General features: G+C 35.1%; 35 protein-coding genes and 1 other annotated feature. Of the genes, 32 read left to right on the top strand and 3 right to left on the bottom strand.

Translation table 11 applies throughout. The features are described 5' to 3' along the window. Positions 1–1,014 (top strand): cell wall-binding repeat-containing protein (locus HMPREF0634_RS02540; protein WP_007788688.1); only part of this gene is annotated, 1,014 nt, incomplete at its 5' end. Positions 1,015–1,310: 296 nt separating this feature from the next. Here HMPREF0634_RS02540 and HMPREF0634_RS02535 read toward each other — a convergent pair. Then, positions 1,311–1,820: a dihydrofolate reductase gene (locus HMPREF0634_RS02535; protein WP_007788671.1), complete on the bottom strand. Its 510-nt coding sequence runs from the start codon at positions 1,818–1,820 to the stop codon at positions 1,311–1,313. A 91-nt stretch (positions 1,821–1,911) separates the two neighbouring features. Further along, positions 1,912–2,745 carry a thymidylate synthase gene (locus HMPREF0634_RS02530; protein WP_007788692.1) on the bottom strand — a complete coding sequence of 278 codons (834 nt, stop codon included), beginning with the start codon at positions 2,743–2,745 and terminating at the stop codon, positions 1,912–1,914. Positions 2,746–3,025: 280 nt separating this feature from the next. Here HMPREF0634_RS02530 and HMPREF0634_RS09300 point away from each other — a divergent pair, with 280 nt between their 5' ends. The 6 genes from HMPREF0634_RS09300 (at position 3,026) to HMPREF0634_RS02505 (ending at position 12,110) form a co-directional block, all read left to right on the top strand. Continuing rightward, complete coding sequence (locus HMPREF0634_RS09300; RefSeq protein WP_007788669.1) at positions 3,026–4,885, top strand: cell wall-binding repeat-containing protein; 1,860 nt, start codon at positions 3,026–3,028, stop codon at positions 4,883–4,885. Between the two features lie 97 nt (positions 4,886–4,982). After that, positions 4,983–5,768: a hypothetical protein gene (locus tag HMPREF0634_RS02520; protein WP_040565668.1), complete on the top strand. Its 786-nt coding sequence runs from the start codon at positions 4,983–4,985 to the stop codon at positions 5,766–5,768. 212 nt (positions 5,769–5,980) lie between these two features. Further along, on the top strand, positions 5,981–6,679 hold the full coding sequence (locus tag HMPREF0634_RS02515) for an MBL fold metallo-hydrolase (protein ID WP_007788666.1): 699 nt from the start codon (positions 5,981–5,983) through the stop codon (positions 6,677–6,679). Positions 6,680–6,756: 77 nt separating this feature from the next. After that, positions 6,757–7,689 (top strand): PolC-type DNA polymerase III N-terminal domain-containing protein, encoded by a 933-nt coding sequence (locus HMPREF0634_RS09950; protein ID WP_243440501.1) that lies wholly within the window; start codon positions 6,757–6,759, stop codon positions 7,687–7,689. After that, the gene (locus HMPREF0634_RS02510; protein ID WP_243440500.1) at positions 7,667–11,068 is read left to right on the top strand and encodes a PolC-type DNA polymerase III; all 3,402 of its coding nucleotides are present in this window, start codon (positions 7,667–7,669) and stop codon (positions 11,066–11,068) included. Before HMPREF0634_RS09950 ends, HMPREF0634_RS02510 begins: the two co-directional genes overlap by 23 nt. A 157-nt stretch (positions 11,069–11,225) precedes the next feature. Further along, on the top strand, positions 11,226–12,110 hold the full coding sequence (locus HMPREF0634_RS02505; RefSeq protein ID WP_007788690.1) for a DMT family transporter: 885 nt from the start codon (positions 11,226–11,228) through the stop codon (positions 12,108–12,110). Positions 12,111–12,176: 66 nt separating this feature from the next. Here HMPREF0634_RS02505 and HMPREF0634_RS02500 read toward each other — a convergent pair whose 3' ends face one another. Continuing rightward, positions 12,177–13,028 carry a YihY/virulence factor BrkB family protein gene (locus tag HMPREF0634_RS02500; RefSeq protein ID WP_007788675.1) on the bottom strand — a complete coding sequence of 284 codons (852 nt, stop codon included), beginning with the start codon at positions 13,026–13,028 and terminating at the stop codon, positions 12,177–12,179. A 114-nt stretch (positions 13,029–13,142) separates the two neighbouring features. Between HMPREF0634_RS02500 and HMPREF0634_RS02495 the strand changes: the two genes are divergently transcribed. From HMPREF0634_RS02495 to HMPREF0634_RS02380, 25 genes are all read left to right on the top strand, one after another. Next, entirely contained in the window at positions 13,143–14,525 is a 1,383-nt protein-coding gene (locus HMPREF0634_RS02495) for an exonuclease domain-containing protein (RefSeq protein WP_007788683.1), read from the top strand. Then, a complete protein-coding gene (locus HMPREF0634_RS02490; RefSeq protein ID WP_007788696.1) occupies positions 14,522–15,679 on the top strand; it encodes a cell wall-binding repeat-containing protein in 1,158 nt (385 codons plus the stop codon). Before HMPREF0634_RS02495 ends, HMPREF0634_RS02490 begins: the two co-directional genes overlap by 4 nt. 99 nt (positions 15,680–15,778) lie before the next feature. Then, on the top strand, positions 15,779–16,519 hold the full coding sequence (locus HMPREF0634_RS02485) for an alpha/beta hydrolase (protein ID WP_040565667.1): 741 nt from the start codon (positions 15,779–15,781) through the stop codon (positions 16,517–16,519). Between the two features lie 111 nt (positions 16,520–16,630). Beyond that, complete coding sequence (locus tag HMPREF0634_RS02480) at positions 16,631–16,969, top strand: hypothetical protein (protein ID WP_040565666.1); 339 nt, start codon at positions 16,631–16,633, stop codon at positions 16,967–16,969. 296 nt (positions 16,970–17,265) lie between these two features. Further along, a complete protein-coding gene (gene gap, locus HMPREF0634_RS02475; RefSeq protein ID WP_007788681.1) occupies positions 17,266–18,285 on the top strand; it encodes a type I glyceraldehyde-3-phosphate dehydrogenase in 1,020 nt (339 codons plus the stop codon). 264 nt (positions 18,286–18,549) lie between these two features. After that, a complete protein-coding gene (locus HMPREF0634_RS02470) occupies positions 18,550–22,854 on the top strand; it encodes a 2-hydroxyacyl-CoA dehydratase (RefSeq protein WP_007788659.1) in 4,305 nt (1,434 codons plus the stop codon). Between the two features lie 60 nt (positions 22,855–22,914). Continuing rightward, positions 22,915–24,222 carry a hypothetical protein gene (locus HMPREF0634_RS02465; protein ID WP_040565665.1) on the top strand — a complete coding sequence of 436 codons (1,308 nt, stop codon included), beginning with the start codon at positions 22,915–22,917 and terminating at the stop codon, positions 24,220–24,222. A 136-nt stretch (positions 24,223–24,358) separates the two neighbouring features. After that, positions 24,359–24,605 (top strand) — a binding site (T-box leader). A gap of 88 nt (positions 24,606–24,693) precedes the next feature. Then, positions 24,694–25,494: an amino acid ABC transporter substrate-binding protein gene (locus tag HMPREF0634_RS02460; protein WP_007788700.1), complete on the top strand. Its 801-nt coding sequence runs from the start codon at positions 24,694–24,696 to the stop codon at positions 25,492–25,494. 62 nt (positions 25,495–25,556) lie between these two features. Beyond that, positions 25,557–26,174 (top strand): amino acid ABC transporter permease, encoded by a 618-nt coding sequence (locus tag HMPREF0634_RS02455; protein ID WP_007788662.1) that lies wholly within the window; start codon positions 25,557–25,559, stop codon positions 26,172–26,174. An 11-nt stretch (positions 26,175–26,185) separates the two neighbouring features. Then, positions 26,186–26,830 carry an amino acid ABC transporter ATP-binding protein gene (locus HMPREF0634_RS02450; protein ID WP_007788686.1) on the top strand — a complete coding sequence of 215 codons (645 nt, stop codon included), beginning with the start codon at positions 26,186–26,188 and terminating at the stop codon, positions 26,828–26,830. Between the two features lie 250 nt (positions 26,831–27,080). Next, entirely contained in the window at positions 27,081–28,235 is a 1,155-nt protein-coding gene (locus HMPREF0634_RS02445; RefSeq protein WP_040565664.1) for a 5-bromo-4-chloroindolyl phosphate hydrolysis family protein, read from the top strand. A 69-nt stretch (positions 28,236–28,304) separates the two neighbouring features. Continuing rightward, positions 28,305–29,441: a toxic anion resistance protein gene (locus HMPREF0634_RS02440; protein ID WP_007788661.1), complete on the top strand. Its 1,137-nt coding sequence runs from the start codon at positions 28,305–28,307 to the stop codon at positions 29,439–29,441. After that, positions 29,431–30,579 (top strand): THUMP domain-containing class I SAM-dependent RNA methyltransferase, encoded by a 1,149-nt coding sequence (locus HMPREF0634_RS02435; RefSeq protein WP_007788668.1) that lies wholly within the window; start codon positions 29,431–29,433, stop codon positions 30,577–30,579. Before HMPREF0634_RS02440 ends, HMPREF0634_RS02435 begins: the two co-directional genes overlap by 11 nt. A gap of 12 nt (positions 30,580–30,591) precedes the next feature. Further along, positions 30,592–31,956 (top strand): FG-GAP repeat domain-containing protein, encoded by a 1,365-nt coding sequence (locus HMPREF0634_RS02430; protein WP_040565662.1) that lies wholly within the window; start codon positions 30,592–30,594, stop codon positions 31,954–31,956. Between the two features lie 23 nt (positions 31,957–31,979). Next, entirely contained in the window at positions 31,980–32,555 is a 576-nt protein-coding gene (locus tag HMPREF0634_RS02425) for a response regulator transcription factor (RefSeq protein ID WP_007788673.1), read from the top strand. Continuing rightward, on the top strand, positions 32,488–32,676 hold the full coding sequence (locus HMPREF0634_RS10140; RefSeq protein ID WP_408634982.1) for a winged helix-turn-helix domain-containing protein: 189 nt from the start codon (positions 32,488–32,490) through the stop codon (positions 32,674–32,676). Before HMPREF0634_RS02425 ends, HMPREF0634_RS10140 begins: the two co-directional genes overlap by 68 nt. After that, a complete protein-coding gene (locus HMPREF0634_RS02420; RefSeq protein ID WP_007788664.1) occupies positions 32,676–34,112 on the top strand; it encodes a sensor histidine kinase in 1,437 nt (478 codons plus the stop codon). The genes HMPREF0634_RS10140 and HMPREF0634_RS02420 overlap by 1 nt, the downstream gene beginning before the upstream one ends. Positions 34,113–34,200: 88 nt before the next feature. Then, complete coding sequence (locus HMPREF0634_RS02415) at positions 34,201–35,553, top strand: MATE family efflux transporter (RefSeq protein WP_007788684.1); 1,353 nt, start codon at positions 34,201–34,203, stop codon at positions 35,551–35,553. A 37-nt stretch (positions 35,554–35,590) separates the two neighbouring features. Continuing rightward, on the top strand, positions 35,591–36,433 hold the full coding sequence (locus HMPREF0634_RS02410) for a DUF6892 domain-containing protein (RefSeq protein WP_007788699.1): 843 nt from the start codon (positions 35,591–35,593) through the stop codon (positions 36,431–36,433). A gap of 275 nt (positions 36,434–36,708) precedes the next feature. After that, positions 36,709–37,125: a GntR family transcriptional regulator gene (locus tag HMPREF0634_RS02405; protein ID WP_007788694.1), complete on the top strand. Its 417-nt coding sequence runs from the start codon at positions 36,709–36,711 to the stop codon at positions 37,123–37,125. Beyond that, positions 37,091–37,810, top strand: coding sequence for an ABC transporter ATP-binding protein (locus tag HMPREF0634_RS02400; protein ID WP_007788677.1), 720 nt, complete (start codon positions 37,091–37,093; stop codon positions 37,808–37,810). The genes HMPREF0634_RS02405 and HMPREF0634_RS02400 overlap by 35 nt, the downstream gene beginning before the upstream one ends. Next, positions 37,803–38,597: a hypothetical protein gene (locus HMPREF0634_RS02395; protein WP_040565661.1), complete on the top strand. Its 795-nt coding sequence runs from the start codon at positions 37,803–37,805 to the stop codon at positions 38,595–38,597. The genes HMPREF0634_RS02400 and HMPREF0634_RS02395 overlap by 8 nt, the downstream gene beginning before the upstream one ends. A gap of 10 nt (positions 38,598–38,607) precedes the next feature. Next, positions 38,608–39,513, top strand: coding sequence for a hypothetical protein (locus HMPREF0634_RS02390; RefSeq protein ID WP_040565660.1), 906 nt, complete (start codon positions 38,608–38,610; stop codon positions 39,511–39,513). Next, complete coding sequence (locus HMPREF0634_RS02385) at positions 39,500–40,759, top strand: hypothetical protein (RefSeq protein WP_040565659.1); 1,260 nt, start codon at positions 39,500–39,502, stop codon at positions 40,757–40,759. The genes HMPREF0634_RS02390 and HMPREF0634_RS02385 overlap by 14 nt, the downstream gene beginning before the upstream one ends. A 73-nt stretch (positions 40,760–40,832) precedes the next feature. Continuing rightward, positions 40,833–41,933 carry a DUF3810 family protein gene (locus HMPREF0634_RS02380; RefSeq protein WP_040565658.1) on the top strand — a complete coding sequence of 367 codons (1,101 nt, stop codon included), beginning with the start codon at positions 40,833–40,835 and terminating at the stop codon, positions 41,931–41,933. Positions 41,934–42,007: the final 74 nt, after the last annotated feature.

Raw genomic sequence — 42,007 nt, 5'->3', positions numbered from 1 at the left:
GATAATAACTCAGATAATAGCTACGAAAATGATGTAAAAAAAGCTATTGAGGAAATGAAGAAAAAAGAAGAATTAAATAAAAAGAAAGAAGATGATAAGGTTAAAGAAAATAAAATAAAATCACAGAATATCAAAAGAATTAGCGGAAATGATAGGATATCCACCTCTATAAACTTATCAAGACATTACTTTAACCATTCTGATACCATTGTATTGGTAAATTCTAAAGAATACCCAGACTCACTTACAGCTGCTCCATTGGCAAAGGCAAGGAAGGCACCTGTTTTGTTAAATGATCCTAATGGACTTGATACTCAAGTTAAAAATGAAATTAAGAGATTGGGAGTGAAGAAAGTCATATTGGTAGGAGGTAATAATTCTTTAAGAATAGGTCTTGAAAGAGATTTAAAGAAGATGAATCTAAAATTAAGCAGGATAGCTGGAAAAGACAGGTATGATACATCTGCTAGAGTTGCTAAGGAATTGGTCAAACTTACTGGTCATTTTGACAGGGCAATTGTTGCATCAGGTGAAAATTTTCCGGATGCACTGACTGCATCATCAATTGCTGCTAAGGATGATATTCCAGTATTGTTGGTAAAATCAGATAGTGTCCCTGACTACATTGATAAGGCGATGAAGGATATGGGAATAAAGAAAACAATACTAGTTGGTGGTAATAATTCAATAGGGAAGAATATAGAGACTAAACTAAGGGCAGAATATAGAATAGCAGGTAAAAATAGGTATGAAACGGCCAAACTTGTTAGTAGATATGCATACAAAAATTCAAAAAGTATATTCTTGACGACAGGTGAGTCTTTTGCAGATGCATTAGTGTCATCAGGTTTGGCAGCTATGCAAAATGCTCCTATACAGTTATTAAATCCTAGAAATAATTCAGATAATTATATAGATTATACTAGTAAAGAAAATATAGAAGAGATTATCGTTTTAGGTGGAGAAAGAAGTGTTCCTGAACATATTGTTGATTTTTTTATAAATGAAAAATAGAAACGAGAGAGTAAAATAATTTCTAATTTTGTCATCTATGATCAATTTGTTGATTAGACATCTATAGGGTTATTAAAAGAGATTATATTTATTAGCTGTATAAATATTTAGCGTTGGTGAGAGAATAAATTCTCCCCCAACGCTAATTTTTTATAAAGAATAGTATCATTACAAGTGTAGTACTAAGGACAAGAGTATAGATTAATTTATATACTCTCAAAAAACACAGAATCAATTACCTATATTAATAAATAAGTTCAAGGATAAAAAATTGTACAATATATATGTGAACTATATTATTTATTTTTTCTATCATAAACTATGAATTTATAGCAAGGGGTCTTTTCAGGAATAATATAATCAGATTCAGATGCTTTGGACCATATGTTTGGATCTACATATGGAAAAAAACTATCTGCATTGACCGGTTCATCTTCCTCAATTTCAGTTATATAGAGCCTACTGGCAATATCCATAAACTGTTTATAGACATTGTCACCACCACATATAAATATCTTTTCATCTGGGTGGTCAAGGGCATATTGGACAACATCTTCCTTAGAGTGAAGAGTATAGGCCTGGTCGTAATGGTTATTCCCCCTAGTAAGTATGATATTCTTCCTATTTGGAAGGGGTCTTTTTGGAAAACTAAAGTAGGTTTTCCTACCACAAACTATAGTGTGATTTAAAGTAGTTTCCTTAAAATACCTGAGGTCATCTTTTAGGTGGTAGAGCATGTCTCCGTCAATACCTATTGCCCTAGTATTTTTAGTCATGGCAACTATCATATATATATTGTCTATCATATATCTTCTCCTATTTTATACTAAGATAGGCTATGGTTAGACTAGCATATCCTAAGTCTTTACAGTCTTGTATATTTTATCTATCAAATTACTATATGGCCAATTCAAACTGGAAGTTAGGCTTTACAGGGTCATAGTTTTCCATTGTAAAGTCGTCTAGAGTAAAATCATAAAAGTTAGTCTTGTCTGGATTTAAAACCAACCTAACAGATTCATGGCCTTCTTGAGGGTCTCTAGCTATCATTTCTTTTATCTGGTCGATATGCCTGTCATAAATGTGGGCGTTATTTACATAGTGGCAGAATACACCTGCTTGTAAGCCTACGTGTCTAGCAACCATCATCTGTAGGGCAACATACTGGATCTTGTTTATTGCATTGGCTACAGCTACATCAGATGACCTCTGTATAAGAGTCAAATCAAGGTAACCATCCCTTACAGACCACTGTGTCTCCATTGCACATGGGTATAGACCCGCAGTTTCTTCAAGGTCAGCTTCCTGGTATAGGTTGATTATATGCCTTCTACCATATGGCTGGTTCTTTAAGTTTTCTAATAGTTTATCCATTAGCTTGTATCTCTTGACTGTAGCCCCATATCTTTGGCCTATAGTCCTATCACCTAGGTCCCATTCGTCCCACCAAGTAATACCATACTTGTCTCTTAATAGGTCTAGATTATTGCTCTGGTCCTGGTATATCCATAAGATTTCCTTAATACCAGACTTCCAGGCTACCTGTCTTAGAGTAACTATTGGAAGTTCTCCCTTTGATAGGTCGTATCTTTCAAATACCTGGTTTACAAACATTGTATGAGATGGCGTACCATCTGCATATTTTGGTCTGACCTTTTCTCCAAGGGTATTGTTTCCACTATTTAAAATATCATTACAAAGTGATTTTAAATTATTATCTGCTATTGTCATCTTTACCTCCTATGAACACCTTTATATATACGTATTGTTAATATATTACATAAAAATATATAGTAGTATTTTACCATATATTAACCATAAAATATATAAAAGTGTCATTTATATTACATTTTTTTCATAAACAGAAGAAATACACAAAAAGAATTAGAATTGTAATTGTAATGTTACTTGAAAATTATTTGATATATTTATATACTAGAATTAGGAAATTATTAATTATTCATTGGTTAATGAATATCTGAGTTTATTTAATTGTGTGAGGTGCGTAAATATGAAAAAATTAATGAAAAAAACAGCTATATTTGTAGCTGTAGGAGCAATGGTGGCAAGTATAGGACCATCAGTTTATGCCCAGAACGTTACCAGTCAAAACATCAGTGGTAGCGACAGGTATTCCACAGCTGTTAAAATATCACAGTCTGGATGGAGTCAGTCTGATACAGTAATATTAACAAATGCAAATGCAGTAGCAGATTCCTTGTCAGTTGCCCCTCTTGCCAGCAAGCTAAGGGTGCCGGTATTATTGACACAGAGCGATAGCCTTAATGAGGCAACTATGGCTGAACTATCAAGGCTAGGGGCTAAGAAGGTTCTAATAATTGGAGGTCAAGATTCTATATCAATGGGCCTGGAAGATAATTTAAAAACCTCTTCGCTTGATGTAGAAAGAATAGAGGGGGCAAGTAGGGAAGAGACTTCTCTAAATATAGCTAAAAAACTTAAAGAACTTACTAGTGAAAAGTTCCAGGTTGCATTTTTAGTTAATGGCCATAAGGGGCTTGCAGATGCTGCAGGTATTGGTGCTATAGCTGCCAAGAATGGGGCACCTATACTATTTACTTCTAATAGTAGGCTAGAAGCTACTAGGTCTGACCTAGGCCAGTTAGGAATTGACAATGTCTATGTAATAGGTGGTAACCTAAGTCTAGTAGGTGAATTTGACAGAATAGCTACTAGTGTAGAGAGAATTGCAGGCTCAAATAGGCAGGAGACAAGTTTAAAGATGATGAACAAGTTTAACCCTAACCCTGCTGTAGTTTACCTAACAGATGATGGTGGGGTAAGGGCCAACAGGCTTATCGACGCAGTTCTTATAAATTCCGGAATCATTGCAAGTAATGCCCAGGCTAGTGCTAGTGATAAGGGGGTTGAACAAGTTGGACCAACTAAGAGCCCTAAGTCTTCAAATCTAGCCGAAGGAGCAGTGCTTTTAGTTAATTCAAAGAATGGTCTTTCCTTTAACCAGTACAAGACCCTTTACAATATGTCCAGCCTTACAGGTCTTACACAGGTGAGTGGTGGAGATGCACTTACTAATAGTATGGGTATCCTGTCAAACCTAATGCAAAATAAGGGGAATGCCAAGGCTGACCAGGCTTTTGATAGACTTATGAAGTTGGAATACCTGACAACTGAATATAATGTATATGGGACAAAGAAGCAGATAGAAGGAAGCCAGTTTTTATCTACACTTAAAATGGATAGCTCTTTCAACTTTATATATGATAGGGCAAGGATGGAGTCCTTATTAAAAAATATGGATAATAAGGCTGTACCTAAACAGTTAAGTGACTCATATGCCTACTGGAAAAACGGTGACGTTATTATATCTAAGATGAAGCAAGTGACAAAAATGGACCTAGATTATGAGGTAAATAGGCTATCAGGCATACTAAAGTCTGGCGTATCAACTTATAATATAAATCCTAAATATATAGTTACTAATTATGGTGATATACCTGCCAATGCAGTAAATCTTGGTCACAAGTATATAGAGATAGATATTAGTCAACAAAAAATGTGGCTTATGGAGTATGGTTATGAAAAAATGGTTACTCCAGTAGTAACAGGCAATCCTAATAAGGGTATGGCTACCCCTCCAGGCATATTCAAGGTAAGGAAAATGATGACAAATGCAGTTTTGAGGGGACCAGGTTATGCCTCACCAGTTAAATACTGGGTACCATTTAATGGAAGTATAGGTATTCATGATGCATATTGGCAACCATTTTTTGGTGGAAATAGGTACCTATATGCAGGATCTCACGGATGTATAAATACACCACTATCAAATATGTCATTCTTGTATTCAAGGATTCATGTAGGTACACCAGTTATAGTCCATAAATAAGAGTGTATAAGGACACAAACATGGTGAAAGCAAGCTTTTAGAATAAGAGGGTAAAAGTGACTATATACTTATATAAGTCACAAATTAGGAGGATAAGATGAAGAAGGTAAATACCATAGAAATTGCTATTGATATTAAGCATAATATATTTGAAGTGGATGAAAAGCATGAGACTGGCCCTATAGACCTAATAAAGATACTTTCCATGATAATAGGTGAATACAACTTGATGCTAATGAATGATACAGATGATATTGAAGCCGTAGATGTTTTGGCGGGGGATTTTGACAAGGTTCTTGATAGGGTTACAGATTTAGGTAGGGTCAACCTAAAGATAGAAACCTACCAGCCTAATACCTTTATGACTGGTGACCAGGAAATTTATGAAGTTGCCTACAATAAAAATATAAGTGGGATAGATATGGTTAGTGTTTTAATAGTCATACTTGAGTTTGTAAAAGACTCCCTATTGGATTCTTTTGCCCTAAATTCAGATATAGATATGAAGTCTAGGGCTAAGGGTTTAAGTGAACTCAACCAGTTTAAGAAAACTCTTGAATATATAGAAGGTTTATCAGGAATTTTAAGTATGGCTGGTTATGTTTATAGGAAAAAGAGAAGCCTTAACATGGACTTTACAGAAATCTTGGCTAGTGACATAGACAAGCTATCCCAGATTAGTAGCGAAATGCTAGAAGACCTATTAGAAAAATCTAAAAAGCATAATCATGTAGATGAAAAAGAAGAGCGTAGGTATGATGCCTTGATGGAATTAAAGAAGGGGCACGCAAATCATGAGGGCTTGAGCCATGATCATAGTCATGGACATGTGGCTTGTTCTTGTGGTCACCACCACGATCATGATCACTATCATAAAAATTAGGTATTAAGAACTTTTAATTAAACATAAAAATCTATAGGATTAACTAGTGGTGACAGACCCTTATTAGGCTGTCACCCTTTTTATACTCAAGAAAAATATCTAGACCAGGATATTGTATTTACAAGTTAGACGTTGATTCTTATCCTGACGAGTATAGATATAAATGGGCCTATATGGTATAATTGTGTTTAAATAATCAAGGAGGATAAAATATGAATTTAAAATATATATACCACAGTGGATTTTTATTAGAATTAGACACTGCCTACATGTTATTTGACTACTATAAGGGGGACATACCACGTCTAGATAAGGACAAGAAATTGTATGTCTTTATTAGTCATGGCCATGGTGACCACTTCAATGAAGATGTTTTTGACCTTTTTAGGGACCATAAGGATGTTGAGTATATACTTTCTAATGACGTAGTGCCTAAAAGACAAGAGGATGCTGACAAGTCATATTCTTTGGAGCCAAATAAAGAATATTATTTTGGTGAATTAGGAGTAGAGACATATTTGAGTACAGACCTTGGTTTAGCCTTTATGATATCTTATAAGGGCAAAACTATCTACCATGCAGGTGACCTTAACTGGTGGACTTGGGTAGGATTTGAGACTGAGGAAGAGTTTGAAGAACTAACTAAGAATTTCAAGAATGAAATAGGTAAGATGGAGGGTAAAGAAATAGACCTTGCCATGGTACCCCTGGATCCAAGACAGGCAGAAAGATTTGATTGGGGTATGAAGTACTTTATAGAAAAAACAAAACCGAGACACCTGGTACCAATGCATTGTTGGAATAAGTTTACGGTAATAGATAAGTTTAGAAATAAGCACAGGGACCTGCTTGGTGACATAGACCTAGTTGATACTCATAAAATACCAGCTCAGGGTATCGAATTAGATTAAGAAAAATGGTCAGGTATATTCCTAAGTATCAACTTTAATATAATTTAAGTACCATTATAAATAGGAGAGGAGTTTTCATGAAGCTTTGTGATTTTTTATTAAAAATTGGCTTGGACAATAAAAATCTTTTAGAAGAGTTTGAAAAGATTACTATAGAGAAATCTGTCTTGGACAAAAATACACAGGTATGCACTATCCATTTGCTTTCAGATGAAATTATAATGATGGAAAGACTTACCAGGCTAGAAGATAAGATTAAAAGAAAGCTATGTCCACCACTTGAGTCTATAAAACTGGAATGTAGGTTTACAGGGCTGGAAAAGAGAGCCTTAAAAGATATAATGAAGCGTTATTGGCCAAATATAAAAAAAATATTATACACTAATGTACCTATCCTATACGTTCATGATGACCTAGAGCATATGACTAGTGGAGACTGCTTAAAGATTAAGTTGCCAGAGGAATATATACATGCCAGGTTAATAGATAAGGAAGTAGACAAGGAAATAATTGACATGGTCAAAAGGCAGTTGTCTAGGGATATTAGGGTTGACTTTGAAGTGGCTAAAAAGAACCTCAATCTAGATAGCTGGGACAATGTAAAAAAAATAATTGAGAATATAGATCTTGAGCTTGAGGATTATCTATCCAAGGTAGAATCAGAAGTTATTGAGGAACCTCAAGAAGAAGATGGCTACAAATTGGATAAGGACCATGAGGACCCTAGAATGGTATATGGCAATGACGTAAGGGCTGACCTGGTAAGTATATCTGATATAAATGAGAATTTTCGTACAGTGGCTATTGAGGGAGAGATTTTCCATACTGAGGAAGTCAATCTTAGGAGTGGTAAGTCTTTGTATTCAATTTTTCTTACTGACACGACTGGGGCCCTCCTTTGTAAACTCCAGCTTAAGGATAATAATGTTGACAAGGTCAAAAAGGCCACAAAAAATTGGGTCCTATATAAGGGTCAAGGGCGATATTGTGGTCAGCTCCTATACAGATGAAATAGAGATGACGGTAACAGGTATCAGGAGTCAGGAAAAGAAATCTAGACAGGATGATGCCCCAGAAAAGAGGGTAGAGCTTCATGCTCATACCAAGATGTCCTCAATGGATTCTGTAGTAGGGGTAAAAAAATTGATAAATAGGGCCCTAGAGTGGGGGCATAAGGCCATAGCCATTACAGACCATGGTGTAGTCCAGGCCTTTCCGGATGCTATGAATGCATCTAATGGTAAGGATATCAAGGTCATATACGGTGTGGAGGCCTATATAGTCGATGACGATTTAGATATAGTTCAAAATCCAAATGACAAGGACTTTAACCAAAGATTTGTGGTTTTTGACATAGAGACAACGGGATTTTCAGTCACAGGGGACAATATAACTGAAATTGGGGCAGTCTTATTAGAGGATGGCCAAATTAAAGATAGGTTTTCTACCTTTGTAAATCCTAAAATGGATATACCTTATGAGGTCCAGGAACTTACCAATATAACAAATGACATGGTGGAAGACGCTCCAGGTATAGAAGAAGCCCTAAATAAGTTTATGGACTTTGCCAAGGACTCTATTCTGGTAGCCCATAATGCATACTTCGACACAGGTTTTATAGCTCAAAAGTGTAGTGAAGTAGGTTTGGACTATAAGCATGAAAAATTGGATACCCTTTTACTAGCCAGGGTTTTAATGCCTCATATGAAGAGGTTTGGACTTGACAGGTTGACCAAGGCCTTATCTATTAATCTTAGCGGTCACCATAGGGCTGTCAATGATGCTGAAGCAACTGCCCAATTATTCCTTAGATTTATTGCTATGATGAAGAAGGATGGGGTAGAAAAGCTTTCTGATATAAACAGTGTATATGGTAAGATTGACCACACAAAATTAAGGCCAAGTCATGCAACTATTTATGCCCAAAATTATCAGGGGCTTAGGAATTTATATGAACTAATCAGTGATTCACATCTAAATCATTTCTACAGACAACCACTGATGCTAAAGAGCCTAATAAAAGAAAAGCGAGATGGCTTGATAATAGGAAGTGCCTGTTCAAGTGGCGAACTATTTAATGCCATACAGAGAAACAAGACCGGTGAAGAGATAGATAAAATTTTGGACTTCTATGACTTTATAGAAATTATGCCTCTTGACAATCTTAAGTACCTGGTAGAATCTGGTGAGATAAAAACCTTTGAAGAACTTAAAAATATAAATAAAAAGTTAGTAGACCTAGGAAACCAGTCAGGAAAGCTGGTAGTTGCTACTGGGGATGTACATACACTGGATGCCCATGAAAGATTATATAGGAGTGTATTGAAGTATTCTCAGATACCAAAGTATAAGAAGAATATCGAGTCACTTCACTTTAGGACAACGGATGAAATGTTAGAAGAATTTGCCTACCTAGGCCCGGAAACCGCCTATAGGGTGGTTGTTGAAAACTCTAACAAGATAGCTGATATGTTTGAGAGTATCAAACCAATACCTGATAAAACTTACCCTCCTATCATTGATGGATCTAAGGAAGAACTAAGAAGAATGTGCTTTGACAAGGCTGAAAGAATATATGGAAATCCACTTCCTGAAATAGTTGAAAAAAGACTCAATAGGGAGCTCAACTCTATTATAGGTAATGGTTATGCAGTTATGTACATAATAGCTAACAAGCTAGTTGCCAAGTCCCTGTCAGATGGATACCTGGTAGGATCAAGGGGGTCTGTAGGATCTTCTCTTGCAGCAACTATGAGTGATATTACTGAGGTTAATCCTCTGCCTGCACACTATATATGTCCAAATGAGGCCTGTAAATATTCTGAGTTTTTTGGTATAGGTGAATATGGTTCAGGTATAGACCTACCAGATAAAAAGTGTCCTAAGTGCGGTAGCCAGTTGATAAAGGAGGGCCAGGATATACCTTTTGAAGTATTCCTTGGTTTTGAGGGTGACAAGGAGCCAGATATAGACCTTAACTTCTCAGGAACCTACCAGCCAACTATACATAAGTATACGGAAGAACTCTTTGGCCAAGGATACACCTTTAGGGCAGGGACAATTGGTACGGTCCAGGAAAAGACAGCCTACGGTTATGTTAGAAATTTTTCAAAAGAAAACCACCTAGACTTGACAAATGCTGAAATGACCTGGTTGACTAAGGGGTGTACAGAGGTAAAGAGGACATCTGGCCAACATCCAGGTGGTGTAATGGTTATACCACATAATATGAATGTGCACGATTTTACACCAGTCCAATACCCGGCCAATGATAAGTCCTCGGGTGTAATCACAACCCACTTTGACTACCATTCAATCAGTGGTAGAATATTAAAGCTTGACATACTGGGCCACGACGGTCCAACCATTATCAGGATGTTAGAGGATATGACAGGTATAAAGATAACAGACATACCACTTGATGATCCAGCTACCATGTCCCTATTCACATCTACAAAAGCCCTGGGTATAGAACCGGAGGATATAGATGGGACTACAGTAGGTTCTATGGCCATACCAGAGTTTGGAACAAAGTTTACACGACAGATGCTAGTGGACACCAAACCTACAACCTTTGCCGAATTAGTCAGGATAGCAGGTCTGTCTCATGGTACAGATGTGTGGCTAAATAATGCCCAAGACCTGGTAAGGGCCAATGTTGTTGGTCTAAAAGAGGTTATATCTACTCGTGATGATATAATGAATTACCTTATTTTCATGGGGTTGAAGCCAAAAAGGGCCTTTACCATAATGGAAAGTGTTAGAAAGGGTAAGGGCTTAACAAAAAAAGATGAGGAGGCCATGTTGGAAAATGAGGTACCAGACTGGTATATATCTTCGTGTAAGAAGATAAAGTACATGTTCCCTAAGGCCCATGCAGTTGCCTATGTAATGACATCTTTTAGGATTGCCTATTGTAAGGTAAACTATCCCGAAGCCTTTTATGCTACCTACTTTACTACAAAGGTAGATGACTTTGACATAGAGCTAATCACATCTGGTATAGACAAGGTTAAGGCAAGACTTGGTCAAATAAAAGAGCTTGGAACCAAGGCTACTACTAAGGAAAATGCCCAGTATACAATATTAGAAGTTGTGGTAGAAATGTATGCCAGAGGGATTGAATTTATGCATATAGACCTATATGAATCGGATGCTAGGGATTTTAAGATATATGGACCTAAGAAGATCCTACCACCTATGATATCCCTACAGGGGATGGGTGAAAATGCCGCCCTTAGTGTAGTCGAGGCCAGGAAAGATGGTAAATTCTTGTCAAAAGAAGACCTTATCAAGAGGACCAAGTTATCTAAAACAGTAGTAGAAAAGTTATCCAATCATGGGTCTCTTGAGGGGATGAGTGAGAAAAACCAATTGTCTTTCTTCTAGATTATATTTATTATATATTTAGATTGAAGGGGGAAGAAAAAGGTGTTAAAATCTACCATAAGGATAATTAATATATATTAAAGAAGATATATATTAATGTTTGCAATTTAATATATATCATAGGATTAATAAGAAAAAGGAAAGGAGTTAAGCAGATATGAATAAAAAATTGAAAGTTAACCTATTAGGACTAGCAACTATATCTTTTTGGGCTTTAGCCTTTCCATTTTCAAAGGTTGCCATGCAGCATTTTACACCCTTTGCCCTAGGCTTTTTAAGGGTATGTATAGCATCGGTTGTTTTACTTATTATAGGAATATTTACCAAGATAAGACTGCCTAAGGCCAGGGATATTGGTTGGTTATTTTTATCAGCTGCCTGTGGTTTTGGTGTATACCTATTTGTATTCAATAAGGGTATACAAACCATTACTTCTGCATCATCAAGCATTATTATAGCCCTTACACCAATATTGACGGCTATAGAATCCAGCAAGGTATACGGGGAAAAGATAAATAAAGTAGGTTGGGTATCTATGATTACTGCCTTTGGTGGTGTTCTGATTATGATGTTGTGGGATGGAGTATTGTCGGTCAATGCTGGCATGATTTGGACACTTGCAGCCTCAGTTTTATTTTCAATATACAACAACTTAAATAGGAAACTGTCCATGGATGGCTATAAGGGGATTGAGATTGTTACCTACAGTATGGTGTTTTCTATCTTGATATTGTCACCTTTTGCAATCCAGGCCAAGGGTGAACTAGTGGCTGCTTCAGGCAAGTTTATACTGGTCCTACTAGTATTAAGTGTATTCTCAAGCGCCATAGCCTACTTCTTATGGAGTATAGCCCTATCGATAGCCGATAACACCAGTGAGGTGGCAAATTTTAGCTTTTTAACACCATTCTTTGCTACCCTATTGGGGTCTATAGTTCTAGGAGAGATACCAAACTTGGGAACTATAATTGGCGGTATAATTATAGTAGCCAGCATGGTTGTATTTTCAAAGAGAAATATGCTTTACAAGGTTAAAAAATAGGAGGTTGGTTTACCACCTCAAAAGTTAGAATATAAGTCTAGCTCTTGGGGTTGGTAGACGACCTCCTTATTTTAATTTTCTTATACTTTTTAAATGGTCTCTCCAATAGTTTAATGCATTGACCTTATAACCAATTGTAATAGATATGCTACAAAGGTATATCCAGGTCATCAAGACTATGATAGTCGATATATTTCCATAGATTTCCTTATAGTCGCTGAACTTATCAATATAAAAAGAATAGGCTATAGACAATATTACCCATAGTACAGTTGTAAAACAAGCTCCTGGTAGGGCCTGGCGAATCTTTATAGGTTTGCATGGTCCGAATATAAAAAAGTTTAAAAACATCAATAGAATAAAAAAGATGGGGATCACAAACCTTATAAAGTTATATATTAAAGTTAGTAGGTAAAATTCATCAAGTCTATCTCGAATAATATCAGCAAACTTACCACCATATACTAAAAAAACTACTGCAAATATTACAGCCAGAAAAAATGCTACAGCATATAAGTATACATATAGGTTGAGCCTGATAAAGGAACGAGTTTCTTCAAAATTATAGGCTGAATTCTGACCGGCTATAAGAGACTTAACTGCCTTAGAAAAAGTCCATACTGCTATTAGGAAAGTTATGACGAGTAGCCTAATGCTCCTATTGTTAATGGCTGAGTCTACAATAGTAAGCAGTATATTTGATGCTCCTGTTGGAACATTAGTCCTGATAGCAGTCTCTACAAAGTTACCTATAATAGGCGGCATATAGGCAAAGGCACACATTAAAAACATTAGTGATGGGAAAATAGACAGGGTCAAATAATAGGCGACACCCGCTGATCTTGAATACATATCCGCTATATTAAATTGGTTGACTAGAGCTTTTACATTTTCATTGTATATTTTTACAAGCTTCATTTGACCTCCTATAAATATCATTTTACTTTACTTTATTTTACCATATTATAATCTAAAAAAACCAAGTTATGTTATAATATTAAAGGAGAAAATAAGTTTTCTAGGAGGAATATTTTGACGATTAAATGCAATAAGTACGACCACAAATTAAAAACTCTTCCAGAAACATATGTAGCTATAGATTTAGAATTGACAGGAAATTACTGTTTAAACTATATTATAGAGTTAGCCGCTTTAAAGGTAAGGGATGGTGTAATTATAGATGAGTTTTCCAGCCTGGTCAGACCACCAGACTACAATGTATTAGAAAAAAGAAAAGGGTCTAAGAGTGGCTATAAAGCAAAAAAGATTAAGTCTACAGTAAATGTTGATGGACAAGAGATTTATTATATAGATGAGTTCATAGAAGATTTAACAGGTATATCAAATGAGATGATATATTCTGCCGAGGATGAAACTCATGTTATAAAAAAGTTTCATGATTTTATTGGCGATCTACCGGTCATAGGCCATGGTATGGGCAATGATATACGTGAAATCAAGGATTCTTTTGATAGGATTTTAGACAAGGACTTTGAAAATCCATGTATAGATACATTTGACCTGGGAGAGTTTGCCTATGGTGAAAAATTTTCCCTGATTAGGTTGTGTGACCACTTGGGTATAGATAATTCAGATGTCCACAGGGCTAGGTCTGACGCATATAGGACCCACTTATCTTATCTAAATCTACTTGATGACTTGGATTCTAAGTATGGGGAGACCTACAGTCAGGAGTTTTTCCAATGGATGGACAGGGCCCTGATGAAACAAAACAGGATTCTTAAAAATAGGGTGATGAGGAGTATAAATGCCAAGAATTGGAGCCTAAAGAGGCAGGCTTATTTAGAAGATCATAGGCTAGACCTGGATTTTTTCAATTCCAAGATATGCCTTTCAAATAGGATTAAATTGAAAAATATGCCAGATTTCAAGAATCTAGCAGGTGAGTATAACTTAAAATTTACCACTTCTTTGGATTTAGAATGTGATTACTATATTGTTAAAAACTTTATTTACTATACGGAAGACCTAGACAAGCAGTACATAAAAAAAATAGTGGATTTAAATAGGTTGGGCAAGTCTATAAGGATTATGTCTATAGGTGAATTGGTCACAATACTGGAAAATTTTGAGTTCATAGATGACTGGGAAGATGAGGATTGCCTTTCTGACATAGATTTTAAAGATAAGAGGGTTTTTCTTTATAATGACTTTAACTATGAGTCTAAGGACAGCATAGGTAAAAAGCTAGGAGATATGGGGGCTATAATAGTAGATGATATCTCTGGTCAAGTGGACTATCTAATTGTTGGAGAGGGTTTTGACAAACCAATTTTTTATGACTCTAAGGAGTATGAAATTCTTTTGGCCTACCTGGCTCTAGGTCATAATATATGTGTAATAAACGAAAAAAAATTCTGGGAACTTACAGAAGTTAATGAGGGAGAAGCATGAGATTTAATAAAAGTAAATTGAGGAAAAGTGGAGTATATTTCGTTCTTGGTATGATGTTTACAGGGATTTTTTTAGGAGGTGCTGAGGCAGGCTCTATTAGAAGGATAGAAGGTCCGGACAGGTACCAGACGTCTATGAATGTTGCAGACCACCATAAGTCTGATATAGCCATAGTGGTAAATGGCAAGGATTTTCCTGATGCCCTATCTGCCATTAGTCTAGCAACTAAATACAAGGCAAATATAATATTGGTTAAACCTAGTTCAGACGACCTAGACTATAGAAAGTTTACGGCCGACCTCCTGAATAGGAAGGTTAAAAATGTAATTATAGTAGGTGGAGAAAACTCTGTTGACAAGGGTTATGAAAGTGCCCTGACTAAATTTTTCAATGTTGAGAGAATCCAAGGTAGGGACAGGTATGATACCAGCATGAAAGTAGTTGAGAGGGCGGGGAATAATGACCTTTGTATAGCTGATGGTAGAAATTTCCCGGATGCCCTATCTACAAGCGGTCTAGTTGCCAAATCTAAAACTAGCCTACTTTTAGTTGATGGAAGAAAAAAATTAAACCTTCCAAAAGACTATAAGGTTGAATATACAATTGGTGGAAAAAATTCAATAAAGAATACCTATGGTAAGAGGATAGGTGGGGATGACAGGTATAAGACATGTGATCAAATTCTTGCCCTTATAAAAGCTAAAAACTTACTTGTAGCAAGTGGCAGGAACTTTCCAGATGCCTTGTCTGCTTCATCTATGGCAAGTATAGCGGATACAGGAGTACTTTTATGCTCAACGAAGGTTGATTCTAATGTTGTAAACCGTAGTGGCAATAAGGACAATATAACTGTCATAGGTGGTATAAATTCTGTTAGTGGTTTAACCGTTAACTCTATTATGGATAGGTATAACTATTCATACTCCTCTTCCAATGATGTAGGTTTTGATCCAGATAAACAGACATATAGGTTTTCAAATGCTGGCCTATTTAAGGGTTGGTTATACCAGGCTAATAGGTCACCCTATGGTTATGACAAGTTTTACTACAATGATGATGGTGTACTTGAAAGAGATAAAATTATTGATGGTATTATGTTGGATACTGAAGGTAAGGCCATACTAGATAATGACGGAAAACCAGTCATAAATTAATTAGTATGAATAAAAACTTTCGAAGTACTTTACTTTTACTAATTATAGGGGTATTATAGTTTAGAGAAGGTATAAAAGATAATGTGGAGGAATTTAAACATGAAAGTTGAAACTTTTGGTGATTCTGAAAAACCTGTAGCGCTTTTGGTGCATAGTATTTTTTATCCAGGTGTTACCAGTTACAGGACAATTTTACCTTTACTTATAAAGGATTACTATGTAGTGATACCAAATTTAGAGGGGCTTGACCACCCACATTCTGAATTTGTATCAGCCAGGTGCCAATCTGATAAGATTATAGACTGGTTAAAGGATCATAATATAGACAGGATAGCTTTTTTATTGGGGTCATCCTACGGAACCTCTGTGGCTTTTGAAATCTTAAAGGATATAAACCTTAAGATCGATAAGGCAGCTCTTGATTCACCAGCTATGAAATCCAGCAAACTACAGGGTTTAAAATTGTATCTAGAGATGAAGAGGACTTCTAAGGGCCTTAAGAAGCATCCAAATGAGTTTTTTAGTAAGACTAAAAAGTACAAGTACCTAAACAAGGAAGATGAAAGATACTGTATAGATGTCTATAGGGATATAGACAATGATTGTTTGAAGAAAATTGCCTTTTCATGCTATGATTACACCTTGCCATCTGTACTGTATAGGGACGACACTGATCTTGTATTCTTATTTGGTGAAAAAGACAAGTCTAAAATCAACCTACCAGAGATTAAGTCACTTGATGCTGGAAAAATTAAGATAATAGATGGCATGAGTCATATGCAATATATGTTCGAAGACCCACAGCAATTTTTAAGAGAATGTGGTTTAGATATATCTTAAGGCCATATTTCTACTCATAAGGTAAATTTATTTAGCATATTTAATTGCTTGATGTATAGACTGATATGGTCGATTTAGAAAATTTATATTTGAAGATAATGGAGGTATATTATGAAAAAAGTATTATTTGGTACTGCCCTAGGTGTAGTGGCAGGTGCTCTAGGTTACAAAATCTATAAGGAAAACGAAATAGAAGTGAATGACTTCCTTCGTGAAAAACTTCATATTGAACGTGATTTTGATGACTTTGATGATGAAGATTTTGAACTAGAAGATCTAGAAGCCCTAAGAGAAACTATTGATGACCTAATCGATAGAAAAAATGCGCGTGAATTTGATGGAGATGAAGAAGCTGATGATGATCTTGATAGCTTTGTAGTTTCTATGCAGGATTTTGATAAGGATGAACCTAAATTAGAAGATTCAGTAATAGTAGACGAAGAAAAGTAATTTAGGAAGTGGCTATATTAAAAGTGATATACAATAAAGGGATTATGATATACATATCATAGTTCCTTTTTTAGAATATTTTATCATAATTAGATAATAGTATAATCCAGCTCAGGGTTATTAGTTCTTTAGTTTGAGGTAAGGTAGTGATAATATTTTAAGAAAAACTTGAAAAAGTTTTCCCTATAGTATTGCATTATTAGATTAAATAGTATACAATATTTGTAGAAAAGAGATATACTAATATCTAAAAACTTAAAGATTATATTATATACTATACTATATGGAGGATTATGATGAAAATTAGAGTTGGTTTAAACGGATTTGGTAGGATTGGTAGATCAGTATTAAGAATTACAGAGGCATCTGACAAGTATGAATACGAAGTAGTCGCTATTAATGCTAGGGCAAATGCTGAAACACTAGCCCATCTATTTGAATACGATTCAAGCTATGGTATATTTGATGGCCAGGTTGAAGTAAAGAACAATGATTGTATAAGTGTAAACGGAAGAGATATAGCAATCACTAGGGCAGCCAAGCCAAGTGAAATTCCTTGGAAGGACCTAGGTGTTGATATAGTTATAGACAATACTGGTAAGTTTAAAAATAGAGAAGATGCTCAAGGTCATATAGATGCAGGTGCTAAGAAGGTTGTAATAACTTGCCCAGCTAAGAATGAAGATATCACAATAGTATTGGGTGTAAATGATGATAAGTACGATAAGGACCTACACAATATTATATCAAATGCTTCTTGTACAACTAACTGTCTAGCTCCAGTAGCTAAGGTTTTAGATGAAAAATTCGGTATAGAAAACGGTATGATGACAACAGTTCATGCCTATACGAACGACCAGCAGGTATTGGATAAGACTCATAAGGATTTAAGAAGGGCTAGGGCTTGCGCTGGATCAATAATACCTACAACAACTGGTGCAGCTAAGGCTGTTTCCTTAGTGCTTCCGAAACTAGAAGGAAAATTAAATGGATTCTCTCTAAGGGTTCCAACTCAGACTGTATCTGTTGTTGACCTTGTTGTTAACCTTAAGAAGAAAGATGTTACTGCAGAAGAAATAAATACAGCCCTTAAGGATGCTGCTGAAAATGAATTAAAGGGTATACTAGGCTACTGTGATAAGCCACTTGTTTCAGTAGACTTCAAGGGTGACAAGAGGTCTTCTATAGTAGATGCCCTATCAACAATGGTAATGAGTGATGGACTAGTAAAGGTTATTTCTTGGTATGACAATGAATGGGGTTATGCTGAAAGAACTGCTGACCTGGTTAACATGGTTTCTAAGAATTTAAAGTAATAATCTACCTATAGAAAAGTGTATGTAAAAAGTATATAAATTTCCTTATCCTCCTATGATAAATCAAAGGTCATAGGAGGATTTTTTTCATGCCTAAAATGAAGATAATTTCATTTTACAAAAATCTAAATTTGGTATAAGATATACTAAAATGGGTATATTAATTAGATAATCTCTTGTAGATTTCTCTATATATATGTATTATCCAAGCTCATTTTGGTGATAGGTGGTATATATAGTATATTACCCATGAGGAGGTATAAGATGGAAAAGGTCTATAATTTAGGAATAGATATTGGATCCACAACCGTTAAAGCAGTTGTCTTAACTGAAGATAAATTATTAAAATACAAAGAATATAGAAGGCACTTTTCTGATGTAAAAAAGGCAGTTAGTGACCAGTTAAAGGATATTTTTAGTAAATTAGGGAATATCAAGGTAAAGTCTGTAATAACAGGTTCAGGTGGTATAGGCCTATCAAAAAAGATAGGAATAAAATTTGAACAGGAAGTAATTTCTAGTACAAGGTCTATAGAAGAGTATAACCCTGATACTGATGTTGTAGTAGAGCTTGGTGGAGAAGATGCCAAGGTAACCTTCCTATCAGGTGGAATAGATCAGAGGATGAATGGTATTTGTGCCGGTGGTACAGGTGCTTTTATCGACCAGATGGCATCACTTTTGAAGACAGATGCTGCTGGATTAAATGAACTTGCCAAAAACTTCAAGGTGGTTTACCCAATCGCTTCAAGATGTGGTGTATTTGCAAAGACAGATATACAACCTCTTATAAATGATGGGGCCAGTAAGGCCGACATAGCCATGAGTATATTTAATGCTGTTGTCGTTCAAACGGTCAGCGTTTTATCATGTGGTAGGAAGATAGAGGGAAATGTTGCCTTTCTTGGTGGACCCCTATATTTCTTGTCAGAATTAAGAAAGCAGTTTGCAAGAGTATTGAAGTTAGAAGACAAAAATATAATTTTCCCTGAAAATGCCCAGCTTTATGTGGCTATGGGAGCAGCCCTTTTGGCATCTAAGGAGAAAGTTTATTCAATCAAGGAACTTATTGACTTGGTTGATGGGGTTGATAGTCTTGAAGATGGAAATAGTGATGAAATAGTGGCCCTATTTAAGGATGACCAGGCCTATGAAGACTTTAAGGCTAGACATGCTAAGGACTGTGTAAAAAGGGACAGTATAGAAAACTACCAGGGCAAGTGTTTCTTTGGTATAGATGCTGGTTCAACTACTACAAAGGCCGTTCTAATAGGAGAAGAGGGTCAGCTACTTTATTCCCACTATGGTAGTAACGAGGGTAGTCCCCTTGATATGAGTATCAAGATACTTAAGGATATATATTCAAAACTACCTGAGGGCTGTTCTATAACCAGGGCAACTGTAACTGGTTACGGTGAAGAATTAATTAAAAAGGCCCTAAGAATAGATGAGGGTGAAATAGAAACCATTGCCCACTATAAGGCTGCAAAGTTCTTTGATCCGAAAGTTGACTTTATCCTGGACATTGGTGGCCAGGATATGAAGTGTTTAAAGATAAAAGATGGGGTAATTGACCAGATAATCCTTAATGAGGCTTGTTCATCCGGCTGTGGTTCTTTCCTTGAGTCCTTCTCAAGGTCTCTACATATGGATATAGTTGACTTTTCAAAGGTAGGAATAGGGGCTACAAACCCTGTAGACCTGGGATCCAGGTGTACAGTATTTATGAATTCCAGGGTTAAGCAGGCCCAGAAGGAAGGGGCTAGTGTTGCGGATATATCTGCAGGTTTGGCTTATTCAGTAGTTAAAAACGCCCTATTCAAGGTTGTAAAATTAAGGGATGTGGAAGAGCTTGGAGAAAATGTGGTAGTCCAAGGTGGTACATTCTATAATGACCTTGTCTTGAGGTCTTTCGAGGTCCTGGCTGGTAGGGATGTAACTAGACCTGATATAGCCGGCTTGATGGGGGCTTTTGGATGCGCCCTGATTTCAAGGGAAAAATACAGGGGTATTAGGTCAAATATTCTCAGCTTAGACCAGTTAAATGACATTACTATAGAGTCAAGTGTAACAAGATGTAAGGGTTGTTCTAACAAGTGCCTATTAACTATAAATAAGTTCTCTGAGTCAGAGATATTTGTATCAGGTAACAGGTGTGAGGTTGGAGAGGCAATTTATACCCATAAGAAGATAGAAAAGGACAAGAAAAGTATTAATTTATATAAATATAAGTATGACAGAATCTTTGACTACAAGTCCCTAAAGCCAGAAGAGGCAAAGAGGGGCCTTATTGGTATACCAAGAGTCCTAAATATGTATGAAAACTATCCATTTTGGCATACATTTTTAAGTGAGCTAGAATTTTCAGTTGTCCTGTCAGCCAAGTCTACTAAGGATATATTTGAGAAGGGGATTAGTTCTATTGCTTCAGATACAGTGTGTTATCCAGCTAAGCTAGTCCATGGTCATATAGAAGACCTGATAGAAAAAGGTATAAAGACTATTTTCTATCCATCAGTTACACATGAATTCAGGGAAGACCCTGATTCTGACAATCACTTCAACTGTCCGGTTGTTACATCATATCCAGAAGTAATAAAGAGCAATATGGATTCTCTTGAAGAAAATGATATTAAGTTTATTAATTTCTTTATAACTTTAAATGACAAGAACAAGTTGAAGAAGAGAATATACAATGCCATGAAGTACCACTATCCAGACCTTAGACAAGATGAGGTAAATAGGGCTATAGACATGGCGACAAAAGAATATGACTTGTTCAAGGCCCAGGTAAGACAGAAGGGCGAAGAAGCAGTAGCCTATTTAGACGAAAATAATTTAAAGGGTATTGTTTTGTCTGGTAGACCCTACCACCTTGATCCGGAGATTAACCATGGTATACCAGAATTGATAAATTCTCTTGGTATGGCAGTCTTATCAGAGGATTCTGTTTGTCACTTGGCCCATATGGAGAGGCCTCTTAGGGTGGTAGACCAGTGGGTATACCATTCCAGGTTGTACAAGGCTGCAGAATTCTGTAAGAATAAGGATAACCTAGATATGGTTCAATTAAACTCATTTGGATGTGGACTTGATGCAGTAACTACTGAACAGGTAGAAGACATACTGAATGAAAAATCTAAGATACATACAGTTATCAAGATAGATGAGGGCAATAACCTAGGGGCTGCCAAGATAAGACTAAGGTCTTTAAAGGCTGCCATAAATGAAAGGGAACTGAGTGGAGTTAAGCCTTCCCAGTTGAAAGAAAAGAAGGTTGAATACCAGAAGAATACAAGGTTAAATACCAAGCATACACTTTTAGCCCCTCAAATGGCGCCAGTCCAGTTTCAGTTTATAGAAAGGGCTATGCAGGATTCTGGCCTTAATATAGTAGTCCTAAACAACAACTCATCTGAGATAATTGATGAAGGCTTGAGATATGTAAATAATGATGCCTGCTACCCAGCTATAATAGTGATAGGCCAATTGATACATGCCCTAAAGTCTGGGGAATATGACCTGGATAATACCACTGTACTGATGAGCCAGACAGGTGGGGGCTGCAGGGCTACTAACTACATTGCCTTTCTTAGAAAGGCTTTAAAGTCTGCAGGTTTCCCAAATGTACCGGTAGTGTCTATTAGTGCCCAAGGTATAGAGGATAATGGTTTTAAAGAACAGATGAATATGAAGGTCCTAAATAAGTTGGTAATGGGGGCAGTCTACGGTGATCTTTTAATGAAGGTCCTACTAAGGGTTAGACCGTATGAAAGTATACCAGGTAGTGCTAACCTCCTATATGAAAAGTGGTGTGACAAGTGTAAGGAATCACTTAAAGATGCCAACATTAGGCAGTTCAAAAAGAATATAAGAGACATAGTTTCTGACTTTGATAGGCTAGAGATTACTGATGAAGTTAAGCCAAGGGTTGGCCTGGTTGGTGAAATACTGGTTAAGTTTAGTCCAATAGCCAATAATGACCTGATAGGTATCCTGGAAAGAGAGGGGGCAGAAGCAGTTGTACCGGAATTACTCAACTTCTTTATGGCCTGTGCCTACAATAATATATATAAGCACAAGAACCTAGAGGGATCCTGGAAGAGTATGGTTGTTAGTAAGGCAGTTGTCAAGATACTAGAAACTTATATGGCTACTTATACTTCAGCCCTTAAGGCAAGTAAGAGGTTCGATCCTCCTAAAAAGATAGATAATTTAGCTGAATTGACTAAGTCTTATGTGTCACTTGGTAACCAAACTGGCGAAGGCTGGTTACTACCAGGAGAAATGTTAGAACTATTAGAGGCTGGATGTAATAACATAGTATGTATGCAGCCTTTCGGATGCCTGCCTAATCATATTATAGGTAAGGGTGTAATCAAGGGAATAAAGAAGAAATTCCCTAAGGCCAATATAATACCAATAGACTATGATGCATCAGCAACATCAGTAAACCAGTTAAATAGGATTAAGTTGATGTTGTCTACAGCCTTTAAAGAAACTGAAGGCAAGGAAGAGTCCTTATATGGTTCATCTTTCAAACCAATTGATTTAAATACACAAAGATAGTATAATATAAGTACTCTACAAGTCAGTAGGGTACTTATTTTTTTGGAAGGAGACAGGATATTGAATATAATTAATGAGTCATTTATCTCCATATACGATAATAATGATATCAATGAAGATTTTGTAATATACCAAGGAAGATTTTACATATACGGGACATATGACATTAAGTGTCAGGGGACAGTTTACTATAAGATAAGTGACCCAGTAGCCATAAATTTTAGGGCTAGTGTATACAGGTATGAAACAATATCAGACTATATTGATGATCTTTCAATGGAGAAGATATCTATTGAGATACCCGGTTATAAGGTTATAAATGCTGAAATAACACAAACTGCCAATGGTGAATTATACGGTTATATCAATGACATATTGATTAAGTCTAAGGATACAGATGTAGACTACCTCCAGTTCGACATATTAAATATGGACAAGATACCTGGAAAGCTGGTTAATCATGGCGACTTGGTATATGCTGCCAGGGTAGAATTTGATGTTAACGAGTATACTATTGTAATTGACAAGAGTTATAAATACAACAAGGAAATGCATAATAACTTAGTGTCAAAAACTGGTAATATAATTACACATACTGGTAGAATATATAAAAAAGATGGAAGTAAGGTGAAAACTAAGAGACTAAGGTATTTTTTAAACAACCTATCTACAGCCCTGTCTTTTCTATGTGGAAGGTATATAAATATAGTAAATGCCTTTGGATATAGGGGAGGAAAGAATACTTATAGGGAGTGGTGTAAAAATTATTCCTCAGACTACCGTTTTGTCTTCAACTGGACATCTACTATATCAAACTACCACAACATAGAAAAGTATCTTTCTCTCATGTGTAAAAAACTCGAAGATACCTATTATAGTGTGGCCATAGACAACACTGTAGACTGGTATCTGGGTGCCCTAAATGGTAATAATATAGATAACAATATCATTTCTATACAGACTGCCCTAGAAATGCTGTCTTATGTAGTATTGGTTGAAATGAAGGCTGTTTACAATCCTATTGAGTATGATAAGAACCCTGCCAAGCAAAATATAAGGATGCTCCTAAAAGAGTGTAACCTGGATACCAGTATAGATAGGATTGACCAATTTTCTCTAGATCTGGTAGGACACTTTAAGGATGGTGTCGACTTGATCACCTACTATAGAAATAGGGTAGTTCATCCGAGTAAGTCAAAACATAATAATAAATTAGAATTTGAAGATATGTGGAATATAACCCTTCTTGGCATTAACTATATAGAGTTAGTTATACTATACCTAATAAATTATAGGGGGGAGTATACAGATAGGTTTCGTGATTTGAGTTTTGGTCAGGTGAATTTAGTACCATGGGCTAGAAACTAGTTTATGGGTGAATAAAACAGTTTAAATGTATTTAAATAATGTGTAAATTCAAAAAAATAAAAAATATTCAAAAAAACCTTGACAAAACCTTTACCATGAATTAGAATGATTTATAACAAGTAAAGAAACCACAAAAACAAAGACTTTGACTAGAAATAGTAGGTATATGAAGTTAATCAGAGAGTGGCTGGCTGGTGAGAAGCACATTACAGATTATATCGAACACATCTATGAGTTGGATACCGAAGTTTTAGTAGGCTATCACGTGAACACACGTTACAGTGTTAGGGTATTATATAGTACTCGATGAGGTTGCTATTGCGAGATAGTAACGAATAGAGGTGGGAACACGAAGTATTGGATTTTATACTCTCGTCCTCTGGCAGACGTCAGGGCACGGGAGTTTTTTGTGCGTATTCTATCCTGGACCTGACTAGACATATTTAATTATATTTTTAGGAGGAAAAGAAAATGAAAAAAGGTATTATCAAAAAAACGGTTATGTTAGGTTTAGGGTTAGTATTAGCTACAGGTTTGGTTGCTTGTTCAGACAAGAAAGATGACCAAAAGGCTACTAGCACAGACAAGAAGGAAATTGTAATGGGGCTTGACAACACATTTGTTCCTATGGGATTCCTTAATGACAAAAATGAGCTAGAAGGATTTGATATTGACTTGGCAAATGAAGCCTTTAAGAGAGCCGGTTATACAGTTAAGTTCCAGAATATTGACTGGTCAATGAAGGAACAGGCGCTAGATAATGGCAATGTTGACTGTCTATGGAATGGTTATTCAATAACTGAAGAACGTAAGGCGAGAGTGGCCTTCTCTAAGCCATACTTTGACAACAAGCAAATAGCAATCACAATGTCTACTGAAAGCCCAACTAAGTTAGCAGACCTTAAGGACCAGGTAGTTGGAACTCAGGCAGCATCATCTGCCCTAGAAGCTATAGAGGCTAATAAGGAATTTATAGGTATGATAAAGGACCAGAAACCAGTTACTTATGATACATATGATAAGGCTCTTAGAGATTTAGAGATTGGTAGAATTAAGTCTGTAGTTGGTGACGAAGTTCTATTAAAGTACTACATTACTCAGAGGGGTGCCGACAAGTATAAGGTACTAGAAGGTGACCTTGGTAGTGAACAGTATGGTGTAGGCTTCAGAAAGAAGGATACAGACTTAAGAGATAAGATCGATAAAGCCTTAGATGATATGAAGGCTGATGGAACATTTGACAAGATAAAAAAGAAATGGTTCAACCAATAATAAATATATAATTTTTAAGGCTGACAAGTGAAATAAATAAGATCAGCAACAGGAGGAAATAAATGTTTGAAGGGGTTAAAATACTTTTAGAATTGTTCTTTGTAACAACTATATTTTCCATACCCTTGGGTATAGTAGTTGCCTTTGTAAGGCTATCAAATAACAAAATAGCTAGTTCTGTCTCTAGCTTTTATATATGGATAATGAGGGGAAGTCCACTCTTACTACAGATGATGTTCTTCTACTACGTACTTCCTATAATTAGTCCAAAGCTAGTATTCGACCAGCTGACTGTGGCCTTTATAGCCTTTGTAATCAACTATGCAGCATATTATGCTGAAATTTTCAGGGGTGGTCTATTATCTATTGACAAGGGTCAGTTTGAAGCAGCCAAAGTTCTTGGTTTTGACAAGATTACAATGTATAAAAGAATAATTTTGCCCCAGCTAACAAAAAGGGTATTACCACCTGTTTCTAATGAATTAATTACCCTAGTAAAGGATACTTCCCTTGTCTATATTTTAGGACTAAATGACCTATTGAGGGTAGCAACAGCAGCAAGTAATAGGGAAGCTAGTTTGATGCCTTTTGCCTATGCAGCTGTCATATACCTGGTAATGACAGCCATACTAACTAAGTTGATGGCACTCTTAGAAAAGAGATATTCATACTATAGGTAAGGGGTGATAATATGTTGAAAATAGTAGATCTTAAGAAAAAATTTGGGCAAGTAGAAGTCTTGAAGGGAATTAGCTTCCAGATAGACGATGGTGAAATCGGAGTAGTCTTAGGTAAATCAGGTGCTGGTAAGACAACCCTGATCAGGTGTATAAACGGGCTTGAAAACTTTGATAGTGGTAAAATCGTCCTGGACAATGTAGAAATAAAGTCAATAAATGATATGAAGGAAATTAGGGGCCAGATAGGCATGGTTTTCCAAAATTTCAACCTATTTCCTCACTTAAGTGTCCTAGAAAATATAATAGAATCTCCTGTTAGGGTATTTGGTAGAAATAAGGATGAGGCGGTTAAAGAGGCCCTAGACCTATTAGAGATGGTAGACCTTTTGGATAAAAAAGACCACTATCCACACCAGTTATCAGGTGGCCAGCAACAGAGGGTGGCCATAGCCAGGTCTTGTGCCCTTAAGCCAAAGGTGTTATGTTTTGATGAGCCTACATCAGCCTTAGACAAGGACAATATACAAAAAGTTGCGGATATTATTAGAGACTGTAAAAAAATGGGCATGGCTATACTAATAATTACCCATGACACGGTTTTTGCTGAGGAAATAGCAGACAAGACCCTTAATATTTCCGAAGGCCTATTGGTATAGTTATAAGACTGTATATAACATATATTCTATGATACACTTAATTAAATTTACATATTAAATAGAAACGAGTAAACACTTAGGTCACGCATTACAAAAAATGCGTGGCCTTTTTTGTATATCATAAGGATAAGGGCTTTAAAAATATCTAATGAATTTTTTAATTTTACTTATATATCCTGATATATTTCTACATACAAAAGCTAAAAAGGTCCTAATTATATGGTATAATCATATTAGTGAGGTGTTTAATATGACTAATAAATATAAGAATAATAATTTTTCTGTAGATGACCTAATTAAAGGTTTAGGGGATACCATAAATTCAAAAATTAATGAGAGTAATTTTGCTGACCTAAATGACACTGTAAAGAGGTCTATAGATATAGCTCTTGACCAGGTTAATAATTCGCTAATAGGCAAGAATATATTAGGTAAGCAAGCTAATGTAAGAACTTATAATAGAGGTTTTGGATCAGCTAATATGCCAGAAATAAATCAGGTGGAAAGATATATCCGAAGGCCGGAAAACTACTTGCTTAACCTGATCTTTCAAATATTGTCAGGCATTACAGCATTTATAATGCTAATTTTAGGAATTATACTACTTGCAATAGGCTTAAATTTTATACCTTTTTTTGTCATCTTTGGAGTCATGTTTGGTATTAGCTACTTCTTTTCCTATAGGAGGAAGGAAATATCTAGGTTTAAGGCCTACCTTGCTTCACTTGACCACAATGGATATGCAGAAATATCAAGTATGGCCAACCGTATAGGAAGACCGGAGTCTAGTGTGGTCAAAGACCTAGAAACTATGATAGAAAAAAAATATTTCTACCAGGGCCACCTAGTAGAAAATAATACTATCTTCCTAGTCAATGATGAATTGTATTCATATTACAAAGCTGGTCAGGAAAGTCGTAGGAAGAGAGATATTGAGCAAGAAAAATTTGAATCAAATAAGGAATTAAATCACTTCTTAGAGTCATGTAGGGACAATAGGAATGAAATAGAAGTATTGCAAAGATCACTATCAGACACTGGTATGGTAGAAAAGTGTTCAGAAATATCTTACTTGATAGGAAGTTTAGAAGATCTTGTTAGTAAAAAACCAGATAAGTTGGATAGGTTAGATAGGTTTTCATCCTACTATATGCCAATAACTACCAAACTCCTTGGGTCATACAAAGATCTTGAAAATAAACCAAAAACCGATACAAGCCTTAAGGCAATGGATGAAATATCAACTACTATGGATACCATTATAGGTGCTTACAAGAGGTTATTGGACCAGCTGATTCAGACCGATAATATCGATATCAGGTCTGATATATCTGTTTTAAAGACCATGTTGGCCCAGGATGGTCTGAGCGGAGAAAGTCCTTTTGAAAACAAGATTGATGAATAAATACATAAGTTTAAAATAGAGGAATTAATCATTTAAAATATAGCAAAAGATGTTATTAGGAGATTAAATATGGATGATATAGTATTAAGTTTTGATAGTAACAAAAAAGAAGAGTTAGACCTGGTTAAAGAAGACAAGGTTGAAAGAAGTGTTATTGACTCATTTGACGAGTCGAGTTTAAGCGAATCTGAAAGAAAAATGGTTGAAGATTTTTCAAAAGAAATCGATATAGGAAATTCCCAACTTGTATTGGAATATGGGGCGGGAGTCCAAAAGAAGATGTCCGATTTCTCAGATTCTACCCTAAGTGTTATTAGGACAAAAGACCTTGGAGAGGTCGGAGATATGATTTCCAACTTGGTTGTTGAATTAAAGGGCTTTGATGCCAGTGATGAGGACAAGGGTATACTGGGATTTTTTAAGAGGGGAAGCAAGAAAACCCAGCTAATGAGGGCTAATTATGACAAGGCTGAAAATAATGTTAATTCTATAGTTAAGTCTTTGGAAAATCAGCAGGTTACCCTGATGAAGGATATATCTACTCTTGACCAGATGTATGACCTAAACAAGAATTACTATAAGGAAGTGTCTATGTATATACTTGCTGGAAAGAAAAAACTTGCAGATATTAAAAACAAGGAACTACCAGCCCTAAGTGAAAAGGCCAGACTGAGTGGACTACAAGAGGACGCTCAAAACCTAAATGACCTTAATAACCAGATCGATAGATTTGAAAAGAAGTTACATGACCTTGACCTGTCTAGGATGATATCTATACAGACGGCACCCCAGATAAGGATGGTTCAAAATAACAATATATTAATGGTGGAAAAGATACAATCAACTATTGTAAATACAATACCCCTATGGAAAAACCAGATGGTATTGGCCTTAGGAGTTAGCCATTCAAATGAGGCTATAAGGGCCCAGAGAGAGGTATCAAATATCACAAATGAACTCCTAAAGAAGAATGCAGATAATTTAAAGATGGCATCTATAGAGACTGCAAAAGAATCTGAAAGAGGAATTGTTGATATAGAGAGTTTAAAACATACAAATGAGACCCTTATATCTAGTCTAGATGAAGTCATGAAGATACAGGTTGAGTCTAGAGCCAAGAGAAAAGAAGCTGAAAATGAAATAGCAAGGCTGGAAAATGAGCTTAAGAATAAGATGATAGAAATGGTGAATAAGCATGAAATATAAGTACACATTAATCTCACCCTGCTTTTTTGGCATGGAAAAGATGTTAGCAAATGAAATCAAAAATTTAGGTTTTGAAATCGAAAAAACTGAGGATGGTAGGGTTACCTACAAGACAGATGAATATGGTATTGCCAGGGCCAATATGTGGTTAAGGTGTGCTGAGAGGGTCAGTTTAAAGGTAGCTGAGTTTAAGGCTACTTCATTTGAAGAACTATATGATAGAACAAGGCAGATTGACTGGTCCAGGTTTATACCTTATGGGGCTGAATTTCCAGTGGCTAAGGCATCATCTATCAAGTCTAAGCTATATTCAACTCCGGACATCCAGTCCATAGTTAAGAAGGCTGTAGTAGATAGCCTTAAAGAAAAATACATGGAAAGCAATATGCTAAAAGAGGATAAGGAAAGATATCCCATCTTTGTTTTTATACATAAGGACAAGGTTGTTCTTTCTATAGATACTACAGGCTTAGCCCTACATAAGAGGGGGTACAGGGAAGTATCCAATAAGGCTCCTATCAGGGAAACCCTAGCAGCAGGCCTAGTATATTTAACCCCTTGGAGACCAGGAAGAACCCTAGTAGATCCTATGTGTGGTTCTGGTACAATACTTATTGAAGCAGCCATGATTGGTATAAATATGGCCCCAGGCATGAACAGGGAGTTTATATCAGAAAAATGGAGGACTATAGACAAGAAAATATGGTGGGAGGTAAGAAAAGAGGCCTTTGACCTACTAAAGGATGATGAAAGTTTTACCATATATGGTTATGATATTGATCCTGAATCTATAGAGATTGCAAAAAATAATGCTGAGATAGCAGGAGTTGAAAAATATATCAGGTTTGAATGTAGGGATGCGACAAAGTTTGCATCTAATGAGGAGTATGGATTTATAATTACCAATCCACCCTATGGTGAGAGACTTGAGGACCAGGAAAGTGTAAAGCTACTTTATAAGGAACTGGGCTATGCATTTAGGAGATTAAAAAATTGGTCATACTACCTGATTACATCATATGAAGAATTTGAATATGAGTTTGGTCAGGATGCTATAAGAAAAAGAAAACTCTATAATGGTATGTTAAAGACCTACTACTACCAGTATCCCGGTCCTAAACCACCTAAGAAAGCTTAAAGGGGTGATAAATTGAACAAGTTATTTAACAAGTATATATGGGCTTTTTTCATAATTTTATTGATTGGCTTGCCAATACTTATAGCTGCAAACTTCAATTCTTTAAAATCACCAGAAAAGTTGATAGTAAAACCTATAAGTGATGAAAAAAATCTTGAAATCTACAATTCTATAAGGAGGTTAACACCCCTTGATACTAGTTTTACAACTCCTCAAAATTTTAAGGATGTGTCCAAAATTAATAGGGTAGACCTTGATTCAGATGGGGTAGAGGACATAGTTGCCTTCAAGAAAAAAACCAATGAAAATCAGGGTACTAGCAATATATATATGTATATTTTCAACATGCAAAGTGGTCAAATTTCAGAAGATGATGAAAGCATTGTAAGAATACCAGGAGAGACTATAAAATATGCTAACTTCATTGACCTGGATAATGATGGTAAGAAGGAAATAATCCTTCATATCAACAGCTTGGGCTATGAAAATATTTATATTTATTCTAATGAAGATGGTAATATAAAAAAGAAGGCAGAGTATAACTCTTCGGAAACATCAATTAAACTTAACTATTTTGACTATGATAATGATGGTAAGATGGAATGTCTGGCCCTTATCCAGAGTCAGAAGACTTACGAAGTAAGTATATGTGGTATGAAACTTCAAAATGATAATATTCAATTTGACAAGTACGATACTTCTTATACGGTAGAATCTTTAGACAAGGTAGAAATATTAAACGGAAGAATCTCCAATAATTACCTGGGGAGTGTAATTACCTACCAGAGTCTTAGGGGGTCTTCTGTAAACCAGCTGCTAATATACAGGAATTCCAAGTTTGAAAAGGTAATAAAAAATGAATCTATCCTGGCTATAAACCCATATAACCTGAGGCCTGAAGATATAAATGGTGATGGTATAATAGACCTGCCCAAGATAGAAGAAAAGCTAACCAATGCCAATTCCAAAGATAATAATATTATTAGTTGGTATAATTGGAATGGTAGGCTAGAAGACAAGGAGGTCCTTAGCAGGATAGGCCAAAATTTCTATTCTTTTACTTATAATTTCAAGCAGGTTATACCAGATAAGTTAAAAGATAAAATATATATAAAGGTTGAAAATAAGGATAATAAGGATGACTATTCCATATACTATATTAACGGTAAGTCTAAAATTGACTTATTAACATATACAGTTATATCTAAATCTTCAGCTTCCTATGAAGATGAATATAAAAAAAGTGCCAAAAAAGCTATCCTATTTGAGACAGAAGACTGTGTATGTATTCTCAAAAAGTCAAATGGAGACCTTATGAAAAAATATGGTGTTAGCCTTAATAGAATAAGAAAAACATTCGAGTTGATTAACAAATAGTATCTATGTTAGGAGGTAATAATATGGACAAGATTCTTATTTTAGAGGACGAAATTGGTATAAGAAGTTTTGTTAGCATAAATTTAAAAAGAGAAGGCTATGATGTAATAGAAGCTGGTACTGGTAGTGAAGCTATAGAAAAACTAAATAGTGAACCCAATATTACAATTGCCCTACTTGATATAATGCTACCCGATATGAGTGGTGTAGATGTATGTAGGTATATAAGAGAAAAGTATGAAAATATGGGGATTATAATGCTTACAGCAAAGGCCCAGGAAGACGACAAAATCGAAGGCTTTGTAGCTGGTGCAGATGACTATATGATAAAGCCCTTTAGTATCAAAGAACTCCTATTTAGGGTATCAGCCCTAATCAGGAGGGTTAAGAAGGACAATGATACAAGGAAGAGTAGCGTTCTTGACCTACCGCCATTTTCTCTGGATATAAACAAGAGAAAACTTTATAAGGATGGAAATGTTGTAGACCTTACTCCTACAGAATTTTCTATAGTAAAATTCTTAATGATGAATGCTAGTGACAGTCTTAGTAGGGACCAGATTCTACAGGAAGTATGGGGGGTCTACAGAGTTATATGACTACAAAATAGTTGATGTAAATATCAGACGTATTAGGAATAAGATAGAAGAAGACCCATCAAAGCCAAAATATATTTTGACAGCATGGGGCTATGGTTACACTTTTAGGAGAGCGGATTAATGGGTTTATACTTTGGAGGATTAAGAAAAAAAGTTCTTAAAAATTTCATAATCATCATAATCCTGATAGTATTTATTTTTGAGGTATTCTTTGCTATATTTACTACACGATACTATTACACCTCTATTAGGCAGACAATCCTTTCACAGATGAGGTATATTGATACGGTATATAATGCTACTAATATGACCAATATCGATTTCAATGATAGGGTTAGGAGTATATTAGAAAACCAGAATAATATGCAGAACTCAAATATAGCTATAAACATTATAAATACCAGGGGGAAACTAATTATAGACCAGTATGGTTTTAATAGTAATAAGATCCTGAATTACGTTGATGTAAAGAAAGCCCTTAAAAATACTTCTGGGACTGATATGAGCACCTATATCTATAAGGAATATGACACCAAAGAAAATGTGATGAGTGCATCAGTACCTATAAAGAGTAATGGTATTATACAGGGGGTCGTCAGGTTTAGTGTATCCCTAAAGTATGTAAAAATAGAAATTTTAAAAATTATGTTTTACCTTCTATTTATGGGCTTGATAGTTATAGCATTTACCATTAGCCTAAGTTTAAAATTTGCGGACTCCATAATAGACCCCCTACATGAGTTAAAGATATTTTCTAACATGTTGGCAAAGGGTAACTACAATATCAAGGTCAATAAATCCAGGATATATGATGATGAGATAGGAGACCTTGCTAATACCTTTGAGAATATGGCCCAAGAAATTCAAAAAAGTGAGAAGCTGAAGGATGAGTTTATCTCATCAGTATCTCATGAATTGAGGACACCTCTTACGTCTATCAAAGGATGGAGTGAAACACTAGGACTTGATAATATAAGCAAGGAAGAACTTAGCATGGGCCTAGGTATAATTAATGACGAAACCGAGAGGCTGATAAAATTAGTCGAAGAACTATTAGACTTTTCCAGGATGTCATCTAACAGGATGAAACTCAATATAGGAGAGGTGAATATAGAAAACTTGGTTGCAAGTGTAGTAAACCAGCTTAGGTCTATGGCTATTAAAAAGAACATAAGACTTAGCTTTGAATTCTTAAACCAGGATATGACTATAATATATGGAGATAAAGACAGGTTGAGGCAGGTATTGATAAACCTAGTTCAGAACTCCATAAAATTCACGCCTGAAGATGGAATTATATCTGTCAAGGTGGATCAAAATTCCAATGAAACAAGCATCTGCGTTGCTGATAATGGTATCGGTATAGATGAAAAAAATATAGCCAATGTATCCAAAAAATTCTTCCAAGAAGACTTCCACAAGTCTGGAAGTGGTCTAGGTTTGGCAATAAGTGAAGAAATAGTGAAGTTACATGGAGGTTCTCTAACTATAAATAGCAAGAAGAATATAGGAACCCAGATTACAGTTAATATTTCTAATGATAGTAGAAAAGCTTAATCTTTATGTATAAGATAACCTCATAGGGGTATAAGATCCTTATGGGGTTATTCCTCAGTAGGGGAAATTTTCTATCTAGGAGGTAGTTTTGAGCAAGGATTTAGGTAATGATAAAATTTCAAAATTATTGCTAGACATGAGTATACCTGCAATTTTAAGTATGCTGGTGGCAGCAATTTACAATATAGTGGATAGGATATTTATTGGTAGGATAAATCCTTTGGGCTTAACAGCCATTGGTATCACCATGCCATTTCAGGTTGTACAAATGGCCTTTATTCTCCTTATCGGGGTGGGAGGGTCTACTTTAATATCTATCAAATATGGGGAGAAGAAGTATGATTCAGCTGAGAAAATACTTTATAATTCTTTAGTTTTGATTATAATTTCTGAACTGATAATAAGTTTAGTCTGTATAATATTTATGGATCCTATTTTTGACCTCATGGGGGTTTCCAAGGATGTATATGGTTATGCCAAGGACTATATATGGATCATACTTATAGGTGGTGTACCTGGCTTGACAGGTTACTGTCTAAATAACTCTGTGAGAAGTTTGGGACATGCTAAGGAGTCTATGATTATTGTCATGGTAAGCTCCATACTTAATATTATACTAGATGCCCTCTTTATTTTTGTATTCAAGTGGGGTGTTAAGGGGGCCGCCATTGCCACTGTAATTTCACAGACTATGGTTACTGTGTTTGTATTGTACTTCTTTATAAAGGCAGAGGATATACCTATAAAGTTTAGGAAGAAGAATGCATCTTTTGATTTGAAGGCTGTTTGGGAAATATTCCAAAATGGTCTACCAAATTTTTACATGAACTTGTTTGGTACAATTGTCAGTATTATACTAAATAGGTTTATTATTGACTTTGGTGGTGACTACCATCTAGCATCTGTAACAATTATTTCCTCTGTTAGCCTATTTATTACCATGATAATTTATGGAATTAGTCAAGGGGCCCAGCCACTCATAGGATATAATTTTGGTGCTAACAAGTACCACAGGATTGTAGAAACAGTAAAACTCACAACTGGAGTAATTGTGGCTATAAGTTCACTCTTTTTAATATTTATAGAGTTTTATCCAAAGTTATTTGTGTACCCTTACACTTCTGATACAAGATTACTTGACATAACGGGTCATAATATAAGGATATACCTTCTCGGTATAACTTTTGTAGGTATTCATTCTATTGCGACAACCTACTTCCAGTCCATAAGAAGACCTAAAATTTCTTCATTATTGTATATACTGAGGTATGGTGGCATTCTAATTCCTTTCCTGTATATAGTACCAAAAATAATGGGCATAAATGGTGTATACCTTTCAAATGCCCTGAGCGATACAATATCTGGAGTTGTAGCCTTGATATTCTTGTATATAGATATACGTAGGTTAAGCAAAAGGCAAGGACTCCTTGAAGACATTTAATCAAATATACTATAATATATTAGTAGGAGGGTAAATCATGACTAAAGAAGAACGTGCAAAAAAATGGTTTTTTAATATACCTAACAGTCAAGATATCTCTATGGATACAAAAATGGATATATGTAATAAGGTGGCAAAGAAATCAATTACTCTATTTTTCTTATTATTAGTAGTGGAGTGTATTTTATTATTTATCCTAACCAAGGGTGAAATTTTCACCCTTGAAGCAAATTTTATTAATGGTGTTTCCAAAAGCATTTATACGACAAATCGCTATAGGCTATTAGGGCTTATTGGAGGACTTATATTTTTACCTCTTATAGGACTCCCTTTGATTATAACTTTAATATACAAGAATAAATCTATAAAATCAGAGGCATCTAATCTTATAAAGGGAATGGATAATATGGGTATAGATGAGCAATTATCCAGAGACCCTAATAAGGAAAATAAGGAAGATATCCTTCATTTTGATAATATTAATTTCAAGTTAGCTATTATTCAAGTTCTAATGTATGATTTGAAGTTATTAGAGCCTAGATTTGATATATATGATTTTGCCAAACAATACACAAGAGGAGATATTGACACGGATACTTGTACTATAATTGAACCGGCAATCAATTTTTTCAAAGAGCTAGCCATCCCAAAGAGCTTAGCACCATATATAGAAACAATCTATATGGATGGTGGAAATGACATCTATATGAATATTATTCCTGCTTGGGATGGGGAAGATGATTGCTTCGATTTAAATGAAATAAGCTTATCGGAACTAAAGCAATTTCCTAATCTTAAGAAAGCTACTATTATGACTAGTAAATACGATAAAATAAAAGAACATTTTAGTATGCTTAATATAAATGTGGAACTACTTTAATATAGCTAGAGAGTTTTATTCACCTATTAGAGGAAGTAAAGGAAAATAACCTATACTTTCTTTTTTTATGTCCATATAAGAAATATGGAAAGCAAAATTTTTGAAAGAGCTGCAAATATTGATAAAGATCCATCAGTGAAAAAAATATATTTTCCTCTTGCACTCAAACTGTACTAGTGATATAATACGGTTAAAGTGTACTAGACAAGTAGTACAGTTAAGAACTTTAAAATACCAGCTTTAATTATAAAAATAAGGGGAGGAGTGATTTAAGCTTGAAAGAGATAAAATTCAATAGTAATTCACCCATATACCTACAGATTTCAAAATACTTTGAGTCTAGGGTATTCTTGGGAGAACTTGAGCCTGGTAGTCTAATTCCTTCTAGGAGGGAGTTAGCTGGCCTCTTAGGTGTAAACCTAAATACAGTACAAAAGGCCTATTCCTACATGGATGAAATAGGTCTTATAATTACTGAAAAAAGTAAGGGTAGTATGATAACAAGTGACCTTGCTAAGTTAAAAGACCTAAGGGAAGACTACATTAAGGAACCCCTTCTGGATTTTATAACCATAATGAAGTCTATAAATATACCCAAAGACAAGGTTATTGGCCTGTTAGACCAATATTACGATGAAATTAAGGAGGACTTAACAGATGATACGAGTGCAGAATCTAACAAAAAAATATAAAAATCAAACAGGCGAAAGATATTCATGTGTTAAATACGCCCTTGATAATGTAAGCCTGGATATTATGGATGGTACAATTACTGCTATCCTGGGAGTTAATGGTTCAGGTAAAACAAGCCTATTGAAGTCTATAATGGGCTTTATTAAGCCTACAAGGGGGCATATAAGCATTGATGACCAAAAACTATCATACCACCTATATGAAAAGATGATCTATGTACCTGATTGTCCTACACATTTTCCAACTTATAGGGTTCAGGACATGATAGACTTCTATAAGGACTTTTACAAGACTTGGGATGACCAAAAAGCAGACGAAATGCTTGACCTCTTTAAGATAAATAGAGAAGATATTATAGACTCTATGTCAAAGGGTAATATAGCCAAGGTAAAGTTGGTTATGGCCTTTTGTCTGAATATGAAGTATATCATCCTGGATGAGCCCTTTGCTGGCATAGATATTTTTAAGAGAAAAGAATTTGTCAGTATGATGGCCCAGTATATGTCTGATGACCAGACCCTTATCCTTACAACCCATGAGATAGATGATATTGAATCTGTGGTAGACTATGTCCATATACTAAGTGATGGCAGGCTAGTTGCCAGCTTTGATGCCGAGGAGATGAGGACCTACGAAGGTAAGTCTATACTAGAAAAAATAAGAGAGGTGTCTTTTGATGACTAACTTTTTGAGATATTTTAAGTTTGACTTTAAGAGAAATAAGAAGTTACTAATTATTTTTCTAATATTACTAGTAGCTATATACATTTTAAGTAATATGTTATCTGTTAAGTTAGCCCTTGATTACTACAGAACTCTAGATTTTACGAACATTGATAAGATAGAACTTAGAACAAGTATGTTTAATGGTTTAGTAGATACAAGTGAGTCCCTTGGCCTACTTATATTTGCCCTAATATTTAGCATAGTATTGATTAATCAAAAGGTAAACACTGAACAAGATACTACTAGCTACAATATGTTACAACTACCGCTACCTAAATATATGCATATATTTATGGTTTACTTAGAAACAAGCTTATTTGTACTTATGAATTACCTTATAATAGGACTAATTTCCTATACAAGGGGATCCTATTTGTTATCAAAATTCAAGCTTTATAGTATTGAGTATGGCGGCATACCTATCAAGGATACGATAAATAAGCTTGACATCTTAGAGGAGATATTTAGGTACAACCCACTTTTTCAGGGTTTAAAGCCTGATATTATAATAAGTGGATGGTTTATACTGATTGGTATAACCTGCTTAGCTACCATACTATTTTCAAGAAGGCTCAATATAGGCACAATAATTGCTTGTTTAATTGTAGTGGTCTTGTATTTTATAACTTATATGATACTGTCATATATAGATAGATACCAATTAGATAATTCCATTCCATTTTTTGCAGGTGGTTTGCTACTGGTTTTTATAAATACCTATCTAGTTAATAATATAGATTATTAGGAGGTTTTAGATGACTTTTATTAATAATATTTTTAAATTGTATTACCATGAATTAAAGGTAAATAAAAAAATTCTACTCCTGTTAGGGGTAGCCGTCCTAACCTGGTTTCTATTTAGCCTTTTCAATAGTTACAGGGGGCAGTATTCGGCAGGTGATATAGACCTGATTAGGGACCTATCTCCAAAGATTTTAGAATCTGCTTCAAACGGTCAGGAAAAAGCATTCCTTAAGGAGGTCCTAACTGGGGCTATAGGGTTTAAATCTGCAATGACTGGTAACATACTAATGCTTGCACCTATCTGCCTTGCTTCAATACTGGCATCTTATATATTGGTGACTAGGGACTTTAGGAAGAAAAACTCTTCCTTTTACCTGGTATATAACCTACCAAACAGGATTATAGAAATAAAATTGGCAAAGATATTGGCGGGTCTTAGCTTATACATATATACAATTCTCTTAATTACACTTGGCCTGGTACTTATGGACAATATAAACCTGTTAAAATTTGGCAACCTATATAGGCCGGGTATATGGAATATGACCAAAGAAATATTATTCCTACCTTTCGATTTCAGGTCATCAATTTTTTATACCTTTATGCTAGTATTTCCATCCATAATTGGTCTACAGTCATGTGCTAGTATCATATATGCTGGAAGCATTAAAATTAGGTTTGCTAAGAGGATTGGTTTTTTTGTATTAATATTTTTTGCAAGTGTACTAGTTCTATTTATTGGTATAGATGTTAATACCTATGGTATTTTTAGGGGTCTAGGTCAGGGATATCTTACAAGTATTCCAACTTTTATTTTTATATTAGTTCTCTATATACTGGTTGCTGTCCTATTTGTGATGGATATGGTATATAGTCGTGATAGCTTTAGGGGAGGGTTAGGATATGAAGACAAGTAAAAAAGGATTTATGGTATTTACAGGTCTCTTAATACTCTTGTTTCTTAGTATTTCCTGTGTAAGCCAATCATACAATAAATCTTTAAAAGTCAAGACCCTTAGTGGTAGTGACAAGATTTTAAATGAACAAAATTTGATGTTAGTTAATAACAATATAATATCTTTTCCACCTCAAGGTTATAACGATGAGTATAGGATAGCAGCCACAAGAGCATATGTTTTGAATACTAATAAATTAATAAACCTAGATATTAAAAAACAGGGGCATGAAGTCATTCTAAGCCATAAATACCATGTATACAAACCAAAGACATCTATGACAGTCCCAATTAACATATACTACACACTTGAAGAAAAAAGTGGACTTGTCCTAGTTAAATTTCAAGACCATCAAGGGAGGGAATATAGTGGGTCTATCTATGATAAGGATATAATATCAAGTGCAAAGTCAGAGGACCTTAAAATTCATAGGGTAGAGAAGTACAAGGGAAACTACTACCTGGCCTTGTCTTACTACAATAAGGATAAAAAGTCTAGTATACTTGCCTTTGCTAGGTTAGACAATAATAAGCTTACTATTTTAGACCAAGTGGAAGACAAAATAAAGTACAGGTGGGCCAGGTATGGTCTAATAGCCTTTGATAAATTCTTTATCTTTGACTATAGTGATGAAAATGGTAAATTTATGCCATCAACCCTATCCTTTGACTTTAAGGATAAGAAAATTTCCAGGGATTATATAGACAAAACAAATCCACTATATAGTGTTTTTGATCGTAACCCTAATAACAGCGATAAAACAGATAATTTTTCATATATAAAATATCTAGCTGATAAGCAGGCAATTGTAAGGGTTAAAAATCCGGATAATAGCAATAACTACCATGTCTATATAGTCAAATTTAGGGACGGTAAGCTTGTCCTGGACCAGGATATAGATACAGGTATAGGTCTCTATTTGGATGAAAAGAAAATTCAAGACAGGGGTAATAATTATAGCTTTAACAACAGCAATGAAGTTAATATCTTTCTAAATAATAATAAGCTTATATTTTATATGGTCAATAGTTCTTCATTGATGGATAGTCAATATTACGAAAAGAGTGTAAATTTGGACCAACTTAAGAGAATTCTTATCTACGGTCTAGACACTAGAAAGCTTGACTATGAAGGTCAAATTTCAGGTGCCCTTAAAGAATATGACCAGGAAATATATTCTAGCAATAAAATAGACAAAACCAAGTAGAGTATATAATCATATTTTAGGCAAATTACCTCTTTTTTATGGTATAATATATCATGTTTATGGAGGTGGTAAAGTGTTTAAATTTAAAATTGGCCCCCTATTGCTTTTTGTATTTTCCAGTTTTATACTAGGCTTGTCAATGAAGTACAATAAGGCTACTGGACTTATATATACAAATATAATAAATAAATTTATAAGAGAAAAACTTAGCATGGTCTTTAGTAGGCTAGACATACCCTTTGGTGATGTAATATCTATATTATTGATATTAGTCTTAGTGTATTTTATATTAAATCTACTAAGAAGGTTCTTTAGTCCTACAAAGTGGTTAGCCTATATTTATAGGGTATTTTGGGGGACTGTAAATATCCTTTCTATAGGATTATTTATCTTCGTATTGTTTTATGGTTTAAATTACCATACCCAACCCTTGGCAAATTACTTGGTTGACAAGTACAATGCCAAGTATTCAACTAATATAAAGGTCCATGTTGATACTAACAAACAATTAGAGATATTGAAGTATTTAGAAAATAAGGCTATTGATACTAGAAACTTAATCAAGCATGAGGAGAGTAGTAGCTTATCAAATATAAATGACCTGTCTATCCAGGTAGAGGAGGGCTTTAGGATAATATCAGATGCCTTTCCAAGTCTTGGAGGTACGTATTCTAAGCCAAAATACAGCCTCTACAACCAAGTATTTGATGGGTTTGGCCTAGAAGGAAGGTACTATATCCTCACTAATGAGGTGAGCATAAACAAGAATATACCAGACATATACAGGCCCTTCATGGTTTCTAAGTATATGGCCTACCAGAGAGGGATAGCCAGGGAAGATGAGGCAGCCTTTTTTGCCTATCTAGCCGGCATCAACAACACAAACCCTAGTGTTAAATATTCGGCCTATGTATCAATCCTAAGCATGATGACAAAGTCTATGATGTTTGATAATAAGGTTGAGTACAACTATTTTGTATCTAATATGGATAAGGATATTAGGGCTGACATGGATAAAATTAGTGATTATAGGGCTAAGAATGGGCCTGGTAAAAAAATTGCAGACCAGGTTAAATATGTTTTTAAGAGGATAAATGGTGATTTAAGAGTAGATAGCCTTGAAAAAGAAGTATCTATTTTAATGTCTTCTTACTATTCCTTGTTTACCTATTAGGATTTATAAAAAGTGACTAGTCTAATGTGATTTAGAATACCAGTGGTATCTAAGCATAAAAAGGACTTAGTCAC

Source organism: Peptostreptococcus stomatis DSM 17678 (genome assembly GCF_000147675.1).
Taxonomy (GTDB): Bacteria; Bacillota; Clostridia; order Peptostreptococcales; family Peptostreptococcaceae; genus Peptostreptococcus; species Peptostreptococcus stomatis.
The sequence above is the reverse complement of the archived record's forward strand: the minus strand, read 5'-3'. Positions and strand labels throughout refer to the sequence as shown.

Coding starts and splice junctions, on each gene's coding strand:
- HMPREF0634_RS02535 (WP_007788671.1), bottom strand. CDS start 1,820: ATGATAGACAATATATATATGATAGTTGCCATGACTAAAAATACTAGG.
- HMPREF0634_RS02530 (WP_007788692.1), bottom strand. CDS start 2,745: ATGACAATAGCAGATAATAATTTAAAATCACTTTGTAATGATATTTTA.
- HMPREF0634_RS09300 (WP_007788669.1), top strand. CDS start 3,026: ATGAAAAAATTAATGAAAAAAACAGCTATATTTGTAGCTGTAGGAGCA.
- HMPREF0634_RS02520 (WP_040565668.1), top strand. CDS start 4,983: ATGAAGAAGGTAAATACCATAGAAATTGCTATTGATATTAAGCATAAT.
- HMPREF0634_RS02515 (WP_007788666.1), top strand. CDS start 5,981: ATGAATTTAAAATATATATACCACAGTGGATTTTTATTAGAATTAGAC.
- HMPREF0634_RS09950 (WP_243440501.1), top strand. CDS start 6,757: ATGAAGCTTTGTGATTTTTTATTAAAAATTGGCTTGGACAATAAAAAT.
- HMPREF0634_RS02505 (WP_007788690.1), top strand. CDS start 11,226: ATGAATAAAAAATTGAAAGTTAACCTATTAGGACTAGCAACTATATCT.
- HMPREF0634_RS02500 (WP_007788675.1), bottom strand. CDS start 13,028: ATGAAGCTTGTAAAAATATACAATGAAAATGTAAAAGCTCTAGTCAAC.
- HMPREF0634_RS02490 (WP_007788696.1), top strand. CDS start 14,522: ATGAGATTTAATAAAAGTAAATTGAGGAAAAGTGGAGTATATTTCGTT.
- HMPREF0634_RS02485 (WP_040565667.1), top strand. CDS start 15,779: ATGAAAGTTGAAACTTTTGGTGATTCTGAAAAACCTGTAGCGCTTTTG.
- HMPREF0634_RS02480 (WP_040565666.1), top strand. CDS start 16,631: ATGAAAAAAGTATTATTTGGTACTGCCCTAGGTGTAGTGGCAGGTGCT.
- gap (WP_007788681.1), top strand. CDS start 17,266: ATGAAAATTAGAGTTGGTTTAAACGGATTTGGTAGGATTGGTAGATCA.
- HMPREF0634_RS02470 (WP_007788659.1), top strand. CDS start 18,550: ATGGAAAAGGTCTATAATTTAGGAATAGATATTGGATCCACAACCGTT.
- HMPREF0634_RS02460 (WP_007788700.1), top strand. CDS start 24,694: ATGAAAAAAGGTATTATCAAAAAAACGGTTATGTTAGGTTTAGGGTTA.
- HMPREF0634_RS02455 (WP_007788662.1), top strand. CDS start 25,557: ATGTTTGAAGGGGTTAAAATACTTTTAGAATTGTTCTTTGTAACAACT.
- HMPREF0634_RS02450 (WP_007788686.1), top strand. CDS start 26,186: ATGTTGAAAATAGTAGATCTTAAGAAAAAATTTGGGCAAGTAGAAGTC.
- HMPREF0634_RS02445 (WP_040565664.1), top strand. CDS start 27,081: ATGACTAATAAATATAAGAATAATAATTTTTCTGTAGATGACCTAATT.
- HMPREF0634_RS02440 (WP_007788661.1), top strand. CDS start 28,305: ATGGATGATATAGTATTAAGTTTTGATAGTAACAAAAAAGAAGAGTTA.
- HMPREF0634_RS02435 (WP_007788668.1), top strand. CDS start 29,431: ATGAAATATAAGTACACATTAATCTCACCCTGCTTTTTTGGCATGGAA.
- HMPREF0634_RS02425 (WP_007788673.1), top strand. CDS start 31,980: ATGGACAAGATTCTTATTTTAGAGGACGAAATTGGTATAAGAAGTTTT.
- HMPREF0634_RS10140 (WP_408634982.1), top strand. CDS start 32,488: ATGCTAGTGACAGTCTTAGTAGGGACCAGATTCTACAGGAAGTATGGG.
- HMPREF0634_RS02420 (WP_007788664.1), top strand. CDS start 32,676: ATGGGTTTATACTTTGGAGGATTAAGAAAAAAAGTTCTTAAAAATTTC.
- HMPREF0634_RS02410 (WP_007788699.1), top strand. CDS start 35,591: ATGACTAAAGAAGAACGTGCAAAAAAATGGTTTTTTAATATACCTAAC.
- HMPREF0634_RS02400 (WP_007788677.1), top strand. CDS start 37,091: ATGATACGAGTGCAGAATCTAACAAAAAAATATAAAAATCAAACAGGC.
- HMPREF0634_RS02395 (WP_040565661.1), top strand. CDS start 37,803: ATGACTAACTTTTTGAGATATTTTAAGTTTGACTTTAAGAGAAATAAG.
- HMPREF0634_RS02390 (WP_040565660.1), top strand. CDS start 38,608: ATGACTTTTATTAATAATATTTTTAAATTGTATTACCATGAATTAAAG.
- HMPREF0634_RS02385 (WP_040565659.1), top strand. CDS start 39,500: ATGAAGACAAGTAAAAAAGGATTTATGGTATTTACAGGTCTCTTAATA.